Here is a 57,671-nt window from a genome sequence, read left to right as displayed (position 1 = left end):
AATCACCCGCCCAGCCTGCAAACTGCGAAAGGCGCGGCCGTGTCCGAGGGTATAAACCGCTTCAAGCACGCTGGTCTTGCCGCTGCCGTTGGCACCCACCAGGAAGTTAAACCCCGGCGCCGGCGCCAAATCCGCCGATTCGATATTGCGGAAGTCTTTAATCAGTAAACGCGTTAATGCCATGCCAATTCCATCACCGGGAAATTACGCTCTATGTGAGGGCGTTATCGATAGCCCGGGTATCGATCAGAGACGCATTGGCATCACGACATAGGCGGCAGACTTGCTGGCGCCGTCTTCGATCTGCACACTGGACACCGAGTCGGTCAACAGCAGACGCACGTCTTCGCACTTCAGCGCGTTCAATACGTCGAGCACGTAACTGACGTTGAAGCCGATTTCCATTTCGGTGCCTTCGTAGATCACGTCGAGAATTTCTTCTGCCTCTTCCTGTTCCGGGTTGTTGGCAGTGATCTTCAGCTGGTTATGGCTGACGTACAACCGCACGCCGCGGAATTTCTCGTTCGACAGGATAGCCGCGCGGGCAAACGCCTGCTTCAGCAGATCGCAGCCGGCCTCCAGCGTTTTGTCCGGGTTCTTCGGCAATACGCGGCGATAGTCAGGAAAACGACCGTCAACCAGCTTCGAAGTAAAGATGAAGTCGCCAACGTGAGCGCGGATGTTGTTACTGCCGATCTGCAGTTGCAACGGCGTGTCTCCGCCGTCCAGCAGACGCACCAGCTCCATCACGCCCTTGCGCGGTACGATCACCGAATGCGACGGCAGTTGTTGGCCTATCGGCATCGCACACACCGCCAGACGGTGGCCGTCGGTAGCGACGGTACGCAGCTCTTCCCCTTCGGTTTCGAACAGCATGCCGTTCAGGTAATAACGCACGTCCTGATGGGCCATCGAAAACTGGGTCGCTTCAATCAGGCGTTTCAGCGTAGCCTGCGGCAAGGTGAACTCCACCTCGCTCTGCCAGTCGTCCAGGTTGGGGAAATCCGCCGCCGGCAGCGTAGACAGCGAGAAACGGCTGCGGCCGGAGCGCACCAGCATCCGCTCGCCGTCGAGCTGCACGGTGATTTCGGCGCCTTCCGGCAGGCCACGGCAGATATCAAAGAATTTACGCGCGGGGACGGTAGTCGCGCCCGCTTCATGGGGTTGAGACAGGGCAACGCGCGCCACCATCTCCATCTCCAGATCGGTACCGGTCAACAGCAGGGAGCCTTCCGTCACCTGCAACAGCAGGTTACCCAGAATCGGCAGCGTTGGGCGACCGCCCAGTGGGCTGCTCACCTGTTGCAGCGGTTTTAGCAGATGCTCACGTTCGACGATAAATTTCATAGCGCTATGAAGATAATGTTCTGATTAAGTTGGAGAAATCTTCTTTGATGTCGTGACTTTCCTCACGCAGCTGCTCAATCTTCCGGCAGGCGTGCAACACCGTGGTATGGTCGCGGCCACCAAACGCATCGCCGATTTCTGGCAGGCTGTGGTTGGTGAGCTCCTTCGCCAACGCCATCGCCATTTGGCGCGGACGGGCGACGGAACGCGAACGCCGCTTGGACAGCAGATCCGCGACTTTGATTTTATAGTATTCCGCCACCGTCTTCTGGATATTGTCGATGGTGACCAGCTTTTCCTGCAATGCCAGCAGATCGCGCAGCGCTTCGCGCACGAAATCAATGGTAATGGCACGGCCGGTAAAGTTTGCATTGGCGATCACGCGGTTCAGCGCCCCCTCCAGCTCACGCACGTTGGAGCGCAGACGCTTGGCAATAAAGAACGCCACCTCGCCCGGCAGACGAATGTTGTTCTCGTCGGCCTTCTTCATCAGAATCGCCACACGGGTTTCCAGTTCCGGCGGCTCGATGGCCACCGTAAGCCCCCAGCCGAAACGCGACTTGAGGCGATCTTCTACCCCGTTGATCTCTTTTGGATAGCGATCCGAGGTCAGGATGATCTGTTGATTGCCTTCCAATAGTGCGTTGAAGGTATGGAAAAACTCTTCCTGCGAACGCTCTTTATTGGCAAAAAACTGGATGTCATCGATTAACAGCGCGTCGACCGAACGGTAATAACGCTTAAATTCTTCGATGGCGTTGTTCTGCAAGGCTTTGACCATGTCCTGCACAAAGCGTTCCGAATGCATATAGACCACTTTGGCGTTGGCCTTGCGCGCCATGATGCCGTTGCCAACCGCGTGCAACAGGTGGGTTTTACCCAGGCCGGTGCCGCCATACAGGAACAGCGGGTTGTAAGCGCCGCCGGGATTGTCCGCCACCTGGCGTGCCGCCGCGCGCGCCAGCTGGTTTGACTTACCCTCGACGAAGTTGTCGAACGTGTGTTTGGGGTTGACGTTGGAGCGATAGGACAGCTCCGGCTGCGGTGCCGCATTATCCCAGCTCGGCCGCGAAGGCGCGGCAGTACGCGCCACCGGCGCCGCCGGTGCGCTGCGGCTTTCGGCCACCGCCTGGCTGACGGCTTGAACCATCGGTTTGCTGCCCACTTCAAAACGCAGCAACGGGGCGTCGGTACCGCAGAAATCGTTCAGCAGTCCATTGATGTTGTTTAAGTATTTATCGCGGACCCAGTCCAGCACAAAGCGATTGGGCGCATACAGCGCCAGGGTGTTGTCACTCAGTTCCGCCTGCAATGGGCGTATCCACATACTAAATTCTGTGGCAGGTAACTCATCCTGCAATCGGGCAAGACACTGCTGCCAAAGCGAAAGTGACACGGCGGACTCCACTCGAACAAGATCAATAAAAGAAAAGAATCAGGCTACTTTTTTATAACTCATGATTTTTGACACACGCCCGGCATCGGCTGACCGCCTGGGGGCATGCGAACCGCCTTTCACGGTTTATGTCCTGCACGATCCCCGGCAGGAGATCGCGATCGGAATGACGGATCATAGCGCAAACGGAGCAAGAGATCCTCCCCTTCATCACAGATTAGATCCATTTTATCCACAGCCCCCGGCAGACGGCGATCTTTTCGCCCGTCAGGCGGCAATCACCGTGCGATCTCGCACGTTGCCGCACCGGCGCGCCCTCGCAAACAGGTTATACCTGGTTATCCACGGAAGATCTTTCATTTATATGCCAGGATCGCGCGGGGATCCTTGCGATTTAACCCCGAGTCCGTATAATCTTCGCCCTACGTGTGATACCTGGTTCCTTATATGGTGCGTTATTAGCCAGACGGGATTCTGCGGTGACCACGGGCCAATCGCGGGTTTGACTCGCCATTGGCAAGCAACCAGGTAGGCTATACCCAACGGATTTCACGCTGCAGGCAACGCCCGCTGAAGCAGGAAAGATGACGGGATGGCGTGATGTGAATTGACTCAGGACTGTACAATTATTACAATCCCGCCTCTTTATGTATTGCGATTGAGGCGTCGGTCGTCTTCACGCCGAGTAGCCAAACGCGTTTACTGATCAGTAATCAATTTAAGTTTAGGTAGAAATCGCCATGAAACGCACTTTCCAACCGTCCGTATTGAAGCGCAACCGTAGCCACGGTTTCCGTGCTCGTATGGCCACCAAAAATGGTCGTCAAGTTCTGGCCCGCCGTCGTGCGAAAGGCCGTACTCGTCTGTCTGTTTCTAAGTAATAAAAGCTAACCCGCTGAGTGGTTAAGCTCGCTTTTCCCAGGGAGTTACGTTTGTTAACTCCCACTCATTTCACTTTCGTCTTCCAGCAGCCACAACGGGCCGGCACGCCGCAAATTACCATCCTCGGCCGCCTGAACCAGCTGGGGCATCCCCGCATCGGTCTTACCGTCGCCAAAAAACACGTCAAACGCGCGCATGAGCGCAACCGGATCAAACGCCTTACCCGCGAAAGTTTCCGCTTGCACCAGCACCAATTACCGGCGATGGATTTTGTGGTGGTAGCCAAAAAGGGGATAGCGGATCTGGATAACCGCGCATTGACGGAAGCTTTGGAAAAATTATGGCGTCGCCACTGTCGCCAGGCTCCCGCATCCTGATCGGGCTGGTGCGAGCCTATCAGCTCGTTATCAGTCCGCTGCTTGGGCCACGTTGTCGCTTCCAGCCGACATGCTCTCATTACGCAATTGAGGCATTAAGCAGGTTTGGCATGATAAAAGGCAGTTGGTTGACAGTGAAACGCGTATTAAAATGCCACCCTTTGAACCCAGGTGGCGATGATCCCGTGCCGCCGAAAACCGACGATAACAGAGAACACTAACGATGGATTCGCAACGCAATCTTCTTCTCATCGCTCTGCTGTTCGTGTCTTTCATGATCTGGCAGGCTTGGCAAACGGACCACGCTCCGCAACCAGCCGCGCAGACCACGCAACAGACCACGAACGCCGCAACCGGTGATGCTGCCAGCCAGGCCGTGCCAGCCAGTGGCCAGGGTAAACTGATTACCGTTAACACTGACGTGCTGTCGCTGACCATCAACACCCGCGGCGGTGACATCGAGCAGGCTAAACTGTTGGCCTACCCGGATACTCTGGGTTCATCGACGCCTTTCCAGCTACTGGAAACTACCCCGTCGTTCGTCTATCAGGCGCAAAGCGGCCTGACCGGCAAAAATGGTCCGGACAACCCGGCCAACGGCGAACGCCCTCTGTTCCAGGCAGCGCAGGATACCTTTACGCTGGCTGATGGCCAGGATGAACTGCGCATCCCGCTGACCTATACCCGCGACGGCGTTGAATACACCAAGACCTTCGTGCTCAAGCGCAACCATTACGCGGTTGGCGTTGACTATAGCGTCAACAACAAAGGCACCACCCCGCTGGAACTGTCGCTGTTCGGCCAACTGAAGCAGACCACCGAGCTGCCTAAGCATCGCGACACCGGCAGCAACAACTTTGCGTTGCACACCTTCCGCGGCGCGGCGTACTCCACCAGCGAGACCAAGTACGAGAAATACGCGTTCGACAAGGACGAAAACCTGAATGTTTCCACCCAGGGCGGCTGGGTTGCGATGCTGCAACAGTACTTCGCCACCGCGTGGGTACCGGCAACGCAGGGCACCAACACCTTCTACACCGCCAAACCGGGCGACAACCTGTCGACCATCGGCTTCAAGGCCACGCCAGTTGTGGTACAGCCGGGCGCGCAGCAGCAGCTGAACGCCACGCTGTGGGTCGGCCCGGAATTGCAGGATCAGATGGCGCAGCTGGCGCCGCACCTGGACCTGACCGTCGATTACGGTTGGCTGTGGTTCATTTCCCAACCGCTGTTTAAGCTGCTGAAGTTCATTCACGGCTTTATCGGCAACTGGGGCTTCTCGATCATCATCATCACCTTCATCGTGCGCGGCATCATGTACCCGCTGACCAAGGCGCAGTACACCTCGATGGCGAAAATGCGCATGCTGCAGCCAAAACTGCAGGCGATGCGTGAACGTATCGGTGACGACAAGCAGCGTATGAGCCAGGAAATGATGGCGTTGTACAAAGCGGAGAAAGTGAACCCGCTGGGTGGCTGTCTGCCGTTGATCATCCAGATGCCAATCTTCCTGGCGCTGTATTACATGCTGATGGGCTCGGTCGAGCTGCGCCACGCGCCGTTCGCCCTGTGGATCCACGACTTGTCGGCGCAGGATCCGTACTACATCCTGCCAATCCTGATGGGCGTGACGATGTTCTTCATCCAGAAGATGTCGCCAACCACCGTTACCGATCCGATGCAGCAGAAAATCATGACCTTTATGCCGGTGATCTTCACAGTGTTCTTCCTGTGGTTCCCGTCAGGTCTGGTGCTGTACTATATCGTCAGTAACCTGGTGACCATCCTCCAGCAACAGCTGATTTATCGTGGGCTGGAAAAACGCGGTCTGCACAGCCGCGAAAAGAAAAAATCGTAAGCGTATTGTAGGGGCTCGGCACGCTGGCCCTTTGCAATAACACCAAGAGGCGGTCATTAGACCGCCTTTTTGCATATTGTCAGAACGGCAGCCAACGGCGCTGCAATGTGAAGGATTAGGCTATATGAGCACTAGCGATACCATCGTCGCCCAAGCCACCCCACCGGGACGCGGTGGCGTCGGCATTTTGCGTATTTCCGGCCGCGCAGCCCAACAGGTGGCGCAAACGCTGCTCGGCAAGCTGCCAAAACCGCGCCATGCCGATTATCTGCCGTTCCGCGATGCCGACGGCGCAACCCTCGATCAGGGCATTGCACTGTGGTTCCCCGGCCCGAATTCCTTTACCGGCGAAGACGTGCTGGAACTGCAGGGCCACGGCGGGCCGGTGATCCTCGATCTGCTGCTCAAGCGCGTACTGGCGCTGCCAGGCGTGCGCATTGCCCGGCCGGGGGAGTTCTCCGAGCGCGCCTTTCTGAACGACAAGCTCGATCTGGCGCAGGCCGAGGCGATTGCCGATCTGATCGATGCCAGTTCCGAACAGGCGGCACGTTCGGCAATGAACTCGCTGCAAGGGGCGTTTTCCAGCCGTATTCATCAGCTTGTGGAAGCACTTACTCACCTGCGAATCTACGTGGAAGCGGCCATCGACTTCCCGGATGAGGAAATCGACTTCCTGTCTGACGGCAAAATCGAAGCGCAGCTGAACGGTGTGATGAACGATCTGGACAGCGTGCGCGTCGAGGCACGCCAGGGCAGTCTGCTACGCGAAGGCATGAAGGTGGTGATCGCCGGGCGTCCAAATGCCGGAAAGTCCAGTCTTCTCAATGCATTAGCCGGTCGTGAAGCGGCAATTGTCACCGACATCGCCGGCACCACCCGCGACGTATTGCGTGAGCACATTCATATCGACGGCATGCCCCTGCACATTATCGACACCGCCGGGCTGCGGGAAGCCGGCGACGAAGTGGAGCGTATTGGCATCGAACGTGCGTGGAACGAGATTGAACAGGCGGATCGCGTGTTGTTTATGGTGGATGGTACCACCACCGAGGCGACCGAGCCCGGCGAAATCTGGCCGGAGTTTATGGCGCGCCTGCCAGCCACGTTGCCGATAACCGTGGTACGTAATAAAGCGGATATCACCGGCGAACCGCTGGGCCTAAAAGAAGTGAATGGTCACTCACTTATTCGCCTGTCGGCCCGTACCGGCCAAGGCATTGAGGTGCTGCGCGATCACTTGAAGCAGAGCATGGGCTTTACCAGCAATATGGAAGGTGGGTTCCTGGCACGTCGTCGCCACCTGCAGGCACTGGAACAGGCGGCCCAGCATCTGGTTCAGGGCAAAGAACAGTTAGTAAGCGCTTACGCGGGGGAGCTGTTGGCGGAAGAATTACGCCTGGCACAGCAGGCGCTGAGTGAAATTACCGGCGAATTCACCTCTGACGACCTGCTGGGGCGAATTTTCTCCAGCTTCTGTATCGGCAAATAACCTGGCGCGGCGCCACCGGGCACGTCAAGCGGGAGAACGGCAACCATGAGTGATGCAAAGAACCATTGGGTAACGGCCAGCGACGTTGCGCGTCTGGCCGGCGTTTCTCGTTCCGCAGTGTCGCGCACCTTCACGCCCGGTGCCTCGGTGTCGGAAAAAACGCGCCAACGGGTGGAGGCCGCAGCGGCAGAATTGGGTTATCAGGTGAATATCATCGCGCGTTCGATGATTACCGGTAGCAGCAATTTTATCGGCCTGGTGACCGCCGGCTTTGATAACCCGTTCCGCAGTAAATTGCTGGCGCCGCTGGTGCATCACCTGGCGTTGCAAGGCTTTATGCCACTGCTGCTGAACGCCGACGACCCGAAACAGCTGGCGCCACGGCTGCGTGAGTTATTAAGTTATCACGTTGCCGGCGTGATCCTGACCTCTGGCGCGCCGCCGCTGTCGCTAGCGGAAGAGTATCTGGCGCGCAAAATCCCGGTAACGCTGATCAACCGCCAGGTTGAACTCAGCGGCGCCGATCAGGTTTGCAGTGACAATCACCAGGGCGCGCGGTTGGCCGCACGCCAGCTGATGCAACACCGCGTGACCTGCCCGGGCTTTATTGGCGAAAGCGCGTCCTTCAGCAGTCTGCAGCGCCAACAGGCGTTCGAAAGCCAGTTCGACGCTCAACGCCAGCCGATGGCCCGCGTGATTTGCCCCCATGGCGGTTATCAGGCCGGCTGGGACGCCGCCGCCGCCCTACTGGCGCAACAACCGCACCTCGATGGCCTGTTTTGCGCCACCGATATGCTGGCGATGGGCGCCATGGACTTTATGCGTCAGCAGCGCCCTGGGCAGCAATTGCCACTGGTCGGCTTCGATGACATCCCACAGTCCGCTTTCGCCCCCTATCAGCTCACCACTCTGCGGCAAGACACCGATGCATTGGCCAGTACCGCAGTAGCGCTTCTGGTCAGCCGCATACGCCATTTCGACCAGCCGGCAGTACGCAAGAGCGTGCCAGTTGAACTTATCGTGCGCCAATCCGCCTAAAACGAAAGATCTGTTTTATGCGTAGCCGATCACGGAATAAGTTTTTCACTTTAGCCATTATCCTGTAGCACCATTGCAACAAAACAACGATATCATCTTATTTTGCACACGAGTGCAATTAGTGGCGGAGGGGAAATGACGGCAACATCAGCACAGGATATCAGCGCACGTTATCACTTTGCATGCGACGTGGCGCGCCAGGCCGCCGAGCTGGCTTACGATTTTTATCAACGGCGCCAACAGCTGGCGGTGGAACACAAGGGCGATGATTTACAAGACGTGGTCAGTCAGGCCGATCGTGAAGTCGAAGCGTTGACGCGCCGGCTGATCGCCCAACGCTTTCCACTGGACGACTTTCTGGGCGAAGAAAGCGGCGGCAGCGGCGGTAGCGCCGCCTGCACCTGGGTCGTCGATCCGATCGACGGTACCGCGTGTTTTCTCAATGGCTTACACACCTGGTGCGTGTCGATCGGCGTGATCGTTGACGGCGATCCGGTTATCGGCGTGGTCTACGATCCCAACCATCGGGAAATGTTTCACGCCTGCAAGGGTCAGGGAGCGTTTCTCAACCACGATCCTATCCGCGTGCATGCAGGTAGCTCGTTACGCGACGGCGTGATGGGCGTCGGGACTTCCCACCGCGTCACGCCTGAGGATTTCGTGCCGTTTATCAGTCGGTTATTACACGCCGGTGGCATGTTTATCCGCAGCGGTTCCGGCGCGTTAATGACCGCCCAGGTCGCCGCCGGGCGCCTGATCGGTTATTACGAGCCGCACATGAACGCCTGGGACAGCCTGCCCGGCATCGTACTGGTGAGAGAAGCCGGCGGCGTCAGCAATGATTTCCTGGCTGACCACGGTTTGCAACGTGGCAATGTGCTTTTAATGGCCAACGCGGAAATTTATTCTCAGCTGAGCGAATTGATTCAGCAAAAAATAAAATAACGGCGTTGCTCACTTAACTCATGGAAAAGCAATTCATTCGGATTATGTGCCCTACAAATTAAATTAATAAGGACGAACTTCTCTGCCAATGGAATAACCAGAGAGCGCTTAATCAGCGTGTATTTTGCCAATCCGCCCTACGGAGTGAAATTATGTCTGGTATATTCGCTTTTTTTAAAGCGGCGCCGGCCACGCCTTCTCATGGCCCGCTGAATGAAAAGAAATTCCTTACCCTGCGCTGGCGAACCTTTCTGGCGATGACGGTAGCCTACGTGATGTTTTACGTTTGCCGACTGTCGTTCACCGTGGCGAAAAGTGCCCTGGTGGACATTGGCATCAGCCCGACCGAGTTGGGCATGATCGGTTCCGCGCTGTTCTTCTGCTACGCCATCGGCAAGCTGGTCAACGGTTTCCTGGCCGATCACGCCAACGTGGTACGCTTTATGAGCCTGGGGCTGCTGCTCAGCGCAGGGATGAACTTTATGATGGGCACCACCAGCAACGCATTGCTGTTGACGCTGTTCTGGGGCATCAACGGCTGGGCGCAGTCAATGGGCGTCGGCCCCTGCGCGGTGTCACTGGCACGCTGGTATGGCAATAAAGAGCGCGGTACCTTTTACGCCATCTGGTCCACCGCGCATAACATCGGTGAAGCCATTACCTATATGGTGATTGCGGCGGTCATCGCCGCGTTTGGCTGGCATGCCGGCTACTTCACTACCGCCATGCTGGGAGGCGTGGGTATCGTGTTGATCCTGCTGTTTATGTGTGACTCACCGCAGAGCGCCGGCTACCCGCCGATCGGCGTTATTCGCCATGAGACGGAAACGCTGAGCGAAGACCGGGGATCGGTGCTGAAAAATCAGCTGTGGTCGCTGCGCAACCCGGCGCTATGGACGCTGGCGCTGGCGTCGGCCTTTATGTATATCGATCGCTACGCGGTGAATTCGTGGGGCATTTTCTTTTTGCAGCAGGCCAAGCACTACTCCACGCTGGAAGCCTCCAGCATTATCGGCGTTAACGCCATTGCCGGCATCGCCGGGACCATTATTGCCGGTATGTTGTCCGATCGCTTATTCCCACGTAATCGCAGCGTCATGGCCGGGATTATCGGCCTGCTCAATACCGCCGGGTTCGCTCTGATGGTATGGCTACCGCGCAATTACTACAGCGACATCGCCTCAATGGTGATTTTCGGCGCCACCATCGGCGCGCTGACCTGCTTCCTCGGCGGGTTGATCGCGGTGGATATTTCGTCGAAGAAAGCGGCCGGCGCGGCACTGGGCACTATCGGCATCGCCAGTTATGCCGGAGCCGGGCTGGGAGAGTTCCTTACCGGTGTGATTATCGATCGGACCTCGGTAATAGAAGCCGGAAAAACGCTGTATAACTTCGATACATTATCGCTATTCTGGATTGCCTGCGGGTTATTATCGGCGGCACTGACGTTTATTACCGCCACGATTGTCGCACACCGTCATGCTATAAAACGCGTGGCAAGCACATCCTGACTATCAATAGCAATATCCTGTTTGTTAATCGCCATAAATTTATTTAATCTGAATATACATTAACGAGGAATATATTATGTTGCTATTGCAAAAGGACTGGTCGCGTCTGTTATTTGCCGTCACGCTGGGTATGATTTCCAGCGTAGCCCAGGCTGAGCCGCGCTACGTATTGGAAAAGGTGGTTGAGGTCAGCCGCCACGGCGTACGCCCGCCGACCTCAGGCAACCGGCAGGCGATGCAGGCGGGAACCGGCCGAGAGTGGCCACAATGGCTGACGCGCGACGGCGAACTCACCGGCCACGGTTATGCCGCCGCCACGCTGAAAGGACGCTATGAAGCCGACTATTATCGCCGTCAGGGCCTATTGGCCAACGGCTGTCCGAGCGCGGGGGCGGTGTATGTCTGGGCCAGTCCGCTACAGCGCACGCGAGCCACCGCACAGGCGTTGATGGACGGCGCATTTCCCGGCTGCGGGGTCGCCATTCATGCGGCCGCCACCGAACAGGATCCCCTGTTTCAGGCAGATAAAATGGGCCTGGTGCCGCTCGATGCCGAACGGGCTCGCACGGCAATAAGGCAGGCGATGGGCGGCAGCGCCGAGCAGGTGAAAACGCGCTTTAGCGCTGACATTCGGCGTCTGCAAGCGGCGGTCTGCCTGCCGCAACAGGCTTGCCCGGCCTTTGAACAACCGTGGGAAATCACTCAGGAGCACGACGGCCGCTTCAGCATCAACGGTCTGGGGACGTTGTCCAACATGGCGGAAAGCATTCGCCTGGCCTACAGCGAAAACCAGCCGACGGCGCAGGTCGCCTTTGGCCACGGTGTCAACGCATCGGCCGTCGCGCCGTTGCTGCCCCTGCTCACCGCCCGCTATGACTTTACCAATGACGTGCCCTATATCGCGCAACGCGGTGGCTCGGTGCTGTTAAACCAAATCGCGCTGGCGCTGGCCGCCGATCGAACCTCTGCCGGGGCGCCACCGGCGGCGCGCTGGTTGCTGTTTGTCGCGCATGACACCAATATCGCTTATCTGCGCACCCTGCTTGGCTTTAGCTGGCAACAGGGGCTTTACCCACGCGGCAATATTCCCCCGGCTGGCAGTCTGGTATTCGAACGCTGGCGCGATCGGCAAACGGGCCAGCGCTTCCTGCGTCTGTACTTCCAGGCGCAATCGCTGGATCAAATCCGCCAGTTGTCACCGCTGAGCACGCTGTCGCCACCGTTAAAAACCGAGTTCAGCCGTCCTGGCTGCCGGCAGTTGTCACTGGGCGTACTCTGTCCCTGGACTGAGTCGATGCAACGGATGCGCGCGGCTATCGACCCGACGGCGCTGCCTACGGTGCAGTACCGGCCATAACCTCCCCCCTGCGGCGCGCACTCTGCGCCGCAGCAATGCCCACGCAATAAATAGGATAAACCGCATATGCGTTTTTAATGAAAAATCTTAAGGTTACGCATAATCTACCTCTCCAGCGACGAGGATCTTACTGACATGGAGTGAATAATGGCATGCCATTTTGCCCGATGGAGCACGACACCCACTCAGTTGAATACCCAACGGTTGAGCACAGAGCTGATCGCCAGCAGCGCGACCTTCTCCACCAAGCGCCGTCAGCGCTTTCTGCAGGGGCGCATTCTGCTCGCCGAGATGATGTTTTATCTGTATGGCCTGGCGAAATTGCCGCCGATCGCCACCACGCCCACCGGGCGCCCGTGCTTTGCCGATCATCACCTGCCCGATTTCAGCCTGGCTTACGCCGGTAACACCGTTGGCGTATTGTTAAGCAACGAAGGCAAAGTGGGTCTGGATATTGAAGTCATGCGCGCGCGCGTCGCCAATCAGCAAAAGATGCAGTATCAGTTCCAAAGCGCCAGCGAAACCGCCTGGATCGGCATGCAGGACGATCGGCTAGAGGCGGAAACCCAGCTGTGGAGCATCCGCCAAAGCGTGCTGAAAATCTCCGGCTTGGGCAATAGCGGCCAGGCGACGCTCAGCCTGCGGCCGTTTTCCGGCCAATTGCGCTCCAGCGTAACGCCCAAAGTGCAGGTAATGAGCGACGCCGATGAATATCAAAGCTGGTCCTGTGCGCGCGAACCGCAGCTGGAACGCCTGATGTGCTGGCACTATGAACCACGGTCGGGACTGGAAAGAAAAGGCGAGATCTCGGCGCGCTCGCCGACCGACTCGCTGCGCTTTATCAAGCTGTCCGGTCTGCCGGACTTACGCTAATGCAGGCCACCGGCGGCGATGGATATAAATAAACCGTATACCGCTGTTCCCTGCGATTTATTTGCCCTAGTATTTATCGGTGTTCCACGCTGAATCTGTTCATTAGAAAGGGAGAGTCATCATGTCAGACCAAGCATTAAAAATCGTAACCCTGCTCGGCAGCCTGCGTAAAAACTCCTACAACGCCATGGTAGCGCGTACGTTACCGAAGCTGGCACCGCCCGGTGTGACCATCGAGGCACTGCCTTCAATCCGCGATATCCCGATTTACGACGCCGACCTGCAGCAGGAGGAGGGCTTCCCCGCTACGGTTGAGGCCATCGCCGAACAGATTCGCCAGGCGGATGGGGTGATCATCGTGACGCCGGAATATAACTATTCAGTGCCGGGCGGCTTGAAGAACGCCATCGACTGGCTTTCTCGTCTGCCAAACCAGCCGCTGGCTGGCAAGCCGGTGGCCATTCAGACCAGTTCAATGGGGCCTATCGGCGGCGCACGCTGTCAGTACCATCTGCGCCAGATCCTGGTATTCCTCGACGCCATGGTGATGAACAAACCGGAGTTCATGGGCGGCGTGATTCAGAACAAGGTTGACGAGCAAGTCGGCGAGCTGGTTGAGCCGGGTACGCTAGACTTCCTGACCGGCCAGCTGTCTACCTTCAGCGACTATATCCGTCGGGTGAGATAAAGCCTGGTTAGCGGCGCCTTCCCTTACGCCGGAAGGCGCCGATGCTGCAACCGCCACGCCTACCGCTATTTTAAAATAAAGACATAACGCCATGTATTTTTTTGTTTTAGCCTTATTGCTGGCTGTTATCACCAGACCCTTGTTTGCCGAACAGATGCGTTACCCGGCCGGAGAAGAACCGGTGGAATTGCCCGCACATCACCTCTTGAACGCCAAATTGTCACGGGCGGCGCACAATCAGGAAGAAAAAAAAATTGAGGCGATATCGCTGTATTTGACCCTGATGCGTGAAGATGAACACAACGTCTGGGCTCCCTATCAGCTGGCGGCCTCTTCTGCGGAAAAAGGGCAAACCGAGCTGGCGGAACGTTATCTGCAGCTGAGCGCCGAACGCGGGTTGTGGTATTACTACAATCTGTTGGAAGACGATTCGTTCAGCAGTATTCAGCATCGCCATACCTATCAATCCATCCTCGCACAGGCCAAAGCCCGCTATCTGCAACGCGCCAGGCAATTTGAAGGGAAAGCCAGCTACGCCCTGCCAAGCGGCCCTACGCCCGCCGGTGGCTGGCCAACGGTGGTGTTTCTGCATGATTACGGCAAATCCGCCAGCATCAGCGCCGAAGATCGCCTGCTGTTCAGCTCCCTTGGCGCCGCCTACATTGAGCTGAACGGTACGCAAATGCTGTCGGAAAACAGTTTCCGCTGGTCCAATTACAGCGATGAAAGCACCCAAAGCGCTATTCAGCGCGCGCTGGCACCGCTGATCCGCCAACTGAATCTCAACCCGCAACAGGTATATTTGTCAGGTCGCGGCCAGGGTGCGTTGCACGCCGCCAACCTGCTGGCGAAATATCCGCAGTTTTATGCCGGCGCGCTGCTGATCGCGCCGCACGGCGAAATCACCCCAGCCAGACAGACGCTGGCTGAAAACAAGCGTATCGTACTGGCTTACTACGATCGTCAGAATTTTAGCGAACGGGCGCTGGCGCTGCGTTTCGCCGAACTGTTCAATACCGGCAATCAGGTGCAGCTACAGCGTTTTAATCAGGCGGAAAGCGCCAACGTCGGTTGGCAGGGGCGTTTTGCGCGGCCAATGGAATGGATGCTGGGAAAGGCACCGGACGCACATCCGGGCGGATAAAAAACGGGTCCAGCAAGCTGGACCCGGCTTTCTGCCAACGGAATCAATGCCCGTCGACAAACACGATCTTCAGAATAAACAGCAGCGCCACCACCACTACGCAAGGGCTAATCTCACGCCAGCGGCCAGTGCCCAGCTTCATCACGCAATAGGCGATAAACCCCAGCGCAATGCCTTCGGTAATCGAGAAACTGAACGGCATCATCACCGCTGTGACGAACGCCGGTACCGCCTCGGTAAGGTCGTCCCATTTAACCCGCGCCAGGCTTGAGGTCATCAGCACGCCTACGTAAATCAGCGCACCGGCGGCAGCATAGGCCGGTACCATGCCAGCCAGCGGCGACAGGAAGATCACCAGCAGGAACAGCAGGCCGGTAACCACCGCGGTCAGACCGGTACGGCCACCCACCGATACGCCGGACGAACTTTCAATATAGGCGGTCACCGACGAAGTGCCGATAAATGCTCCGCCCACCGAGCTGATGCTGTCGACGTACAGCGCCTGCTTCATGCGCGGGAATTTGCCTTTTTCATCGGTCAGTCCGGCCTTGTCGGTGACGCCAATCAGCGTACCGGAGGAGTCGAACAGGTTAACCAGCATGAACGAGAAGATAATCCCCGCCAGCCCGACGTTCAGCGCGCCAGCCAGATCCACCTGACCGACCACCGACGTGACGCTTGGCGGCATCGAAAATACCCCACCGTACTTCACGTCGCCCAGAGCCCAGCCAATCAGCGTGGTGACCACGATCGACACCAGCACCGCCGCGTGGATGTTGCGCGAAGCCAGAATGGCAATGATAAAGAAGCCCAGCGCCCCCAGCAGCACGCTGTGCGAGGTCAGGTTACCGACCGTGACCAGCGTGTCCGGGTTCGCCACCACGATACCGGCATTTTTCAGCCCCATCATGGCGATAAACAGGCCGATACCGCTGGTGATGCCGATACGCAGGCTCAGCGGAATGTTGGCGATCATCCAGTAACGGATGCGGAAAATGGTCAGCAACAGCAAACCTACCGCCCCCCAGAAAATCGCTCCCATGCCGACCTGCCATGAAATCCCCATCGCGCCAACCACCACAAAGGCGAAGAAGGCGTTAAGGCCCATCGCCGGAGCCAGCGCCACCGGCAGGTTGGCCAGCAACCCCATCAGAATGCTGCCAAAGGCGGCAATCAGGCAGGTGGTAACGAACACCGCCTGGGTATCCATACCCGCAGCGCCGAGAATCTGCGGGTTAACAAATACGATGTACACCATGGTCAAAAAGGTGGTAAAGCCGGCAATCGTTTCCGTACGTACCGTCGTGCCATGCTGCTTGAGTTTAAACACGCGCCCAAGCAAGCCTTGCTCAGCGTCAAGGCCAGTGACTTGTTTGGTCATTATCAGAATTCCGAAGAAGGGAATGGACAGTCCGCCGGCTATCCTATAACAAAATTTCCGGCTTTTGACGTCGATCACAGGTTTTTTTCGCCTTTTCGGCGGTTTTGCTCGGTAATCCGATGGATTTATTGCGAATTGGCCGAAACGGGCCATCTTGCTATCGCTTTCCTGACGCAGCCGGTTAAAGTGGAAGCACTGTAGCAACCGCGAGGGCAAGGTTTCGATGACCCAGATAGACTGTATTCTGTTTGATTGCGACGGCACGCTGGTGGACAGCGAAGTGCTGTGCAGCATGGCTTATGTACATATGTTTGCCCAGCATGGCATCACGCTGTCGCTGGAAGAGGTATTCAAAAAATACAAGGGCATAAAACTGTACGAGATTATTGATCAGGTGAATGCTGAGCAGGGCACCAGCCTGGCCAAAGAACTGCTGGAACCGCAATACCGCCAGGAAGTTGCGCGCCTGTTCGACAGCCAACTGCAACCTATTGCCGGCGCACGCGAGCTGTTGGCGCAGGTCAGCGTGCCGTTTTGCACCGTTTCCAACGGGCCGGTAAGCAAAATGCAGCATTCACTCGGCCTGACCGGCATGTTGTCCTATTTTGATGACCGGCTGTATAGCGGCTACGATATTCAGCGTTGGAAGCCGGACCCGGCGATCGTCTACCACGCCGCGGCGCAGATGCAGGTACCGGTCGAACGCTGCATTCTGGTGGATGATTCCGCCGCCGGCGCACAAGCCGGGATCGCCGCCGGCATTCCGGTGTTTTACTTCTGCGCCGATCCGCACAATAAGCCGATCGATCACCCGCTGGTCACCCCTTTCGACGATCTCGCCCAGTTGCCGTCGCTGTGGCAGCAGCGCGGCTGGCAGTTAACTGGCCGGTAACGGCGGTTTGCGCCCCGCACGCGCCAACGCTTTGGTCTGCGGACTGAAGCGTTTATTCAAGCCACTGGCCAGCAGGTCGAGCGCCAGACAGAACACAAAGTACACCAGCGCCACAAACAGGAACACTTCCATCGGATACGCCATGCTGCGGTTATTCACCTGGGTGGCCAAAAAGGTCAGTTCGCCGACGCCGACAATGTAGGCCAGCGAGGTGTCCTTGATCAGAGAAATCCATTGGTTGATGAACGAGGGCACCATCATGCGCAACGCCTGCGGCAGCACGATCAGCGCCAGCGTTTGCCAACGCGTCAACCCCAGCGACAGTCCGGCCTGCCACTGCCCGGGGCCAATGGCGACGATGCCGGCCTTCACCGCATGAGCCAGATAGGCAGCGGCGATCAGCGCCAGCGCGCACACTACGGTGGTGATTTCCGGGATCTCTACGCCAAACACGATCGGCAGCAGGAAATAGGTCCAGAAAATCAGCATGATCACCGGTATGGCGCGGAAAAAGCCTAATACCGCAGCCAGCAGCGCGGCAAGCGCACCGCGTGACATCGCCAGCAGTATCCCCAGTACCGTTCCCAGTAGCGCCGACGCCACGCCGGCCATCAGGCTGATGACCAGGGTCAGCGCTGCACCGCCCAGCGGGCCATCCGGCCAGGTGCCCAACAGCAGATAACGCAGGTTGTCCTGAATAACGCTAAAATCCATTCTGCTTCCCCCGCTGGGGTTTGCGCTGTTGATGCCACATACCCCAGCCTTCCAACAGCGCAATAATGGCGATGTACAACAACGTGGCAACGCCAAACGCCTGGAAGGTGCGTAACGTTTCGGTTTCTACCTGACGCGAGGCATACGACAGCTCGGCAACGCCGATCGCCATCGTCAGCGACGAGTTCTTGATAAGATTCATGTATTGACCCAACAGCGGTGGCAGGGCGATGGTCAACGCCTGCGGCAGCACCACATGACGCATCGCTTGCCAGCCGGTCAGTCCCAGCGCGTTGGCGGCCTGTTTTTGCCCGACAGCCACGCCGCGTATGCCGGAACGGACTTCCTCGGCGATAAACGCGGCGGAATACAGCGTCAGCCCGCAGCAGCCGGCCAGAAACTCGAACGACGGCCAGGCCAGCCAGCCAAATTGATGCGGGGTATTCAGCCATTGCATGGCGGTAGACGGCAGTATTTGCCCGGCGGCGAAGTACCAGAAAAACAGCTGTACCAGCAGCGGGGTATTACGAAACAGCGCGCTGTAAGCGACCGCCAGCCCGCGTAGCAGCGGCAAAGGACTGTCGCGCAGCGCGGCGATCGCCAGCCCCAGCAACGTTGCCGCCAGTCCGGCACAGGCGGAAAGCCACAGCGTCAGCAGAAAACCGTGCCATAGCCAGCCAAGATATTGCGGCTCCAGTAGCCACTCCGCAAGAAATTGCATGCCCATCGTTGCCCTCTCGGCATCCATGCAGCAAGGGCGCAGTTCGCTGCGCCCTTGCGTTCAAGCCATCATAACGTCCGCATCAGGCTTTAGGTTGCTGAGCCAACGGTGCAATTTTAAACTCACCGCGCGGTTGAGCGGTTTTGGTGTCCGGACCGAACCAGCGCTGGTAAATCGTCAACGCTTCGCCGTCCTGTTCCAGTTTAAGCAAGGTGTCGTTGATGGTGGCCGTCAGGCGTTCTTCGCCTTTGGGAATGCCAATGCCTTGATATTCTTTGGTGATACTGAACGGCGAGATTTCAAAATCAGCTTTTTGCGCCGGCGTCAGATTGCCGAGCAGACCGACCAGCTTGGCGTCATCCTGGGTGATGGCCTGGACGTTGCCGTTACGCAGTGCCACAAACGCCAGCGGGGTGTCGTCATAGGAAATCACTTTGGCGGTCGGGTAATGTTCGCGCAGGGTTATTTCCTGTACCGTGCCTTTATCCGCGCCGATACGCAGCGTTTTGATGTCCTCCGGGGTCTTCAGTACCCCTTTACGTGCGATGAATTTCTGCCCGGTGGCGAAATACGGCACGCTGAAATTCACTTCCTTGGCACGTTGCTCGGTAATGGTAAAGTTGGCGGCGATCAGATCCACTTTTTTGGCTGCCAGCAGCGGAATACGGTTAGCCGGGTTGGTGGCGCGCAGCTCGACCTTAACCCCGAGAGCCTTGCCTATCGCATCAGCGATGTCGACGTCGTAACCCACCAGCTTTTTACTCTGCGGATCGATATAGCCAAACGGTGGATTGCTGTCGAATACCGCGATGCGCACCACGCCGGCCTGTTTGATGTCGTCGAGTTTGTCCGCCTGCGCGGCAGCGCTAGCGAGACCGGCCAAGCCGGCCAACAAGGTTAAAGCCAAAGCGCGCTGTTTCATGAAAAGCTCCCAAGTGGTTGATGTCCTGCTGAGAGATAAGCTAGCAACTGCCATTTAGGTCAGGAAATAATATAAAAAGCTATATTTATAACCATTTTAACTTTACGGCTATTGGGCATGAAAAAGGCGCAGTACGCTGCGCCTTTGCCGGGAGAACGGAACGCTTACTCGTCGGTGACGTCCGGTGGCGTTTTGCCATCGGCCAACAGCTTATCCAGCGCGTCACCGCCGATATGGCGGAAATCCTGCCCCTTAACGAAGTAGAAAATGAATTCGCAGATATTCTGACAACGGTCACCGATACGCTCGATCGACCGCGCGCAGAACAGCGCGGTCAGCACGCTGGGAATGGTGCGTGAATCTTCCATCATGTAGGTCATCAGTTGACGCACGATGCCTTCATATTCCTGATCGACCTTCTTGTCTTCGCGGTAGATACGCACGGCTTCGTCGAGATCCATGCGGGCAAAAGCATCCAGCACGTCGTGCAGCATTTGCACGGTGTGACGGCCAAGGGACTCCAGGCTAACCAGCAGCGGTTGATGCTGATGCGAAAACTTTTCCAACGCGGTGCGGCAGATCTTATCTGCCACGTCGCCGATACGTTCCAGCTCCGAAATGGTTTTGATGATCGCCATCACCAGACGCAGGTCACTGGCGGTCGGCTGACGCTTGGCAATAATGCGCACGCAGGCTTCGTCGATCGCCACTTCCATCATGTTGACCTTGTCGTCGCCTTCGATCACCCGCTTGGCCAGCTCGCCGTCCTGGTTGTGCATCGCGGTGATAGCGTCGGTCAATTGCTGTTCCACCAGCCCACCCATGGTCAGCACCTGGGTACGGATGTGTTCGAGTTCAGCGTTAAACTGGCCGGAAATGTGTTTGTTTAAATTCAGGTTATCCATGATGCATCCTCATCAACCATAACGGCCAGTGATGTAATCTTCAGTCTGTTTTTTCTGCGGCGCGGTGAACAGGGTGTCAGTATCACTGAACTCAATCAATTCGCCCAGATACATAAATGCTGTCGAATCAGAACAACGCGCGGCCTGCTGCATGTTATGGGTCACAATCACCACGGTGTAGTCCGACTTCAGCTCGCTGATCAGTTCTTCAATCTTGCCGGTAGAGATCGGATCCAGTGCCGAGCAGGGTTCATCCAGCAACAGCACGTCGGGACGAATGGCGATGCCACGGGCGATGCACAGACGCTGCTGCTGGCCACCGGACAGGCTGTAACCACTCTGGTGCAGCTTGTCTTTGGTTTCATTCCACAGCGCCGCTTTGCTCAAAGCCCACTGTACGCGCTCATCCATGTCGGCACGCGACAGTTTTTCAAACAGGCGAACACCGAAGGCGATGTTGTCGTAAATAGACATCGGGAACGGCGTCGGCTTTTGGAACACCATGCCCACTTTGGCACGCAACAGCGCGATATCCTGGTTATCGGTCAGAATGTTCTGGCCATCCAGCAGAATATCGCCTTCGGCGCGCTGTTCCGGATACAGCTGGTACATTTTGTTGAAGGTACGCAGCAGCGTGGATTTGCCACAGCCGGACGGGCCGATAAACGCGGTCACTTTGTTCTTGGCGATGTCCAGCGTGATATTTTTCAACGCATGGAATTTGCCGTAATAAAAGTTCAGATCGCGTACCTGAATCTTGCTGGCGGAAGCGAGGTCAATATTACTCATCTAGACTTCTCTCTTTTCACAGCGCCGCCGCGGCGGCGCTTAAATTTTTATGAATGCTTTTTCTTGGCGAAAATCACACGCGCCAGAATATTCAGTAACAGTACGCACAGGGTGATCAACAACACCCCGGCCCAGGCCAGTTGCTGCCATTCGGCAAACGGGCTCATGGCGAATTTGAAAATGGTGACCGGCAGGTTGGCGATCGGCTGCATCAGATCGGTGGTCCAGAACTGGTTCGACAACGAGGTAAACAGCAGCGGCGCCGTTTCGCCGGCGATGCGCGCAATCGCCAACAGCACGCCGGTAATGATGCCGGACACCGACGCCTTCAGCGTGATGGCGGAAATCATCCGCCATTTCGGCGTGCCGAGCGCATAGGCAGCTTCTCGCAGCGTGTCCGGTACCAGCTTGAGCATGTTTTCGGTGGTGCGGATCACGATCGGCACCTGCAGCAACGCCAGCGCGATAATGCCCGCCCAGCCGGAGAAATGCTCCATTTTCGCCACCACAATGGTGTACACGAACAGGCCGACCACGATTGACGGTGCCGACAGTAAAATGTCGTTAATAAAACGAATCACTTCTGCCAACCAGGATTTGCGGCCGTACTCCGCCAGATAAATCCCCGCCAGAATGCCGAGCGGGGTACCGAAGATGGTCGCCCACAGGATCAACAGCCCGCTACCGGCGATGGCGTTGGCCAGCCCGCCGCCAGCGGTGTTGGGCGGCGGCGTCATTTCGGTAAACAGCGCCAGCGACATGCCGTCGATGCCTTTGGTGACGGTAGAAAACAGGATCCATACCAGCCAGAACAGGCCGAATACCATGGTGGCCATCGACAGGAACAGCGCGATACGGTTCTTCTGGCGGCGCCAGGCCTGCATTTTGCGGCGGCTTTCCGCCAGTGCCAGGTTATGTTGCATATCCATCGTCGCCACGTTAGCGTCCCTCATTCTTGGCCAGGCGCATGACCATCAGTTTCGACAACGCCAGCACGATAAAGGTGATAACAAACAGAATCAGCCCCAGCTCCATCAGTGCTGCGGTGTGCAGCCCGGATTCCGCTTCGGCGAATTCGTTGGCCAGCGCCGAGGTAATGCTGTTGCCGGGCATATACAGCGAGGCGCTGTCGAGTTGGTAGGTGTTACCGATGATAAAGGTCACCGCCATGGTTTCGCCCAGCGCTCGGCCAAGGCCCAGCATTACGCCGCCAATCACACCGTTTTTGGTGAACGGCAAGACGATGCGCCAGATCACTTCCCAGGTGGTGCAGCCGATACCGTAGGCCGACTCTTTCATCATCACCGGGGTCTGTTCAAACACGTCGCGCATTACCGCGGCGATGTAAGGGATAATCATGATCGCCAGAATCACCCCGGCGGCCAGAATGCCGATGCCGAAGGCCGGGCCGGAGAACAGCTCGCCGACGATAGGAATGCCGGACAGGACGTCGCCAACCGGTGTCTGGAAATATTCGGCAAACAGCGGGGCAAATACGAACAGCCCCCACATGCCGTAAACGATGCTCGGGATGGCCGCCAGCAGTTCAATCGCCACGCCCAACGGGCGCTTCAGCCAATTCGGTGCCAGTTCGGTCAGGAACAGCGCGATGCCAAAGCTCACCGGGACCGCAATGATCAAGGCGATAAGCGAGGTAACGATGGTGCCGTATATCGGTACCAGTGCGCCAAACTGCTCCGCCGGTGCGTCCCACTCTTTGGTCCACAGGAAGGAGAAGCCAAACTTCTGGATGCTCGGCCAGGAAGCGAAGACGAGTGAAACAATGATGCCACCCAGCAGCAATAGGGTAATCAGCGCCGCCAGTTTCACTAGCGCGCTGAACAGGATGTCACCATTTTTGCTTGGAGCCTTAATGGTCGGCTTGTACTCAGCCATAGATTACTCTTCTGTTTAAAGCTGGGAGGGCCCGGCATGCCGGGCCCAGATATAACGGCTAACCAAACGCTGGCCGCTTAATACAATGCTTTGCCTGAGCTGTCTTTCACGTTGGTTTTCCAGGCTGCGCGTACCTGTTCAACCACTTCGTCCGGCAGGGTGGCGTAATCCAGCGCTTTGGCTTCGTCGCCACCGGACTTGTAAGCCCAGTCGAAGAATTTCAACACTTCTGCGCCTTGTTCAGCTTTCTTCTGTTCCTTGTGAACCAGGATGAAGGTGGTGGAGGTAATCGGCCACGCGTCCTCGCCTTTCTGGTTGGTCAGGTCCTGGGCGAAGGTTTTGCTCCAGTCCACGCCTTTGGCCGCGTTGCTGAACGCATCTTCCGTCGGGCTGACCGCTTTGCCATCGGCGGACACCAGCTTGGTGTAGGCCAGGTTGTTTTGTTTGGCGTAGGCGTACTCTACGTAGCCAATAGCGCCCGGCAGGCGTTGTACGAATGCCGCGATACCGTCGTTGCCTTTACCGCCCAGACCGGTTGGCCAGTTAACCGTTGAGCCGGCGCCGATTTTCTCTTTCCACTGTGCGTTGACTTTGGCCAGGTAGCTGGTGAAGACGTATGAGGTACCGGAACCGTCAGCGCGGCGCACTACGGCAATGTTCTGATCTGGCAGTTTTACGCCCGGGTTGAGTTTGGTGATGGCCGGGTCATTCCATTTTTTGATATTGCCCAGGTAGATATCGCCCAACGTTTTACCGTCGAGGGTCAAATCACCGGATTTGATACCCGGAATATTGACCGCCAGTACCACGCCGCCAATCACGGTCGGGAACTGGAACAGGCCGTCAGCAGCCAGTTTTTCATCCGATAACGGCGCATCGGAGGCACCAAAGTCAACGGTATTGGCGATGATTTGCTTCACACCGCCAGAGGAACCAATCCCCTGATAGTTAACTTTGTTGCCGGTTTCTTTTTGATAAGAATCTGCCCACTTGGCATACACCGGCGCGGGGAATGTCGCACCTGCACCGGTCAGGTTGGCAGCAGCGAAAGTAGACACAGAGGCCAGAGAGAAAGTCGCTGCCACAATACTGGCGACGGTGGTACGCATCAGTTTCATAATCCCTCCTAATGGGATATTCAAAAATCGACTTCGAGTCGTTTTCATCAGAGTAAGTATTGCTGCAGGAGGGAAAATAGGACAGTTTGGTGACAGAAAAATGTATGAAATATGACAGTTATATGACAAGACGCGGGTTTTAAAATTAATTTAATTATAATCAATGCGTTATGAAAAACCCCGCCTGATTGGCGTGTTTTTTAATCTGCGGACTTTCTGAAAATGACTCTTTTTCTGCTTATTAATCAGCCGATTATTGATCGAATTATTCTCTTTAAAATGGCGGTTTCGACCGTAGATCGATAACGCGGCTGTGACGATCGCTCACCCCGCGACGCTAGCTCGCCGGCAATCCCACCGCCATCTCATGCGCCAGATTAACGTTTGATGACATTCTGGCCGTGGGTTACTGCGCAGCGCTTTTCGCCTGCGAACCCTCAGCGTCAAGGATACGCGTGCGGCAAACCTGCAGGATCTCATCTGCCAGCGCCGAACCTTGCGGGCAGGCACGCGACAGCACCACCGCCCCCACCAGATGGGCAAGCGTGTCGATAGCTGCGGCTCGGGTTTCACCTGCGCCATCGCCGCCCTGCGTCAGCATGGCCAACTGGCGTTCAATGCCTACGGCAAATAATTCCTTGACCGACTCGGGCTGGCGCGCCGCATCGGTGGACAGCGCCGCCATCACACAGCCGTCACCGATACCGTTGCGATGCTCGCGGGACAGGTACTGTTCGACAATTTGTGCGATATCCTTGCCTTCGGTTTTTGCCTGCGACTGGGCAAACCCGCAGGCCACTGCTTCCAACATCAGGTCGGCCTTGGAAGCAAAGTGTTTGTAAAACCCGCCATGGGTGAAACCGGCGGCCGACATCAGCTCGGCAACGCCAACGCCATCATAGCCGCGCTCGCGAAACAGCACCGAGGCCGTTTCTACGATGCGCATCCGGTTTTCCTGCGCCTGCGCTTTGCTCACTTTCATCTTTATCGGCCCTTCTCGTCGAAAATCATGGCGCCAGTATACATTGATGATGATCGTAATCAAACCGATTGACAAGTTAGATTATGATCATCATTATTAATCGCGCCAGCCAACCCTGACCCGATGATGGAAAACCGGCTGGTAAAAACCGTGATCCAACACCGAGCCCGCGGCCTAAGGTTGCATGCCGATATTGTTCAACCAAGAGAGTGAATCTATGACTACTTCTGCCGTCCTGATTACCGGCGCGTCCACCGGTATCGGTGCTGTTTACGCCGAACGCTTTGCCCACCGTGGCCACGACCTGGTGCTGGTCGCACGTGACCAGGCACGACTTGACGCGCTGGCCACACGCCTGCGGCAAGAAACCGGCGTGGCCGTGGATGTCCTGCCAGCCGATCTTACCCAATCCGACCATCTGGCACGCGTCGAATCGCGTCTGCGTGAAGACTCGCGCATCACCACCCTGATCAATAACGCCGGCATTGGCCAGTCAGGCGGCTTCGTCGAGCAGAACTCGGCGTCGATTGAACAGCTTGTCGCACTCAACATCACCGCATTGACACGGCTGGCCAACGCCATTGCGCCACGCCTGGTGCAGGCGGGTAGCGGCTCGATCGTTAATATCAGTTCTACCCTCAGCCTGATGCCCGAGTTTGGCGCGACGGTGTATGGCGCGACCAAGGCCTTCGTGCTGTACCTGTCGCAGGGTCTGCATCTGGAACTGTCACCCAAGGGCATTTATGTTCAGGCGGTATTGCCAGCCGGCACCTATACCGAAATCTGGCAGCGTGCAGGCATCGACAGCAGCACCCTGCCACCGATGATGGAAGTGGGCGAACTGGTCGATGCGGCGCTGGTCGGTTTCGATCGCCGTGAACTGGTGACAATTCCCCCTCTGCACAACGCCGAGAGCTGGGATGCATTGGATGGCGCAAGGCTGGCCATGCTGGCAGAGATCAAACAGGACGAAGCCGCGGCAAGATACAAAAACGGCCAATAAATCGGTGCAGCCTGCCATGCAGTACCGTGCTTATCCTTAAACACAGCGAGATGAACATGCAATGAACAATCAGACGATCAACGCGCTCACCCTCAGGCGCTATGGCAAATCGCCCGAGGTAGGGTTCGAGCAGATTTCGCTGCCTGCGCTACGGGCCAATGAAATCAGGGTAAAGGTTTATGCTGCCGGCCTGAACCCGATCGATAACATCATCCCGACCGGCATGTTCAAAGCGGTACTGCATTTGCAGCTCCCGGCAACGCTGGGCAGCGATCTGGCGGGCGTCGTCACCGAGGTGGGCAGCGGCGTAACCCGCTTCACGCCCGGCGACGCCGTTTTTGCCAGCCTGTTCGATCTGGGGTCGGGATCCTTTGCCGAATTCGCGACGGTGCCGGAAAGCGCCGCCGCGCTCAAACCAGCCAATCTGAGCTTCGTGCAGGCTGCCGCCACGCCGATGGTGGCGCTGACCGCCTGGCAAGCACTGCAGGAGCGTGCCGGGCTGCACGCCGGGCAAAAGGTGTTTATCCCCGCCGGATCCGGCGGTATCGGCACTTTTGCCATCCAACTGGCAAAACATTTGGGCGCAACGGTAGCTACCACCACCAGTAGCCATAATGTCGCACTGGTACGTAGCCTGGGCGCAGACCAGGTGATTGACTACCACCAGCAGGATTTTGCGAGCGTACTCAGCGGCTACGATGCGGTGCTTGGCACCCTCAAGGGGGAGACGATTGAAAAATCCGTCGCTATTCTCAAGCCGGGAGGCAGCATCATCTCGCTGACCGGGCCATTGGACGCTGCCTTCGCCCGCACCAGAAAGCTCAACGTCTTTTTGCAATTGGTGTTCACATTGATGAGCCGCAAGATCGTACGTCTGGCGAAACGGCGCGGCGTGAACTATTCATTCCTGTTTGTGCGCGCCGACGGCGCCCAGCTCGCCGAGATCGGCAAACTGCTTGCAAGCGAGCGTATCAAGCCGGTTATCGATACGGTGTTCCCGTTCGAACAGGCCAAGGAGGCGCTGGCTTATCTTGCCCAGGGGCGGGCGAAAGGAAAAGTGGTGATCGAGATGCAGCCGTAGTCCAGCGTTCAGCCCGTCAAATGCCGCCATGCTGCATCCGACATAAAAAAATCCGGTATGCGGGTAAACGGCATACCGGATTGGCTGTTTGCGTTTTCGCGCCTTGCACCGGCAATGGCGCGCAGCGCGAGGCATCACTCTACGGTGACGGACTTCGCCAGGTTACGCGGCTGATCGACGTCAGTGCCTTTAATCAGCGCAACGTGATAGGACAGCAGTTGCAACGGCACGGTGTAGAAGATAGGCGCGACGATTTCCTCGACGTGCGGCAGGGGAACGATGGTCATTCCTTCGCTGCTGACAAAACCGGCATCCTGATCGGCGAACACATACAGTTGGCCGCCGCGTGCGCGGACTTCTTCAATATTGGACTTCAGTTTTTCCAGCAGTTCGTTGTTTGGCGCCACCACGATCACCGGCATATCGGCGTCAATCAGCGCCAATGGGCCGTGCTTCAGTTCGCCCGCCGCGTAGGCTTCGGCGTGAATATAAGAGATCTCTTTCAGCTTCAGCGCACCTTCCATGGCAATCGGATACTGATCGCCACGGCCGAGGAATAACGCATGATGCTTGTCGGAGAAGCCTTCCGCCAGCGCTTCGATGCTCTTGTCCAGCGACAGCATCTGCTCAATGCGCGCCGGCAACGCCTGCAGGGCGTGCACAATGTCATGTTCGACGCTTTCCGCCATGCCCTTCAAACGCCCCAGGCGCGCCACCAGCATCAGCAGAACGGCAAGCTGGGTAGTGAAGGCCTTGGTCGACGCTACGCCGATTTCCGTGCCGGCCTTGGTCATCAGCGCCAGATCGGATTCACGCACCAGAGAAGACCCTGCCACGTTGCACACCGCCAGCGATCCCAGGTATCCCAGCTCTTTCGACAGGCGCAACGCCGCCAGCGTATCGGCGGTTTCACCTGACTGCGACAGAGTAATGATCAGGCTGCCCGGACGCACCGCAGACTTGCGGTAACGGAATTCGGAGGCGATTTCGACATCGCACGGCACGCCGGCCAGCGATTCGAACCAGTAACGCGCCACCATGCCGGAATGGTAAGAAGTACCACAGGCGATGATCTGCACGTGTTGCACCTTCGCCAGCAGTTGATCGGCGCCTTCGCCAAGCTCGCTCAGGTTGATCTGGCCATGGCTGAAACGCCCTTCCAGGGTGTTTTTCAACGCCAGCGGCTGTTCAAAAATTTCTTTCTGCATGTAATGACGGTAAGCGCCTTTGTCACCCGCGTCATATTGCACCTGAGACTCGATTTCCGGGCGCTCGACCGCATTGCCTTGCTTGTCGAATACGTTAACGGTACGACGGGTGACTTCCACCACATCGCCTTCTTCCAGGAAGATGAAACGACGGGTCACTGGCAGCAGCGCCAACTGATCGGAAGCGATAAAGTTTTCGCCGACGCCGCGGCCAATCACCAGCGGGCTGCCAGAACGCGCGGCCACCAGCACGCTCGGATCGCGGCTGTCCATCACCACGGTGCCGTAAGCGCCGCGCAGCTGTGGAATGACGCGTTTGACCACTTCCAGCAGCGTGCCGCCCTGCAGCTGTTCCCAATGCACCAGGTGCGCGATCACTTCGGTGTCGGTTTCGGACGCAAAGCGGTAACCGCGTTCAATCAGCAGTTCACGCAGCGGTTCGTGGTTTTCAATGATGCCGTTATGCACCACGGTAATATAATCGGACACATGCGGGTGAGCATTGGCTTCGGTCGGTTCGCCGTGGGTTGCCCAACGGGTATGCGCGATGCCGGTACCGCCGTGCAAAGCATGCTGTTCTGCGGCTTCAGCCAGTTTCTGCACCTTGCCGACGCGGCGTAAACGGCTAACGTTGCCTTGCGCGTCAACCACCGCCAAACCGGCCGAGTCGTAACCGCGGTACTCAAGACGGCGTAAGCCTTCCAACAGAATCTCTGCAATATCACGTTGCGCTACTGCGCCTACAATTCCACACATCAGTTGTATTCCTAATGAAACGCCGTGCTGGCGCTTTTCGATGTCTTGACCTGATTTTGCCGGTTTTACCGTGCAGCCCCGAGCCTGTAGATGGTGGGGATTATTATGTTTTGTATTGGGCTCTACATTGGAGCGCAATACAAAACATATTATTTCTACTACATATTACCGCCCAATAGATTTCGAGTTGCAGCCAGGCGGCAAATGTCAGAATCCCCAGTCACTTACTCAAGTAAGTGACTGGGGTTCCGTCATAAAGACAACAACGCTGCAGCTCGAAAGATGAAGGGCTGTCTCTATCTCTTTTTACTTGGGCGCTGCCAGCCCTGAATGTGCACCTGCTTGACGCGGCTCAGCACCAACTCATCGTCGCCGATATCTCGAGTGACCGTGGTGCCGGCGGCGATGGTGGAGCCTTTACCGACCGATACCGGTGCTACCAGCTGGGTATCCGAACCAACAAACACCCCATCGCCGATAACAGTCTTATGCTTATTGGCACCGTCATAGTTACAGGTAATGGTACCCGCGCCAATATTGACGTCGTCGCCAATCTCGGCGTCGCCCAGATAGCTGAGATGCCCGGCCTTGGAGCCTTTGCCCAGGCGCGCTTTCTTCATTTCGACAAAGTTGCCGACGTGCGCGCCCTGCGCCAGCTCCGCGCCTGGACGCAGGCGTGCAAACGGCCCGACGGTACACTCGGCGCCCAGCACCGCGTCTTCCAGCACGCTGTACGGGCTGATTTCGCAGTCGTCACCCACCACGCAGTTCTTCAGTACGCTGCCGGCACCGATTTTCACCCGGTCGCCCAATTGCACCCGGCCTTCGATAATCACGTTGGCGTCGATCGACACATCGCGACCGTGCGTCAGTTCACCGCGCAGATCGAAACGTGCCGGATCGAGCAGCATCACGCCGGCCAGCAGCAGCGCTTGCGCCTGCTCAGCCTGATACACCCGCTCAAGCCGCGCCAGCTGAAGGCGGTTGTTGACCCCTTCGACTTCGCTGAGGCGATCGGGGTGCACCGTTTCGATGGATTTACCGTCGGCATGGGCCAATGCGATGATATCGGTGATGTAATATTCACCCTGCGCATTGTCATTGGTCAGCTTGCCCAGCCAACGCTTCAGATCGCCGCCGTTGGCAACCAGTATGCCGGTATTGATTTCATTGATTTGGCGCTGTTGCTCGCTGGCATCCTTATGTTCAACGATGCCGACCACGCTGCCGTTTTCCCGCACGATGCGGCCATAGCCGCTCGGATCGTCCAGTTTCACCGTCAGCAGGCCGATACCGCCCTGCGGCTTGGCCGCCAGCAGACGCGTCAGGGTATCGACGGCAATCAGCGGCACGTCGCCGTACAGCATCAGGACGTCTTCATCATCGGCAAAATGCGGCGCAGCCTGCTGCATGGCGTGACCGGTGCCCAGCTGTTCGGCTTGCAGCACCCAATTCAGCGCGCCGTCGGTCAGGGTGCTTTTCAGCAGATCGCCGCCATGGCCGTAAACCAAATGGATGTTTTTCGCGCCCAATCGGGTGGCCGCGTCGATAACATGCTGCACCATCGGCTTGCCCGCCAGCGGGTGCAACACTTTGGGAAGATCGGAATACATGCGTGTTCCCTTGCCCGCGGCGAGGATCACCACACTCATTGCGCTGTTCGACATAAGCAACCTGATAACTCCAATTTAATAGACGAAAGTAAACCCGTTTAGTGACGAAATTACTACATATTTCTTTGCACGAACCCGGCTCAACCCTTGCGGCTCTAGGCATGCCGTCAGTCGGAGCATTCCGATCCCAGCGTCGAAAAACTGTCGGCGATCGGAGACATATTTCCGGTTGGCAGCGCTTAATACACCACAAGCAGCCTCGGCGGCAAACGCTTATTTTAAAGCAAAAAAAAAGCGACCACATGGGTCGCTTTCTTATTTCGGTATTGCTTACATCGCTTTTCTGGTGAGTTCGATGACGCGCAACTTCGCGATCGCCTTCGCCAGTTCAGCGGATGCCTGAGCATAGTCGACATCACCATGAGAGCTACGGATGTGCTCTTCAGCTTTGCGCTTGGCTTCCAGCGCTCTCGCTTCGTCAAGGTCCGTTCCACGGATGGCAGTGTCCGCCAGCACGGTCACCACGCTCGGTTGTACCTCAAGGATACCGCCGGACAGGTAGATGAACTCTTCTTCACCATGCTGTTTAACAATACGCACCATGCCAGGCTTGATGGCAGTCAGCAGCGGCGCATGCCCTGGGAAAATACCCAGTTCGCCTTCGCTGCCTGTCACCTGGATCTTTTGCACCAGGCCGGAAAACATCTGTTTTTCCGCGCTGACTACATCCAGATGGTAAGTCATAGCCATATCACCCTCCTCTCAAGGCGTTACAGTTTCTTGGCTTTTTCCACTGCTTCTTCAATGGTGCCAACCATGTAGAACGCCTGCTCCGGCAGGTGGTCATAGTCGCCGTCCATAATGCCTTTGAAACCACGGATGGTGTCTTTCAGCGATACGAACTTGCCCGGAGAACCGGTAAAGACTTCTGCCACGAAGAACGGCTGAGACAGGAAGCGCTGGATTTTACGCGCACGGGATACGACCAGTTTGTCATCTTCTGACAGTTCGTCCATACCCAGGATTGCGATGATGTCCTTCAGTTCCTGATAGCGTTGCAGAATCGACTGCACGCCACGCGCTACGTCGTAGTGCTCCTGGCCAACCACCAGCGGATCCAGCTGACGGCTGGTTGAATCCAGCGGGTCAACGGCCGGGTAGATACCCAGGGAGGCAATGTTACGGCTCAGTACCACGGTTGCGTCCAAGTGCGCAAAGGTGGTGGCTGGTGACGGGTCAGTCAAGTCATCCGCAGGTACGTAAACGGCCTGTACGGAGGTGATAGAACCGGTCTTGGTCGAGGTGATACGTTCTTGCAGAACGCCCATCTCTTCCGCCAGCGTTGGCTGATAACCTACCGCCGATGGCATACGGCCCAGAAGTGCAGACACTTCGGTACCGGCCAGGGTGTAACGGTAAATGTTGTCAACGAACAGCAGAACGTCACGACCTTCGTCACGGAATTTCTCGGCCATGGTCAGACCGGTCAGCGCAACGCGCAGACGGTTACCCGGTGGCTCGTTCATCTGGCCGTAAACCAGGGAAACCTTGTCCAGTACGTTGGAGTCGGTCATTTCGTGGTAGAAGTCGTTACCCTCACGAGTACGCTCACCCACGCCCGCAAACACTGAATAACCGGAGTGCTCGATCGCGATGTTACGGATCAGCTCCATCATGTTTACGGTTTTACCAACACCCGCACCACCGAACAGACCGACTTTACCACCCTTGGCAAACGGGCAGATCAGATCCATAACCTTGATACCGGTTTCCAGCAGATCCTGGGAGTTGGACAGTTCTTCGTAGCTTGGCGCCGCGCGGTGAATCGCCCAACGCTCTTCTTCGCCGATGTCGCCTTTCATGTCGATTGGTTGACCCAATACGTTCATGATACGACCCAGCGTTGCCTTGCCAACCGGGACTTCGATTGGGTGTTGCAGATCGTTCACTTTCAGGCCGCGACGCAAACCGTCGGAGGTGCCCATAGCGATACAACGAACCACGCCACCGCCCAGCTGCTGCTGAACTTCCAGCACCAGAGTTTCGGTACCGTTTTCTACCTCAAGGGCATCGTACACTTTTGGTACGGCATCCTGAGGGAACTCGACGTCCACCACGGCGCCGATTACCTGGATAATCTTTCCAGTAGCCATCTTGAATCCTCTACGTAATTCGTTTACCCGGTCCTGTTGCAGATTGCAGGCGCGTTGGCCGCCTTCCCGTAACCTGGACCTTTCCGGGTAATAACCTGGTTAAACCGCGGAGGCTCCCGAAACGATCTCGGTGAGTTCCTGAGTGATGCTGGCCTGACGAGCCTTGTTGTATACCAACTGCAGCTCTTTGATCAGGCTACCGCCGTTATCGGTTGCGGCTTTCATCGCGACCATTCGTGCGGCCTGCTCGCTGGCCAGGTTTTCCACGACGCCCTGATAAACTTGCGATTCCACATAGCGGCGCAGCAAGGTATCAAGCAGCACTTTTGGATCGGGTTCATACAGGTAATCCCAGGCTTTTTTCTTCAGCTCACCGTCATCGGCTGGCGGTAACGGCAGCAGCTGAATGACCTGCGGCTCCTGGGACATCGTATTGACAAATTTATTGCTGACAATGTAAAGCTTGTCCAAACGACCTTCGTCGTAAGCTTGCAGCATCACTTTCACCGGCCCGATAAGATCCGACAGGGAAGGGTTATCCCCCATGCCGGTCACCTGGGCAACCACGTTGCCGCCCACGGAGCCAAAGAAAGAGGCCGCTTTGGAGCCAATCAGCGCCAAATCAGCTTCAACGCCTTTTTCGGACCAGCCTTTCATCTCCGCCAGCAGTTTCTTGAACAGGTTGATGTTCAAGCCGCCACAGAGACCACGGTCAGTAGACACCACCAGATACCCGACGCGCTTGACATCACGTTCGTCCAGGTACGGGTGCTTGTATTCCAGATTCCCCAACGCAAGGTGACCAATCACTTTGCGCATGGTCTCTGCATAAGGACGGCTGGCCGCCATGCGATCCTGCGATTTACGCATTTTGGAGGCGGCGACCATCTCCATCGCTTTAGTGATCTTCTGCGTGTTTTGCACGCTTGCGATCTTACTACGTATCTCTTTTGCGCCGGCCATCTCTGCTTCTCCTCATTGCCAGACGGCCTGCTGTCTTTCAACAGCAGGCCGCTGCGCTTTACCAGGACTGGGTTTTCTTGAAGGTCTCGAGGACGTTTTTCAACTTGCCCTCGATCTCATCGTTGAAGTTCCCAGTTTGGTTGATTTGATTCAGCAGCTCGGCGTGCTCACGGTCGGCGTAAGCGACCAGGGCCGCTTCGAAGCTCACCACTTTGGCGACTTCAACGTCTTCCAGGTAACCACGCTCAGCGGCAAACAGCACCAGAGACTGTTGTGCAACGGACATCGGCGCATACTGTTTCTGTTTCAGCAGCTCGGTCACTTTCTGACCGTGGCTCAGCTGTTTGCGGGTCGCGTCATCCAGATCGGAAGCGAACTGGGAGAATGCCGCCAGTTCACGATACTGTGCCAGAGCGGTACGGATACCACCGGACAGTTTCTTCATGATCTTGGTCTGCGCTGCGCCACCAACACGGGATACCGAGATACCCGGGTTAACTGCCGGACGAATACCGGAGTTGAACAGGTTGGATTCCAGGAAGATCTGACCATCGGTAATCGAGATTACGTTGGTCGGAACGAACGCGGAAACGTCACCCGCCTGGGTTTCAATGATCGGCAGAGCGGTCAGAGAACCGGTTTTCCCTTTCACTTCGCCTTTGGTAAAGGCTTCAACGTACTCGGCGTTAACACGCGCAGCACGCTCCAGCAGACGAGAGTGGAGATAGAAAACGTCACCTGGGTAAGCTTCACGACCTGGCGGACGACGAAGCAGCAGGGAAATCTGACGATAGGCAACCGCCTGCTTGGACAGATCGTCATAAACGATCAGTGCGTCTTCGCCACGGTCACGGAAGTATTCACCCATTGCGCAACCGGCATACGGAGCCAGGTATTGCAGCGCTGCGGATTCAGATGCGGTAGCGACCACCACGATGGTGTTGGCCAGCGCGCCGTGTTCTTCCAGCTTGCGCACCACGTTAGCGATGGTGGAGGCTTTCTGGCCGATGGCGACGTAAACGCATTTGATGCCGGAATCACGTTGGTTGATGATGGCATCGATCGCCAGCGCGGTTTTACCGGTCTGACGGTCGCCGATCACCAGCTCACGCTGGCCACGGCCGATTGGAATCATGGCATCAACGGATTTGTAACCGGTCTGAACCGGCTGATCGACCGACTGACGCTCGATAACGCCCGGCGCGATGGTTTCAACCGGAGAGAAGCCGTCGTGTTCAACCGGGCCCTTGCCGTCGATAGGCGCGCCCAGGGTGTTGACCACACGGCCCAGCAGGCCACGGCCGACCGGCACTTCCAGAATACGGCCGGTGCATTTTACCTTCATGCCTTCGGCCAGATCCGCATACGGACCCATGACCACGGCACCTACGGAGTCGCGCTCCAGGTTCAATGCGATTGCATAACGGTTGCCTGGCAGTGCGATCATCTCGCCCTGCATTACGTCGGCCAGACCGTGTACGCGGATGATTCCGTCGCTGACGGAAACGATAGTACCTTCATTGTGAGCTTCGCTCACCACATTGAACTGAGCAATGCGCTGCTTGATCAGTTCGCTGATTTCGGTGGAATTCAGTTGCATGCTCCAGTCCCCTTAAGACTGCAAGACGTCTGCCAGGCGTTCAAGACGACCGCGAACGCTGCCATCAATCACCATATCACCAGCGCGGATAATTACGCCGGCCAGTACAGACTTGTCAATTTTGCAATTCAGCTTAACTTTGCGTGACAGACGTTTTTCCATCGCAGCGGCAATTTTGGCCTGCTGTTGGTCATTCAGTGCGCTCGAAGAGAGCACCTCGACTTCGACGGTAGACTCCAGCGCTGCGCGCAGTTCGATGAACTGCTGCAAAACCGCTGGAAGAACCAGTAAACGTCCATTTTCGGCCATTACGCGGATAAAGTTCTGGCCATTTTCGTCGAGTTGATCGCCGCAAACCGCAATGAACGTTTTCGACAGCGTTTCTGGCGCAACCGCGCCAGACAGCAATTCGGAAATCTGTTCGTTTTGGGTGACGACAGCCGCAAACGCCAGCATTTGCTGCCAGCGTTCTACGCTTTGATGCTCAACGGCAAAGTCAAAAGCTGCTTTGGCGTAGGGGCGAGCTACAGTAACAAATTCAGACATCAGCCCCTCCCTCCTTACAGTTCAGCGACCAGTTTATCAACGATGTCGCTGTTAGCAGCTTCATCCACGGAACGTTCGATGATTTTCTCGGCGCCGGCAATTGCCAGCATCGCGACTTGCTTACGCAACTCTTCACGAGCGCGCTTACGTTCGGCTTCGATCTCAGCCTGAGCCTGCGCCACGATTTTGTTACGTTCCTGCTCGGCTTCGGCTTTCGCTTCATCCATGATCTGAGCTTTGCGTTTGTTTGCTTGCTCGATGATCACCTGAGCTTCTGCTTTGGCAGTTTTCAGCTGGTCGGTCGCGTTGGCTTGCGCTAAGTCCAAATCTTTTTTGGCGCGTTCTGCAGAAGCGAGACCGTCAGCAATTTCTTTCTGACGCTTCTCGATGGCAGCCATAATTGGCGGCCATACATACTTCATACAGAACCAGACAAACAGGACGAACGCGATGGCCTGGCCGAGGATTGTTGCGTTAAGATTCACAGCACAATGCCTCTTTTAAAGTTAAATAGTGTGGTTAGTCGCAGAGAGGTTCTCTGCTTACGCGACAGCAAACATCACGTACAGACCCAGACCAACAGCGATCATCGGGATGGCGTCAACCAGACCCATAACGATAAAGAACTGTGTACGCAGCAGAGGAATCAGGTCAGGCTGACGTGCAGCGCCTTCCAAGAATTTACCACCCAGGATGCCGATACCGATCGCAGCACCGATTGCCGCTAAACCCATCATCACAGCGGCAGCCATGTACAGCAGATCCATACTCAGGTTTTCCATGACAGTCTCCAGTTTGTTTCAGTTTAAAAGTGCAAGTGTTTTAAGAAAATCAGTGCTCTTCAGATGCCATCGACAGATAGACAATCGTCAGAACCATGAAAATAAAGGCTTGAAGCGTAATGATCAGGATGTGGAAGATAGCCCAAGGCAAGCTCAGGACCCACTGTGACCACCACGGCAACAGGCCGGCAATCAGGATGAAGATCAACTCACCCGCATACATGTTGCCGAACAGTCGCAGACCCAGTGAAACAGGTTTGGACAGCAGGCTGACACCTTCCAGAATCAGGTTGATTGGAATGAATACAGGGTGGTTGAACGGCTGCATGGTCAACTCTTTGACGAACCCACCAACGCCTTTCATTTTGATGCTGTAGAACAAGATCAGAATAAACACGCCCAACGCCATCGACAGGGTAACGTTCACGTCAGCGGTTGGCACCACGCGCAGCGCAGGCAGACCGAGGTGAGTACCGATGTACGGCAGGAAGTCTACCGGGATCAGGTCCATCAGGTTCATTAGGAACACCCAGACGAACACGGTCAGCGCCAGCGGAGCAATCACCTTGCTCTTGCCGTGATACATATCCTTGACGCTGCTATCGACAAACCCGACGATCAGTTCCACTGCGGTTTGCAGTTTGCCCGGCACGCCGCTGGTGGCGTTTTTGGCAACCCGACGGAAAACCACCAGGAACAGTACCCCGAGGACAACGGAGAAAAACATCGAGTCGAGGTTAATCGACCAAAACCCAGTCCCGACCTGAAGCTGCGTCAGGTGGTGACCGATATACTCCTGTGGACTGTTGTATCCCTCTGCAGACATGATGCCTCTACCTTTATTGAGTTAATTTCGGTAACTGTTCAACACGGCGGGTGCCACTATCTGCACCACCAACACCGCTAAATAGGTCAGGCCAAGCGGAACAAACGCCGCTTTGAACACCCCCAGCGCCACGATCAACAAAACGATGGTGATCATGACCTTTAGCCCCTCGCCGATGGCGAACGACCAGGCGACCCGACCGGGCGCCGGCGTTTGCGCCTGATGGCGCAAGGCAAACAGCATAAACATGGCATTTGGCAACCAGGCAGCAAGACCGCCCGCCAATGCCGAACCGCTCCATTCCAGATTTTTAAGGCCGAAAGCAGCGCTGATCAGAACAAAAGTCATCAACTGCACAAAAAGCAGTTTGCGTGCAACTTTCCCGCTGTAAAGGGACACAGACATGACGTTTGTTCTCTCCGTACCCCGGAAGGGGTATGCTGAGTGACGTATAAAACTGCCTTTGCCGTTTTGAGTCAAGCAGCAAAAAACGAGCAAATTATACGGGGCACACCAACGAATTCAATCGATAAGTAGCGAAAAGGTGAACAATTATTTAATTTTCCCCATTTAGGGCTATTTTCACAAGAAAACGGTCGGAATAATCTCATCGATTTAATTGTCTGATTATTCCAGCTTTGCGCTACGAAACGTGCCCCCGATCACAATAATGACCAGTGCTATTTTATAGACCATTGGCAACACCACGGTCTTTAGCTAATCGGGCGAAATAAAAATATTATAAATCAAACCATTACATGTTAACCGTTCGAAAACACCCTTTCCACTCGACAAAAACATTTTATTGACATTATCCGAGGGGATATTGCAACCATCACGTAACATGACCGACAAATACAAAACCTGTACGCATGGTTGCTAACGAAACTATTTCCTACTGCAATTACGCTATTGTCGCGAATTAGCTGCGGCTTTTGTGTTAATAAAAAGTAAATTAACTAAAAAAAGCAGGCAATTAATTAGCATGCTAAGTTATTCGAGTAATCCTCAAACAATCAGACGTCGCTTTGATCAAAAACAAACTTAGTTGGCCTTAAGTACCACCAAATGACGTTCCCCTTCCAGCTCCGGCACCTGTAAACGAACGACAGTTTCAAGCTCGATGCCTGCGGGCAACTGAGCCAGCTCCTCATCAGGACGAACGCCTTTCAACGCATAAAAACGCCCCTGCCCTTTCGCAGGCAAATGGTGACACCAGGCCAGCATATCCTGCAATGAAGCAAACGCACGGCTGATGACACCGTCAAACGGTGGCTCGGCAACAAAGGCCTCTACGCGGCTTTGTACCGGTTCGATATTGTTCAACCCTAGTTCATGCTGAACCTGACGCAGGAAGCGTACGCGCTTGCCCAGGCTATCGAGCAGGGTGAAGTGCGCATCAGGACGAACGATGGCCAACGGAATGCCGGGCAATCCTGGGCCGGTGCCAACGTCAATAAAACGCATACCTGCAAGATGCGGATTAACCACGATGCTGTCGAGAATATGGCGAATCAGCATTTGTTGCGGATCGCGCACCGACGTCAGGTTGTAGGCTTTGTTCCACTTGTCCAGCATGCCGACATACCCGAGCAACTGCTGTTTTTGACGATCGGGAAGCGAAATTCCGGCCGCCGCGAGCAGCGAGTCTAACTTTTTGTCCACAACGGAATCCTCTGACGGGGCGCGATGCAGTCAGCAAACCGGGCTGACCAAACGAGGCGACTATGATAGTTCAGGCTGCAAGTGATGTCAGCGGCCGTTTGTACATCCGTTAGGCAAACGACCGCTGAAAACGTCGATTTATGCGCTGCGGCGCAACAAACCCTGTTTTTTCAACCACACCAAAAGAATGGATATCGCCGCCGGCGTAATGCCTGAGATGCGTGAAGCCTGGCCGATCGAGTTTGGCTTGTGGTCATTCAGCTTGGCGATCACTTCGTTCGACAAACCGGAAACCTGACGATAATCCAGATCCAGCGGCAATACGGTATTTTCATTGCGCTGCTGCTTGTCGATCTCGTCTTGCTGGCGAGCGATGTAACCTTCGTATTTTACCTGGATTTCCACCTGCTCGGCGGCCTGGGTATCGGTCAACGGCGGCGCGAAGGCGTCAACGGCGGTCAGCTGGGCGTAGTCCATTTCCGGTCGGCGCAGCAGCTCTTCGCCATTGGCTTCACGTGACAGCGGTGCCTTCAGCAGGCTGTTCACCTGCGCAACGTTGTCAGAATGCGGATGTACCCAAACGTCACGCAGACGCTGACGTTCGCGTTCGATCAGTTCCAGCTTCTCGCTGTAGCGCGCCCAGCGAACGTCGTCCACCAGGCCCAGTTCGCGGCCTTTTTCCGTCAGACGCAGATCGGCGTTGTCTTCACGCAGCATCAGGCGGTATTCCGCGCGTGAAGTGAACATGCGGTACGGCTCTTTGGTGCCGAGAGTGCTCAGATCGTCCACCAGCACCCCGAGATAAGCCTGATCGCGGCGTGGCGACCAACCTTCGTCATCAACGGCATAACGGCCAGCGTTCAAACCGGCCAGTAAGCCCTGGGCTGCGGCTTCTTCATAACCGGTGGTGCCGTTGATCTGTCCGGCGAAGAACAGACCTTGAATGAATTTGCTTTCCAGCGTTGGCTTCAGATCGCGCGGATCGAAGAAATCGTACTCAATGGCGTAACCGGGACGCACGATACGCGCGTTTTGCATGCCTTCCATCGAGCGGACGATTTGCATCTGCACATCGAACGGCAGACTGGTGGAAATACCGTTTGGATAAACTTCGTTGCTGGTCAAGCCTTCTGGCTCGAGGAAGATCTGGTGCGCGTTACGATCGGCAAAGCGCATGACCTTGTCTTCGATCGACGGGCAGTAACGTGGGCCGATCCCTTCGATGATCCCGGCATACATCGGGCTACGATCGAGGTTGTTACGGATCACGTCATGGGTTTTTTCATTGGTATACGTGATATAGCACGGTACCTGCCGCGGATGCTGGCTGGCATTGCCCATGAACGAGAACACCGGCATCGGCGTATCGCCGTGCTGTTCAGCCAATACGCTGAAATCAATGGTGCGGGCGTCAATACGCGGTGGCGTACCGGTCTTCAGGCGATTGACCCGTAGCGGCAGTTCGCGCAGACGCTGTGACAGCGAAATGGATGGCGGATCGCCGGCTCGTCCACCGCTGTAATTTTCCAGCCCGATGTGGATCTTTCCGTCCAGGAAGGTCCCCACGGTAAGCACCACCGCCTTGGCACGGAACTTGAGGCCCATTTGAGTAACGGCGCCGACCACCCGATCGTTTTCGACAATCAGATCCTCAACCGGTTGTTGGAAGAGTGTCAGATTCGGCTGGTTTTCCAGTGCGCTGCGAACCGCCTGGCGATATAACACGCGATCGGCCTGTGCGCGAGTAGCGCGAACCGCTGGCCCTTTGCTGGCGTTTAGTATCCTAAACTGAATACCGGCATGGTCGATCGCCGTGGCCATCAGGCCGCCAAGTGCATCAATTTCCTTTACCAGATGCCCCTTGCCAATACCGCCAATCGCCGGGTTGCAAGACATTTGCCCCAGCGTATCGATATTGTGCGTCAGTAATAACGTCTGACGTCCCATGCGTGCCGCAGCCATGGCGGCTTCGGTACCTGCATGGCCACCACCGATGATGATGACGTCAAATTGATCTGGATAAAACATGGAACTGCACCTCGCCGTATTGCCAACGACCGTTATTTGCCCGGGGTGGGGATTCTACTCAAGTTTAGACGATCGACCAAGTGGTGCGGATCGTCGGTAATTAAAAGAAGATCTTTTTTATTTAAAGATCTCTTTATTAGATCTCTTATTAGGATCGCGATCCTCTGTGGATAACCGATTATTCACCATGAAGATCAGCGTATTAAGGAGGATCGTTAGCTGTGAATGATCGGTGATCCTGCGGCTGATAAGCTGGGATCTAAATGGCGACTTATGCACAGCATGAAAAGCGTACTGCGGTTGTTAGTTGGATAACTACCGGTTTTACCCTGCTTTTAAGCATAGTTATACACAATCGTTAGCGCGATCTTTGTACGAATTAGAGTAAATTAATCCAATTCTTGACCCATTCTTCTGCCGGATCCTCGGGAATTTCATGTTTGGTGACGTCGATCTCGAGACGATCACCGATCCTTTTGGCACCGCGGGCCTGTAAAAGATCGTCGATCTGGACGATCGCACCGCAGAAGGTGTCGTATTCGGAGCTACCCAAACCGACGGCACCAAATTGCACGCGGGACAGATCGGGCTGACGTTCGCCGATCTGTTCCAACAGCGGTTGCAGGTTATCCGGCAACTCCCCGGCGCCGTGGGTTGAGGTCACCACCAGCCAACGACCGGACAACGTTAATTCATCCAGCTCAGGCCCATGCAGCATGTCGGTTGAAAAACCGGCTTCTTCCAGTTTTTCAGCCAAATGTTCAGCTACATATTCAGCACTACCAAGCGTACTGCCACTGATCAGCGTAATGTCTGCCATGAATGAATGATCCCAACCTTGCCAAAGAGGCAGCATTGTACGCTGTGAAACGGCTGGGATCTACCTGTGGATAATATGGGTATAGTAAATTATGCGCTACGGCTTGATGGTACGCATGATGGGGTTTTGCAGCGAGATCAGCGTCTCCGTCGACTGGATCTCATCAATCGTCTGGATCTTGTTGATAAGTACCTGTTGCAGCGCGTCAATTGAGCGACACATTACTTTGATGAACACACTGTAGTGGCCGGTGGTGTAGTACGCCTCGACCACTTCCTCCAGGCTTTCGAGTTTTTGCAATGCGGACGGATAGTCTTTGGCGCTCTTTAATATAATGCCGATAAAACAGCAGACGTCATAACCCAGCTGTTTTGGGTTCACGTCGACCCGCGCGCCGGTAATGATCCCCGCCTGCTTCATTTTCTCTACCCGCACGTGGATGGTGCCGGGGCTGACGGCAAAGGTTTTCGCCAGTTCGGCATACGGCGTACGCGCATTGGCCATCAAGGCGTTGAGGATGCCGCGATCGAGATTATCGATCTGATAAATTTCTGCCATTTAATCCCCCGTTGATTATTGTTTATGGAATTATCATCGCCTAAAAATGAGCGATTAAAAGTGAAAAGGCAATATTGTTTGCTGGTTATTGAATATGGTGCCGTATGTGTTGCTTAATCGTTAGCAACAGAGACAGATTTCGAGAGTAACGGCAATGAAAAAACAGTTTATCCAAAAACAACAGCAAATCAGCTTCGTCAAATCCTTCTTCTCACGCCAGCTTGAACAGCAGCTGGGTCTGATCGAAGTACAGGCACCGATTCTTAGCCGTCTGGGTGATGGCACGCAGGACAACCTTTCCGGCAGTGAAAAAGCGGTGCAGGTCAAGGTCAAGGCGTTGCCGGACGCCAGCTTTGAAGTGGTGCACTCACTGGCCAAATGGAAACGAAAAACCCTTGGCAGTCATGATTTTAGCGCCGGCGAAGGCGTATATACCCATATGAAAGCGCTACGACCGGATGAAGATCGCCTGAGCGCCATCCACTCGGTGTATGTCGATCAGTGGGATTGGGAACGGGTGATGGGCGACGGTCAACGTAACCTGGATTACCTGCAAGGCACCGTACGTCACATTTATGCGGCAATAAAGGAAACGGAAGCGGCGGTAAGTCGTGAATATGGCCTGACGCCGTTCCTGCCGGAACAGATCCACTTTGTGCACAGCGAAACCCTGTTGCAGCGTTTCCCACAGCTGGATGCCAAAGGGCGCGAACGCGCGATAGCCAAAGAACTGGGCGCGGTATTCCTGATCGGCATTGGCGGCGCATTATCGCACGGCAAATCGCACGATGTTCGCGCGCCGGATTATGATGACTGGACCACGCCGACGGCGGAGGGACTGGCCGGGCTGAACGGCGATATCGTGGTGTGGAACCCGGTGCTGCAAGACGCGTTCGAGATTTCCTCAATGGGCATCCGCGTCGATGCCGAAGCGCTTAAACGTCAGCTGGCGCAGACCGGGGACGGCGAACGCCTGGCGTTGGAATGGCATCAGTCACTGCTGCGCGGTGAAATGCCGCAGACCATTGGTGGCGGTATCGGTCAGTCACGTCTGGTGATGTTGTTGCTGCAACTGTCGCATATCGGCCAGGTGCAATGTGGCGTGTGGTCGCCGGAACTGCGCGACGCGGTTGAAGGAATACTGTAAGTCTCAGCGTCGCCAGCGGCGCATCAAACGGCTTTTTAATCCGGTATCAAAGCGCCAGATATGATCGAAGATGCGCATAATGCCGGGTTTGCCATACGCTGACATCGCCACCGCATGGAAACGTTGCTGGTGGCTTTGTTGTTGTTGCTTTACCTTCTTTATTACCTCTTCAGGCAACCGTTGAGCAATAAAGTCGGAAATGATCACCGCGTCGGCGTCAAACCAGCCGCTTTCCGCCATCTTCCCCGCCGTTGCGCTCAGGCAGGCCGCCAAATCGGTACCGCCGCGAAAATGTTGTCCGAGGAAACGCACCGCTTGTTCAATGCCGCTGGCAGCGGTGAGTTCATAATGCACAATCTGGTTGGCAAACAGCATGATATAGCAGCGCCGATTGTCCGCCAGCGCGATGCGCAGCAAGGCCAGGCAAAACGCCTTGGCGCACTGTTCGTTGAAACCGCCCATCGAGCCGGAAGTATCGACGCAGACGATAAACGGCCCGCGCGGCTGCCGATCCTGTTGCTGATGCGTAACCTGACGTACCACCACCTTTTCCTGCCAGGCGTCACCCTGCAGGCGGTAACTCAGCAGGCGCTTTTCCAGCAGGCGGCGATAAAACTCGAACTCCAGCTCGTCGATGCCCAGCGTTGCCAGCTCGGCGGGCAGCAAGCGCAGGATATCGTCGCTCTGGTGCACGCCGTTCACTTCTTCCGGCAGGGTAGCCGGTACCTGTACCAGCACGCGAAACGGTTCCGGTACCGCGTCCTGCTGCGGCACCGCTTTGGCTTCATAACTGCGGCCCAGCTGCTGTGCCAGTTTTTTCAATTCCGGCTGCGTTTGCAGGAAGTTGCCGTATTCCACCAGCCGCTGATAATCACCGCGTTGCAATTGCCCTTTGCTCATGTCCCACAGGCGTCCGGCGGCGGTGTCGTTTTCCGCCAACACCGGCTCCAGCGCCCCGCTTAATGCCAGACGCTCCTGCAGTTCGGCCATCAACTGTTCGCGCTCCTGCTCCAGCAACTGGTGGTGCAGCATGGTGGCTTGCAGCGTCAGACTGATACGCCAGCGTTGCAGGAACAGCGTCTGAAAACTGTCGTCGAGCGGATGGTTAGGCAAATCGGCGGTATCCACCAGCTTGCGCGCCTGTTCGTAAAACGGCGATACCAGCTGGCGTAGCAGATCCAGCGTATCGTTGAGGTTATGGTAAAACTGGCTATTGTTTTCCAGTTGGCACTGTTGATAACGATAGAACTCCTGCGCCAGCGCCGGGGGGACCATGGCTTCATGGATCCGTTCTTTCAACTGCAACTTCCAGCGTGGCAAATCGCGATCCAGCGCGCGACGAATCGCCGGGAATTTTTTGAAAAACACCGACAGTTGCGGTGCCGCCAGCATGGCGACGATCATCTCTTCGATCAGTTCGCCTTCGGTGATCGCCAGCAACAGGTCGAGCGTTTCCAGACTGAGCATGGTTATTGGCCGCGCATCTGCTGGTGCTGCTGTTTGATTTGCTCGGCAACCTGCAACAGACTGGCCTCAATCTTCGCCAGCCCAGCCGCGGCGGTAAACAGGCACGGCTGATGCTGACTGAACAACCGGCGCTGTTCGGCCAACCGTTGCGTTAGCGTTTCCATTTGCTCCAGCAGCTCCGGCGGTGTGGCGCTGGTCTGTTTGCCGGGCAATGCCAGCAGTGAGGGCTGGCGGCTGACGTCGAGCACTGCCAGGTGCAATTGTTCATCAACCTGCAGATCGATTTGCTGGGCAAAGCCGATGCCGTTCAGCTTGGCACGCACGTCGCCGCCCTTTTGCAGCCAGCTTTCCAGCGCGCTAATGTCGATGCTGAGGTGGTTGACTTGTATATCATGCAGTTGCAGCGGTTTTTGCAACAGCAGCGTCAAAGTGGTGCCGCTCAGCGGCGTGGCCAAGGCATATTGCGGTTTGCGGCTGAACATGCCGCCCTTTTTCACCAGACTGATAGCCTGGCGATCGCTTTGCTGTTGCTGGTGCTGCATCCAGCGGGTATGGATTTGCTGAAGCTGGATCAGCAAAGGCTGTTGTTGATAAGCCTGTTCGGTCAGCAACTGGTCGATTTGCTGCTGGATCAGCTTCAACGAAGTCATATCGTGCCACAGGCAGTCTTTCAGCAGCATCAGATCGATTGGCGCAATGGCGTCTCGACCGCTGAAAAAGGCGCAGGCCTGCAACAGGCGCAGCGCTTTTTTCCAGCGGCGGTCGGAGACGTAGGGCGCCTGTTCCAATGCGTCCAGCCGCTGGCGCAGCTGGAAAATCAGATCAAAACAGCCTTCCGGCAGCGCGACGCTGTCAATCTGCGCCTGCCACTGGTAAAACTCTTCATCACTGACGCTCAGCGCGTCGGGCACCGGGTTGTCGCTGTCGTTTTGTCGACTGGTCAACAGTGCGCGGAAATTCTGCTTGTCTTGCACTTTGTCCAGCCACAGACGGATCAGCATGCGGTCATACAACGCTTCCAGGCTGCTGTCGGCCTCTGGCAGCTCATTCGATGCGGTAACCAGCAGGCGCAGCGGGATCGGCTCTTCGCTGTTGCCGTTGCGAAAGCGGCGTTCGTTGATGGCGGTCAACAAGGTATTGAGGATCGCCGGCCCGGCCTTCCATATTTCATCGAGAAACACGATTTCCGCTTCCGGCAGGTAACCGGCGGTCAGACGTTGATAGCGCCCTTCGTCTTTCAGCGCTTGAATCGACAGTGGACCGAACACTTCCTCCGGCGTGGAGAAGCGCGTCATTAAATATTCGAACGAACGGGCGCTGCGAAAGGCAAACTTCAGGCGGCGGGCGATCAGGCTTTTCGCGATACCCGGCGGACCAAGCAAAAATACGCTCTCGCCGCTCAAGGCCGCCAGCAGGCATAGCCGAATTGCCTCCTGTCGCTCATAAAGGCCGCTCTCCAGCGCGCTGCTGAGACGGGAAATTCGTTCTGCCAATAATGATGAAGACGCCATAATTTTGCCGCGTTGTCCGAGAGTTAGCCAATATTGTTCGAGAAGCCGATAATAAACCACCATTATTTTTAATGGTATAGCTTGTTGATTAGTAAAATTTTTCTATTATCAAAAAGGTTGCCTACTCACATTTTGTGATTTTTTCGCGGCATATTAAAGGGTAGGCAAGCAGGATAATTCGTGCATACTGTGCGCCTTTTGGTGGACGTAACGGATCTTAGAGCCCGTATCCCTGGTTGATGCGGATGCATCGCTAACGGTTGTTCTAGTTAAAGAAACGCATATGAGCACAGAACGCAAGCAGTCCCTATCCGCAGTAACCCTGGCGGCCATCGGCGTGGTATACGGTGATATTGGCACCAGCCCGCTTTATACCCTCAGAGAGTGTTTCTCTGGCCATTATGGTTTTGATGTCCGACCCGATGTGGTCTTTGGCTTTTTGTCGCTGATTTTCTGGATGCTGGTGATCATCGTCTCACTGAAGTATCTGACGTATGTAATGCGCGCAGACAACGCCGGCGAAGGCGGCATCTTGACCCTGATGTCGTTGGCCGGGCGCAATACCACCGCGCGTTCGACCGCCGTACTGGTGATCCTCGGTCTGATCGGCGGCAGCTTCTTTTATGGCGAGGTGGTGATCACCCCGGCTATCTCGGTGATGTCGGCCATTGAAGGGCTGGAAATCGCCGCGCCGTCGCTGGATCCCTTTATTGTCCCGCTATCGATACTGGTACTGACCCTGCTGTTTGTCATCCAGAAACACGGCACTGGCAGCGTCGGCAAGCTGTTCGCGCCGGTGATGCTGGTCTGGTTCCTGACGCTGGCGGTGTTGGGCGTACGCAGCATCATCGCCAATCCAGAGGTGTTGCAAGCGCTGAACCCAAGCTGGGCGCTGAATTTCTTCCTTGAATACAAAAAAGTCTCATTCTTCGCGCTGGGCGCGGTGGTGCTGGCGATCACCGGTGTGGAAGCGCTGTACGCCGATATGGGCCACTTCGGCAAGTTCCCGATTCGCCTGGCCTGGTTTACCGTGGTATTGCCGTCACTGGTGCTGAACTATTTTGGCCAGGGTGCGCTGTTGCTGAAGGATCCCGAAGCGATTAAAAACCCATTCTTCCTGCTGGCGCCGGATTGGGCACTGGTTCCGTTGCTGATACTGGCGACGCTGGCCACGGTTATCGCCTCGCAGGCGGTGATTTCCGGCGTGTTTTCCCTGACGCGTCAGGCGGTGCGTTTGGGGTATCTGTCACCGATGCGCATTATCCATACTTCGGAAATGGAGTCAGGCCAGATCTACATTCCGGTGGTGAACTGGATGCTGTATATCGCGGTCGTGCTGGTGATCCTCGGTTTTGAGCATTCCAGCAACCTGGCGGCGGCCTACGGCATCGCCGTCACTGGCACCATGGTGCTGACCAGCATTCTGGTGACCTCGGTGGCGATCAAGAACTGGCACTGGAACCGCTTTTTGGCCGTCGGCATTTTAGCCATCCTGCTATTTATTGACGTGCCGATGTTTTCCGCCAATGCGTTGAAACTGTTCTCTGGCGGTTGGTTGCCGCTGACCATCGGGCTGGTGATGTTTATCGTAATGACCACCTGGAAGAGCGAGCGTTTCCGCCTGCTGCGCCGAATGCACGAACATGGCAACTCACTGGAGGCGCTGATCGCATCGCTGGAGAAATCGCCACCGGTACGCGTTCCGGGCACCGCCGTATTTATGTCGCGGGCGATTAACGTGATTCCGTTTGCCCTGCTGCATAACCTCAAGCACAACAAAGTGTTGCATGAACGGGTTGTGCTGCTGACGCTGCGCACCGAAGACGCGCCCTATGTGCACAACGTGCGTCGGGTGACCATTGAACAGCTGTCGCCAAGCTTCTGGCGTGTGGTGGCGAGCTACGGCTGGCGTGAAACGCCGAACGTGGAGGAGGTTTTCCACCGCTGCGGGCTGGAAGGGTTACCGTGCCGCATGATGGAAACGTCATTCTTTATGTCGCACGAGTCGCTGATCCTCACCAAGCGTCCGTGGTATCTGTTCCTGCGCGGAAAATTGTTCATCGCGCTGAGCCGCAATGCGCTGCGCGCACCGGATCAGTTCGAAATACCGCCGAATCGGGTGATCGAACTGGGTACCCAGGTCGAGATCTGATTTCGCCGGGGTTCAATCAGGCTCTGCCATCGTGCAGAGCCTTTTTTATTTGTGCCGTTTGCCTAACGTGATCGAAACGTTTCGATGGTGATCACATTTCCCGCTTTCCGCCGTTGCCTTCCCCTGCCGATTTTTTACACTCTATGGCGAGCGAAACGTTTCGCTCACGAAGTGACGTGGAGTGATAAATGAAAAAAGGTCTGCTACTCAATTCTGACATTTCTGCGCTGGTGGCGCGGTTGGGTCATACCGACCAGATAACCCTTTGCGATGCCGGATTGCCGATTCCGGCTGCGACACCGCGCATCGATCTGGCGCTGACGCAAGGCGTACCGACGTTTTTGCAGGTGTTGGCAACGGTAACGCAGGAAATGCAGGTCGAAAGTGCTCTGCTGGCGGAGGAAATCGTCAAGCAGAACCCGTCGCTCCATGAGGCGCTGTTGGCGCAACTGGCGCAGCTGGGTCAGGCGCAGGGCAACACCGTCAGCGTGCGTTACATCAGCCACGCTGAATTCAAGGCGCAAACCGAACACAGTCGTGCGGTGATCCGCAGTGGCGAATGCTCGCCGTACGCGAATGTGATCCTGTGCGCCGGCGTAACTTTCTGAGGCATTTATGCAACCTTTATTGCAACTGAAAGGGATTGATAAAGCCTTCCCCGGGGTGAAAGCGCTGTCCGGCGCGGCGCTTAGCGTGTATCCCGGCAGGGTGATGGCGCTGGTGGGCGAAAACGGCGCTGGCAAATCCACCATGATGAAAGTGCTGACCGGTATCTACAGTAAAGACGCCGGCAGCCAGCATTTTCTCGGCAAAGAGGTGGCATTTAACGGTCCAAAAGACTCGCAGGACGCCGGCATCGGCATTATCCATCAGGAATTGAACCTGATCCCGCAGCTGACGATTGCAGAAAACATCTTTCTTGGCCGCGAGTTCGTCAACCGCTTTGGCCGTATCGACTGGCCGCGCATGTACGCCGAAGCCGACAAACTGTTGGCGCGGCTCAACCTGCGTTACAGCAGCCACCGGCTGGTGGGCGAGCTGTCGATCGGCGATCAGCAGATGGTGGAAATTGCCAAGGTGCTGAGCTTCGAGTCGAAAGTGATCATTATGGATGAGCCGACCGATGCGCTGACCGACACCGAAACCGCCTCTTTATTTAAGGTGATCAACGAACTGAAAGCGCAAGGGCGCGGCATTGTTTACATCTCGCACCGCCTGAAAGAGATATTTGAAATCTGCGATGACGTCACGGTGTTCCGCGACGGACAGTTTATTGCCGAACGTCCGGTCAGCGAACTGCACGAAGACTCGCTGATCGAAATGATGGTCGGCCGCAAACTGGAAGAGCAGTACCCACGCCTGAATTTGCCGCGTGGTAAAAAACGTTTGCAGGTCAGCCATCTTTCCGGCTCCGGGGTACATGACGTCAGTTTCGATCTCTACCAGGGCGAAATCCTGGGCGTATCCGGATTGATGGGCGCCGGGCGCACCGAGCTGATGAAGATCCTTTACGGCGCCGCCGCGCGCCGCAGCGGGAGTGTCACCCTGGACGGCCGCGAGGTGAACCCCCATTCCCCACAGGACGGTCTGGCCAACGGCATCGTCTACATTTCGGAAGACCGTAAGCGTGACGGACTGGTATTGGGCATGTCGGTGAAGGAAAACATGTCGCTGACCGCCCTGCGTTATTTCAGCCGCGCCGGCGGTGGGCTTAAGCATGCGGAAGAACGGCTGGCTGTCGGGGACTTCATTCGTTTGTTCAATGTAAAAACCCCTTCAATGGATCAGCCCATCGGCCTGCTTTCCGGTGGCAACCAACAGAAAGTGGCGATCGCCCGTGGGCTGATGACCCGGCCAAAGGTATTGATCCTTGATGAACCGACGCGCGGCGTCGACGTCGGAGCCAAGAAAGAAATCTACCAGTTGATCAACCAGTTTAAACAGGAAGGGCTCAGCATCATTTTGGTGTCTTCCGAAATGCCGGAAGTGCTGGGGATGAGCGATCGCGTACTGGTGATGCATGAAGGCCACCTCAGCGGGGAATTCCCGATTGAGCAGGCTACTCAGGAAGCGTTGATGGCTGCGGCCGTCGGCAAGCAATACGGCGTAAAGCAGGAGTAATCAGATATGAGTTCCCAGACTATCGCAGCTAAGCGCTGGTTCAGTAAAGAATGGCTGTTAGAACAGAAGTCGCTGATTGCGCTGCTGGTGCTGATCGCCGTGGTTTCAACCATGAGTCCGAACTTCTTCACCGTGAACAACCTGTTCAACATTCTGCAACAGACGTCGGTGAATGCCATTATGGCGGTCGGCATGACGCTGGTTATTCTGACCTCCGGCATCGATCTGTCGGTGGGGTCATTGCTGGCTCTGACCGGCGCGGTTGCTGCGTCGATCGTCGGATTTGAAGTCAACGCCGTGGTGGCGGTTGCCGCCGCGTTGGCGCTGGGGGCTGCGGTAGGCGCCTGTACTGGCGTGATCGTCGCCAAAGGCAAAGTCCAGGCGTTTATCGCCACGCTGGTCATGATGCTGTTGCTGCGCGGGGTGACCATGGTGTACACCAACGGCAGCCCGATCAATACCGGTTTTACCGACGTGGCGGATACCTTCGGCTGGTTCGGCATCGGCCGTCCGCTGGGCGTACCGACGCCGATCTGGATCATGGCCATCGTGTTTATTGCCGCCTGGTACATGCTGCACCATACCCGCCTGGGCCGCTACATTTACGCACTGGGTGGTAACGAAGCGGCGACCCGTCTGTCCGGTATCAGCGTCGACCGCGTCAAGATCATCGTTTATTCGTTGTGCGGCCTGTTGGCAGCGCTGGCCGGAGTGATCGAAGTTGCTCGCCTTTCCTCTGCGCAACCGACCGCCGGTACCGGTTATGAACTGGACGCCATCGCCGCGGTGGTGCTGGGTGGCACCAGCCTGGCGGGCGGTAAAGGACGGATCGTCGGTACGCTGATCGGTGCGCTGATCCTTGGTTTCTTGAATAACGGACTGAATTTGCTGGGTGTTTCTTCCTACTACCAAATGATCGTGAAGGCGGTAGTCATACTGCTGGCGGTTCTGGTAGACAATAAAAGTAACAAGTAACCTCCCCTACAGGAATCACGACCATGAAAATGAAAAAACTGGCAGTACTGGCTTCAGCTTTTGCGCTGAGCGCCACCCTGAGCGCGAATGCGCTGGCGAAAGACACCATTGCACTGGTGGTATCGACGTTGAACAACCCGTTCTTTGTTTCAATGAAGGAGGGGGCGCAGCAGGAAGCCAACAAGCTGGGTTACAACCTGGTGGTGCTGGATTCACAAAATAATCCGGCGAAGGAATTGGCCAACGTGCAGGATCTGATGGTGCAGAACCCGAAACTGCTGTTGATCAACCCAACCGACTCCGATGCGGTCGGCAACGCCATCAAAATGGCCAACCAGGCTAAAATCCCGGTAATTACGCTCGATCGCGTGGCGTCAAAAGGCGAGGTGGTCAGCCACATTGCCTCGGATAACCGCGTGGGAGGCAAAATGGCCGGTGACTTTATCGCCAAGAAGGTAGGGACCGACGCCAAGGTGATTCAGCTGGAAGGGATTGCCGGCACCTCTGCCGCGCGTGAGCGAGGCGAAGGCTTCAAACAGTCGCTGGATCAGAACAAATTCACGCTGTTGGCCAGTCAGCCGGCCGATTTCGATCGTACCAAGGGCTTGAACGTAATGCAGAACCTGCTGACCGCACATCCACAGGTTCAGGCGGTGTTCGCGCAGAATGACGAAATGGCGCTGGGTGCCCTACGCGCACTGCAGACCGCCGGTAAAACTGACGTGGTAGTCGTGGGCTTTGATGGCACCGCCGACGGTGTAAAAGCGGTTGAAGGTGGCAAACTGGCGGCAACCGTGGCGCAGCGTCCGGATCAGATCGGCGTCATCGGCGTCGAAACCGCCGATAAAGTACTGAAAGGCGAGAAAGTACCGGCTACTATCCCGGTAGATCTGAAACTGGTCACCCAATAAGTGTGATCGCGTGCCGCCGGAACGAGCGTTGTCGGTGGCGCGCACTGCAAGCAGGAAACAATGCGATGGAAACAGGAAAGCTGGTGGTTCTGGGTAGCATCAATGCTGACCATATCCTTAATGTCGACCAGTTCCCCCGGCCGGGCGAAACGGTGATCGGGAAGCAGTATAAAGTGGCGTTTGGCGGCAAGGGGGCCAATCAGGCAGTTGCTGCCGGCCGCAGCGGCGCGGATATCGCCTTTATTGCCTGCGTGGGCGCAGATGATATTGGTGAACGCATTCGCCAACAGTTGGCCGGCGACCAGATTGATACTCAGCCTGTTGAAGCCATCGATGGCAGTACTACCGGCGTGGCGCTGATATTCGTTAACGGTGACGGTGAGAACGTGATTGGCATCGATGCTGGCGCCAATGCGGCACTCACGCCGCAATATCTTGAACGTTACCGGCAGTCGGTGATCGACGCGGCGGCGTTGCTGATGCAGCTTGAGTCGCCGCTGGAAAGCGTTATCGCTGCGGCGCGGCTGGCAAAACAGCACGCTACCCGGGTGATCCTCAACCCGGCGCCGGCACGGGAATTGCCGGATGAACTGTTGGCGATGATCGACATGATTACCCCCAACGAGACCGAAGCACAGCGTTTGACCGGAATTGCTGTCAATAATGATGCTGATGCGGCGCGTGCTGCCAGCGTGCTGCATGCTAAAGGCATCGAAACGGTGTTGATCACCCTTGGCAGCCGAGGCGTGTGGCTGAGTGAAAACGGTGACGGCAAGCTGGTGCCGGGCTTTCGAGTCAAGGCGGTCGACACCATCGCCGCTGGCGATACCTTCAACGGCGCGCTGTTGACGGCATTGCTGGAAGGACAGACCCTGAACCAGGCGGTGCGGTTCGCTCATGCGGCGGCGGCTATTGCCGTTACGCGTCCGGGCGCGCAGCCTTCGGTACCCTGGCGTGCCGAGATCGACGCCTTCTTGCAGCAGCAGGGGTAAATGCCTTGGCCACCATGAAAGATGTCGCTCGCCTGGCGGGTGTTTCAACCTCCACGGTTTCGCACGTTATCAATAATAATCGTTTTGTCAGCGATAGCGTGCGCAGCAAAGTGATGGCGGCCGTCGAACGGCTCAACTATGCGCCTTCCGCGCTGGCTCGCAGTCTAAAGATCAACCAGACGCGTACCATCGGCATGCTGGTGACCGCCAGCAATAACCCGTTTTACGCCGAGGTGGTGCGCGGGGTAGAGCGAAGCTGTTATGAGCGCGGCTACAGCCTGATTCTGTGCAATACCGAAGAGGACGCGGCGCGTATGAATCGCAGCATGGAAACCCTGCTGCAAAAACGCGTCGACGGGTTGTTGTTGATGTGCACCGAAAACCATCGCCCTTCGCAGGATGCGCTGAGCCGCTACCCTTCGCTGCCGATCGTCATGATGGATTGGGCGCCGTTTGAAGGCGCCAACGACATTATTCAGGATAACTCGCTGCTGGGTGGCGAAATGGCTACCGATCACCTGATTGCGCGCGGCTATTGCCATATTGCCTGCATTGCCGGGCCGCAGGATAAAACCACCGCTCGCCATCGTCTGGAGGGCTATCGCCGGGCCATGCAGCGTGCCGGTTTGGCGATCCTGCCGGGTTATGAAGTGCACTGTGACTTTGAATTTGAAGGCGGGGTGCGCGCCATGCAGCAGCTATTGGCGCTGGAGACTCCGCCGCATGCGGTTTTTGCCGGTAACGATGCGGTGGCGGTTGGCGTTTATCAGGCCTTGTTCCAGGCCGGGCTACGCGTACCGCAGGACATGGCGGTAATGGGCTACGACGATATCGAGTTGGCGAAATATTTAGCACCGCCGTTGAGCACCATTCATCAACCGAAAGATTCGTTGGGCGAACTGGCGATTGACGCGTTAATCAATCGCCTGCAAAACCCGGAGCGTGACGCCCAGGTGCTGGTGCTGACGCCTGAGCTGGTGGAGCGAGCCTCGGTCGGCCGCCGTTAGCCAACCGTCTTTGCCGGTTGTTCGCGCTTCTCTTTGCCGGTAATCAGATTGCGTCCGTCCTTTTTGCGTAACAGCATGAACACAAAGGCCGATACCATGGTGACGATGCCCATGGTAATAAAGGTATAGTGGAAGTGGTCGATCATGGTACCGATCGACAGCGAATCATAAAAACGCAGTACCGCCGCGCTCACCGCAATGCCAAAACTGATCGATAGCTGCTGAGTGACCGCCAGTACGCTATTGCCGGAGCTGGCATTGCTGTCATTCAGGTCTGCCAGGCTGATGGTATTCATCGCGGTGAACTGGGTCGACATTGCCATGCCGAGCACGAATAACGGCACAATCATCAGCCATAACGGCAACCCCGGGCTTTGCAGGGCGAACTGGGCAATCAGCACGCCGATAACCAGGGTTATGCCGACCAGGGTTTTACGATAGCCAAACCAGCGCAATACCTGGGTTACGGTGGATTTTGCCATCAGCGAACCGACGGCAGTTGGCGCCATCATGCAGCCGGCAATAATCGCCGAATAGCCAAAACCGACCTGTAACATCAGCGGCATCAAGAAGGGCACGCAGCCGGTTCCGAGCCGTGATGCCACGTTGCCGGCAATGCCGACCGAAAAAGTCCGAGTCTTGAACAGATCCAGACCAATCAGTGGCTGAGTGTGGCGACGGGCGTGCGCAATATAACCCCATAGCACGACAAACCCGCTCAGCAGCACGCCAAGCGAAACATAGCTGGCCATTACCCGCTCGCCGAACAGTTCCAGTCCGGTGGATATCAATACCAGACTAAGTCCAAACAGCATAAATCCGACGAAATCAAATGGCCGTTTCGGCGTGGTGAAATCCGGCATGTATTTTCGTGCGTACAGAATGCCGAGCAAACCAATGGGAATGTTGATCAGGAAAATCCAATGCCAGGTGGCGTAGGTCACCAGCCAGCCGCCGAGCAACGGCCCGAGGATGGGCCCTATCAACCCCGGCATGGTGACAAAGTTGAGCACCGGCAGCAGCTCACTGCGTGGGTAGGCGCGCAACAACGCCAACCGTGCCACTGGCATCATCATTGCGCCGCCAATGCCCTGCACGATGCGCGAAATGACCAGGAAACTCAGGCTGGGTGACAGGGCGCACAGCAATGACCCCAGGGTAAATAGCGAGACGGCGATAATAAACACCCGTCGGGTGCCATAGCGGTCTGCCAGCCAGCCGCTGACCGGGATCAGCATCGCGACGGTTAACGTATAGCTGATGACCGCCGACTGCATTGCCAGCGGTGAGCGCGCCAGACTATGGGCTATCGCCGGCAAGGCGGTGTTAAGAATGGTGGCGTCCAACGCCTGCATAAAGAACGCCATGGCGGCGATCCACGGTAGCCCAGCCATACTGCGCGCGGATTTTGTCATTACGGTTCCTGGTTGATTGTCGGCACGTTGTTTTCCTCTATCTATATAGAAGAAGGATCTTTCTCGCTTAACAGTACTTGGCATGCAGCCAGCGCGGCGCTGCCATCAGCGGCCAGAATGGCATCCACAATCGCCTGATGGTGTGGCAGCTTAATCACCTCATTACCGGTAATGGCGCGGAAGTAACTTTGGTAAACCGAACTGAACAGGTTGGCGAAGGAGGTAAGAAACGGATTACCGCTGGCTTTATAAATAAGCTGGTGGAATTGCGTATCGACCTGAATCCAGCGTTCGCGATCGAATTCATCATGCAGCGCGCGCATTTCCGCCATCAGCATTTCTAACTGCGCTTTTTGCTGTTTGCTGGCGTGGGTTGCCGCCAACGCGCAGGCCTGTGGTTCCAGCGAGGTGCGCATAATCAGGAAGTGTTGCATGACCTGATCAAAGTTTTCCCGTGTCATCCACCAGGTGAGCAGCTCCTGGTCGAGGAAGTTCCACTGGCTTTGCGGCATAACGCGGGTGCCAATACGCGGGCGCGGCAACAACATGCCTTTCGCCGCCAATATCTTCACCGCTTCTCGCACTGCGGTACGGCTGACGCCGAAGGCTTCTGCCAATTCCATCTCTCCGGGCAGGATACTGCCCGCAGCAAATTCGCCCGCGAGTATCTGTTGACCGAGTTTTTCTGCTAACAGATAAGAAAGATTACGTTGGGCGGCCCGTTGTTGAGCATTAAATTGCATGGCTGCGGATCCTTGGCTTACATCGTTATTGTTATTTTACTCTACTGTCAGCCGGCTTTAGTGGCTGTTTTGCTGAAAAACTGGCGGAAAAACACCCTTTTTTATCACTTTTGTCGAAAAAAGCCGCGCTTGAAAAGTTTTTTGAAATTAGGGGTTGCGGCCTTCTGAGAACTCCCTATAATGCGCCTCCACTGACCGGGAACAACGACTGCTTAAACGCAAGACGAACCACCCAGTCAGTGAGACGAAAGCGAAATAAACGCTTGACTCTCAGGGCGAAAAGCGTAGTATACGCAGCCCGCGCCGATGAGTTTTAACGCCGGCGATGCTCTTTAACAATTTATCAGACAATCTGTGTGGGCACTCACAAGACGATATCCAGCTGCTTCGGCAGCAAAAAAAT

At 56.2% G+C, this 57,671-nt stretch carries 55 protein-coding genes (1 of these 55 running past the window's edge); 23 read left to right on the top strand and 32 right to left on the bottom strand.

Annotation, left to right across the window (positions count from 1 at the left end; all coding sequences use genetic code 11):
• The 3 genes from recF to dnaA form a co-directional block, all read right to left on the bottom strand.
• A protein-coding gene (recF, locus tag ACCC84_RS15930; RefSeq protein WP_004956992.1) for a DNA replication/repair protein RecF crosses the window boundary here: on the bottom strand, window positions 1-183 show its start. 906 nt of this gene lie to the left of the window's left edge; only the first 183 of its 1,089 coding nucleotides appear in the window; it begins with the start codon at window positions 181-183; its stop codon lies off the left edge, out of view.
• Window positions 184-246: 63 nt separating this feature from the next.
• Window positions 247-1,347, bottom strand: a complete 1,101-nt coding sequence (gene dnaN, locus ACCC84_RS15925) for a DNA polymerase III subunit beta (protein WP_004956990.1) — start codon at window positions 1,345-1,347, stop codon at window positions 247-249.
• Between the two features lie 4 nt (window positions 1,348-1,351).
• On the bottom strand, window positions 1,352-2,743 hold the full coding sequence (gene dnaA, locus ACCC84_RS15920; RefSeq protein ID WP_071586645.1) for a chromosomal replication initiator protein DnaA: 1,392 nt from the start codon (window positions 2,741-2,743) through the stop codon (window positions 1,352-1,354).
• 740 nt (window positions 2,744-3,483) lie between these two features.
• On the opposite strand from dnaA, the gene rpmH reads away from it, so the two are divergent.
• The 12 genes from rpmH (at window position 3,484) to ACCC84_RS15860 (ending at window position 14,905) form a co-directional block, all read left to right on the top strand.
• The gene (gene rpmH / locus ACCC84_RS15915; protein WP_005976668.1) at window positions 3,484-3,624 is read left to right on the top strand and encodes a 50S ribosomal protein L34; all 141 of its coding nucleotides are present in this window, start codon (window positions 3,484-3,486) and stop codon (window positions 3,622-3,624) included.
• Between the two features lie 18 nt (window positions 3,625-3,642).
• Complete coding sequence (gene rnpA / locus ACCC84_RS15910; protein WP_071586644.1) at window positions 3,643-4,002, top strand: ribonuclease P protein component; 360 nt, start codon at window positions 3,643-3,645, stop codon at window positions 4,000-4,002.
• A complete protein-coding gene (gene yidD / locus ACCC84_RS15905; protein WP_071586643.1) occupies window positions 3,966-4,223 on the top strand; it encodes a membrane protein insertion efficiency factor YidD in 258 nt (85 codons plus the stop codon). Before rnpA ends, yidD begins: the two co-directional genes overlap by 37 nt.
• 2 nt (window positions 4,224-4,225) lie before the next feature.
• Window positions 4,226-5,860 (top strand): membrane protein insertase YidC, encoded by a 1,635-nt coding sequence (yidC, locus tag ACCC84_RS15900; protein ID WP_004956981.1) that lies wholly within the window; start codon window positions 4,226-4,228, stop codon window positions 5,858-5,860.
• Between the two features lie 124 nt (window positions 5,861-5,984).
• Entirely contained in the window at window positions 5,985-7,349 is a 1,365-nt protein-coding gene (mnmE, locus tag ACCC84_RS15895; protein ID WP_004956979.1) for a tRNA uridine-5-carboxymethylaminomethyl(34) synthesis GTPase MnmE, read from the top strand.
• Window positions 7,350-7,394: 45 nt separating this feature from the next.
• Window positions 7,395-8,387, top strand: a complete 993-nt coding sequence (locus tag ACCC84_RS15890; protein WP_004956977.1) for a LacI family DNA-binding transcriptional regulator — start codon at window positions 7,395-7,397, stop codon at window positions 8,385-8,387.
• A gap of 135 nt (window positions 8,388-8,522) precedes the next feature.
• Window positions 8,523-9,332: an inositol monophosphatase family protein gene (locus tag ACCC84_RS15885; RefSeq protein WP_198774083.1), complete on the top strand. Its 810-nt coding sequence runs from the start codon at window positions 8,523-8,525 to the stop codon at window positions 9,330-9,332.
• Window positions 9,333-9,484: 152 nt separating this feature from the next.
• Window positions 9,485-10,843: an MFS transporter gene (locus tag ACCC84_RS15880; RefSeq protein WP_198774082.1), complete on the top strand. Its 1,359-nt coding sequence runs from the start codon at window positions 9,485-9,487 to the stop codon at window positions 10,841-10,843.
• 76 nt (window positions 10,844-10,919) lie between these two features.
• Window positions 10,920-12,200, top strand: a complete 1,281-nt coding sequence (locus tag ACCC84_RS15875; protein ID WP_004956971.1) for a histidine-type phosphatase — start codon at window positions 10,920-10,922, stop codon at window positions 12,198-12,200.
• 147 nt (window positions 12,201-12,347) lie between these two features.
• Window positions 12,348-13,073 carry a 4'-phosphopantetheinyl transferase family protein gene (locus tag ACCC84_RS15870; RefSeq protein ID WP_004956969.1) on the top strand — a complete coding sequence of 242 codons (726 nt, stop codon included), beginning with the start codon at window positions 12,348-12,350 and terminating at the stop codon, window positions 13,071-13,073.
• A 121-nt stretch (window positions 13,074-13,194) separates the two neighbouring features.
• Window positions 13,195-13,761, top strand: coding sequence for an NADPH-dependent FMN reductase (locus tag ACCC84_RS15865; protein ID WP_004956967.1), 567 nt, complete (start codon window positions 13,195-13,197; stop codon window positions 13,759-13,761).
• Between the two features lie 91 nt (window positions 13,762-13,852).
• Window positions 13,853-14,905: an alpha/beta hydrolase gene (locus tag ACCC84_RS15860; protein ID WP_273868448.1), complete on the top strand. Its 1,053-nt coding sequence runs from the start codon at window positions 13,853-13,855 to the stop codon at window positions 14,903-14,905.
• Between the two features lie 43 nt (window positions 14,906-14,948).
• Here the strand turns inward: ACCC84_RS15860 and ACCC84_RS15855 are convergent, their stop codons facing one another.
• Window positions 14,949-16,286 (bottom strand): NCS2 family permease, encoded by a 1,338-nt coding sequence (locus tag ACCC84_RS15855; protein ID WP_039991477.1) that lies wholly within the window; start codon window positions 16,284-16,286, stop codon window positions 14,949-14,951.
• Between the two features lie 223 nt (window positions 16,287-16,509).
• Here ACCC84_RS15855 and yieH point away from each other — a divergent pair, with 223 nt between their 5' ends.
• A complete protein-coding gene (gene yieH / locus ACCC84_RS15850) occupies window positions 16,510-17,178 on the top strand; it encodes a 6-phosphogluconate phosphatase (protein ID WP_004956956.1) in 669 nt (222 codons plus the stop codon).
• On the opposite strand, the gene ACCC84_RS15845 is transcribed toward yieH, so the two are convergent.
• From ACCC84_RS15845 to ACCC84_RS15805, 9 genes are all read right to left on the bottom strand, one after another.
• Window positions 17,164-17,892 (bottom strand): amino acid ABC transporter permease, encoded by a 729-nt coding sequence (locus ACCC84_RS15845; protein WP_004956954.1) that lies wholly within the window; start codon window positions 17,890-17,892, stop codon window positions 17,164-17,166. The genes yieH and ACCC84_RS15845 overlap by 15 nt on opposite strands.
• A complete protein-coding gene (locus tag ACCC84_RS15840; protein ID WP_039991476.1) occupies window positions 17,882-18,619 on the bottom strand; it encodes an amino acid ABC transporter permease in 738 nt (245 codons plus the stop codon). The genes ACCC84_RS15845 and ACCC84_RS15840 overlap by 11 nt, the downstream gene beginning before the upstream one ends.
• A gap of 76 nt (window positions 18,620-18,695) precedes the next feature.
• Window positions 18,696-19,535, bottom strand: a complete 840-nt coding sequence (locus ACCC84_RS15835; protein WP_273868441.1) for an ABC transporter substrate-binding protein — start codon at window positions 19,533-19,535, stop codon at window positions 18,696-18,698.
• A 164-nt stretch (window positions 19,536-19,699) separates the two neighbouring features.
• A complete protein-coding gene (phoU, locus tag ACCC84_RS15830; protein WP_004956949.1) occupies window positions 19,700-20,440 on the bottom strand; it encodes a phosphate signaling complex protein PhoU in 741 nt (246 codons plus the stop codon).
• 12 nt (window positions 20,441-20,452) lie between these two features.
• Window positions 20,453-21,229 (bottom strand): phosphate ABC transporter ATP-binding protein PstB, encoded by a 777-nt coding sequence (gene pstB / locus ACCC84_RS15825; RefSeq protein ID WP_004956947.1) that lies wholly within the window; start codon window positions 21,227-21,229, stop codon window positions 20,453-20,455.
• Window positions 21,230-21,276: 47 nt separating this feature from the next.
• Window positions 21,277-22,158: a phosphate ABC transporter permease PstA gene (gene pstA / locus ACCC84_RS15820; RefSeq protein WP_371902056.1), complete on the bottom strand. Its 882-nt coding sequence runs from the start codon at window positions 22,156-22,158 to the stop codon at window positions 21,277-21,279.
• Between the two features lie 10 nt (window positions 22,159-22,168).
• Window positions 22,169-23,125: a phosphate ABC transporter permease PstC gene (gene pstC / locus ACCC84_RS15815; RefSeq protein WP_004956941.1), complete on the bottom strand. Its 957-nt coding sequence runs from the start codon at window positions 23,123-23,125 to the stop codon at window positions 22,169-22,171.
• Between the two features lie 77 nt (window positions 23,126-23,202).
• On the bottom strand, window positions 23,203-24,243 hold the full coding sequence (gene pstS / locus ACCC84_RS15810; RefSeq protein WP_004956937.1) for a phosphate ABC transporter substrate-binding protein PstS: 1,041 nt from the start codon (window positions 24,241-24,243) through the stop codon (window positions 23,203-23,205).
• 406 nt (window positions 24,244-24,649) lie between these two features.
• Window positions 24,650-25,225, bottom strand: a complete 576-nt coding sequence (locus ACCC84_RS15805) for a TetR/AcrR family transcriptional regulator (protein WP_004956934.1) — start codon at window positions 25,223-25,225, stop codon at window positions 24,650-24,652.
• A 217-nt stretch (window positions 25,226-25,442) separates the two neighbouring features.
• Here ACCC84_RS15805 and ACCC84_RS15800 point away from each other — a divergent pair, with 217 nt between their 5' ends.
• Together ACCC84_RS15800 and ACCC84_RS15795 are read left to right on the top strand one after the other, a co-directional pair.
• On the top strand, window positions 25,443-26,228 hold the full coding sequence (locus ACCC84_RS15800; RefSeq protein ID WP_039991472.1) for an SDR family NAD(P)-dependent oxidoreductase: 786 nt from the start codon (window positions 25,443-25,445) through the stop codon (window positions 26,226-26,228).
• A 61-nt stretch (window positions 26,229-26,289) separates the two neighbouring features.
• Entirely contained in the window at window positions 26,290-27,309 is a 1,020-nt protein-coding gene (locus ACCC84_RS15795) for an NADP-dependent oxidoreductase (RefSeq protein WP_198774078.1), read from the top strand.
• Between the two features lie 134 nt (window positions 27,310-27,443).
• On the opposite strand, the gene glmS is transcribed toward ACCC84_RS15795, so the two are convergent.
• The 15 genes from glmS to asnC all read right to left on the bottom strand — a co-directional run bounded on the left by glmS (window position 27,444) and on the right by asnC (window position 42,827).
• A complete protein-coding gene (gene glmS, locus ACCC84_RS15790) occupies window positions 27,444-29,273 on the bottom strand; it encodes a glutamine--fructose-6-phosphate transaminase (isomerizing) (protein WP_004956925.1) in 1,830 nt (609 codons plus the stop codon).
• A 296-nt stretch (window positions 29,274-29,569) separates the two neighbouring features.
• Window positions 29,570-30,940 (bottom strand): bifunctional UDP-N-acetylglucosamine diphosphorylase/glucosamine-1-phosphate N-acetyltransferase GlmU, encoded by a 1,371-nt coding sequence (glmU, locus tag ACCC84_RS15785; RefSeq protein ID WP_004956921.1) that lies wholly within the window; start codon window positions 30,938-30,940, stop codon window positions 29,570-29,572.
• A 276-nt stretch (window positions 30,941-31,216) separates the two neighbouring features.
• Window positions 31,217-31,636, bottom strand: coding sequence for a F0F1 ATP synthase subunit epsilon (locus ACCC84_RS15780; protein ID WP_004933814.1), 420 nt, complete (start codon window positions 31,634-31,636; stop codon window positions 31,217-31,219).
• Window positions 31,637-31,656: 20 nt separating this feature from the next.
• Window positions 31,657-33,039, bottom strand: coding sequence for a F0F1 ATP synthase subunit beta (gene atpD / locus ACCC84_RS15775; RefSeq protein WP_004956918.1), 1,383 nt, complete (start codon window positions 33,037-33,039; stop codon window positions 31,657-31,659).
• Between the two features lie 99 nt (window positions 33,040-33,138).
• Window positions 33,139-34,002: a F0F1 ATP synthase subunit gamma gene (gene atpG / locus ACCC84_RS15770; protein WP_004956916.1), complete on the bottom strand. Its 864-nt coding sequence runs from the start codon at window positions 34,000-34,002 to the stop codon at window positions 33,139-33,141.
• A 58-nt stretch (window positions 34,003-34,060) separates the two neighbouring features.
• A complete protein-coding gene (gene atpA / locus ACCC84_RS15765) occupies window positions 34,061-35,602 on the bottom strand; it encodes a F0F1 ATP synthase subunit alpha (RefSeq protein WP_004956912.1) in 1,542 nt (513 codons plus the stop codon).
• Window positions 35,603-35,614: 12 nt separating this feature from the next.
• Entirely contained in the window at window positions 35,615-36,148 is a 534-nt protein-coding gene (gene atpH / locus ACCC84_RS15760) for a F0F1 ATP synthase subunit delta (protein ID WP_004956909.1), read from the bottom strand.
• 14 nt (window positions 36,149-36,162) lie between these two features.
• Window positions 36,163-36,633 (bottom strand): F0F1 ATP synthase subunit B, encoded by a 471-nt coding sequence (atpF, locus tag ACCC84_RS15755; RefSeq protein ID WP_004933804.1) that lies wholly within the window; start codon window positions 36,631-36,633, stop codon window positions 36,163-36,165.
• Window positions 36,634-36,690: 57 nt separating this feature from the next.
• Window positions 36,691-36,930, bottom strand: a complete 240-nt coding sequence (atpE, locus tag ACCC84_RS15750) for a F0F1 ATP synthase subunit C (protein WP_004093904.1) — start codon at window positions 36,928-36,930, stop codon at window positions 36,691-36,693.
• 49 nt (window positions 36,931-36,979) lie between these two features.
• On the bottom strand, window positions 36,980-37,756 hold the full coding sequence (gene atpB / locus ACCC84_RS15745; protein WP_004956906.1) for a F0F1 ATP synthase subunit A: 777 nt from the start codon (window positions 37,754-37,756) through the stop codon (window positions 36,980-36,982).
• A gap of 21 nt (window positions 37,757-37,777) precedes the next feature.
• Window positions 37,778-38,161 (bottom strand): F0F1 ATP synthase subunit I, encoded by a 384-nt coding sequence (gene atpI, locus ACCC84_RS15740; RefSeq protein ID WP_004956904.1) that lies wholly within the window; start codon window positions 38,159-38,161, stop codon window positions 37,778-37,780.
• Window positions 38,162-38,800: 639 nt separating this feature from the next.
• Window positions 38,801-39,421: a 16S rRNA (guanine(527)-N(7))-methyltransferase RsmG gene (rsmG, locus tag ACCC84_RS15735; protein WP_004956896.1), complete on the bottom strand. Its 621-nt coding sequence runs from the start codon at window positions 39,419-39,421 to the stop codon at window positions 38,801-38,803.
• A 138-nt stretch (window positions 39,422-39,559) separates the two neighbouring features.
• Complete coding sequence (gene mnmG, locus ACCC84_RS15730) at window positions 39,560-41,449, bottom strand: tRNA uridine-5-carboxymethylaminomethyl(34) synthesis enzyme MnmG (protein ID WP_273868420.1); 1,890 nt, start codon at window positions 41,447-41,449, stop codon at window positions 39,560-39,562.
• Between the two features lie 379 nt (window positions 41,450-41,828).
• Window positions 41,829-42,269: an FMN-binding protein MioC gene (gene mioC / locus ACCC84_RS15725; RefSeq protein WP_039991458.1), complete on the bottom strand. Its 441-nt coding sequence runs from the start codon at window positions 42,267-42,269 to the stop codon at window positions 41,829-41,831.
• A gap of 96 nt (window positions 42,270-42,365) precedes the next feature.
• Window positions 42,366-42,827 (bottom strand): transcriptional regulator AsnC, encoded by a 462-nt coding sequence (gene asnC, locus ACCC84_RS15720; protein WP_004956886.1) that lies wholly within the window; start codon window positions 42,825-42,827, stop codon window positions 42,366-42,368.
• A 154-nt stretch (window positions 42,828-42,981) separates the two neighbouring features.
• Between asnC and asnA the strand changes: the two genes are divergently transcribed.
• Complete coding sequence (gene asnA, locus ACCC84_RS15715) at window positions 42,982-43,974, top strand: aspartate--ammonia ligase (protein ID WP_273868416.1); 993 nt, start codon at window positions 42,982-42,984, stop codon at window positions 43,972-43,974.
• A 3-nt stretch (window positions 43,975-43,977) separates the two neighbouring features.
• Here asnA and viaA read toward each other — a convergent pair whose 3' ends face one another.
• On the bottom strand, window positions 43,978-45,441 hold the full coding sequence (viaA, locus tag ACCC84_RS15710; protein ID WP_198774076.1) for an ATPase RavA stimulator ViaA: 1,464 nt from the start codon (window positions 45,439-45,441) through the stop codon (window positions 43,978-43,980).
• 2 nt (window positions 45,442-45,443) lie between these two features.
• Complete coding sequence (gene ravA / locus ACCC84_RS15705) at window positions 45,444-46,952, bottom strand: ATPase RavA (RefSeq protein WP_198774075.1); 1,509 nt, start codon at window positions 46,950-46,952, stop codon at window positions 45,444-45,446.
• Window positions 46,953-47,235: 283 nt separating this feature from the next.
• Here ravA and kup point away from each other — a divergent pair, with 283 nt between their 5' ends.
• The 7 genes from kup (at window position 47,236) to rbsR (ending at window position 55,110) form a co-directional block, all read left to right on the top strand.
• Complete coding sequence (kup, locus tag ACCC84_RS15700; protein WP_004956870.1) at window positions 47,236-49,104, top strand: low affinity potassium transporter Kup; 1,869 nt, start codon at window positions 47,236-47,238, stop codon at window positions 49,102-49,104.
• Between the two features lie 188 nt (window positions 49,105-49,292).
• Window positions 49,293-49,712, top strand: coding sequence for a D-ribose pyranase (rbsD, locus tag ACCC84_RS15695; RefSeq protein WP_004956866.1), 420 nt, complete (start codon window positions 49,293-49,295; stop codon window positions 49,710-49,712).
• A 7-nt stretch (window positions 49,713-49,719) separates the two neighbouring features.
• Window positions 49,720-51,225, top strand: a complete 1,506-nt coding sequence (rbsA, locus tag ACCC84_RS15690) for a ribose ABC transporter ATP-binding protein RbsA (protein ID WP_004956862.1) — start codon at window positions 49,720-49,722, stop codon at window positions 51,223-51,225.
• Window positions 51,226-51,231: 6 nt separating this feature from the next.
• Entirely contained in the window at window positions 51,232-52,200 is a 969-nt protein-coding gene (rbsC, locus tag ACCC84_RS15685) for a ribose ABC transporter permease (RefSeq protein ID WP_004956859.1), read from the top strand.
• A gap of 23 nt (window positions 52,201-52,223) precedes the next feature.
• The gene (gene rbsB / locus ACCC84_RS15680; protein WP_004956856.1) at window positions 52,224-53,111 is read left to right on the top strand and encodes a ribose ABC transporter substrate-binding protein RbsB; all 888 of its coding nucleotides are present in this window, start codon (window positions 52,224-52,226) and stop codon (window positions 53,109-53,111) included.
• Window positions 53,112-53,176: 65 nt separating this feature from the next.
• On the top strand, window positions 53,177-54,103 hold the full coding sequence (gene rbsK / locus ACCC84_RS15675) for a ribokinase (RefSeq protein ID WP_004956852.1): 927 nt from the start codon (window positions 53,177-53,179) through the stop codon (window positions 54,101-54,103).
• 5 nt (window positions 54,104-54,108) lie between these two features.
• On the top strand, window positions 54,109-55,110 hold the full coding sequence (gene rbsR, locus ACCC84_RS15670; protein WP_273868405.1) for a ribose operon transcriptional repressor RbsR: 1,002 nt from the start codon (window positions 54,109-54,111) through the stop codon (window positions 55,108-55,110).
• Here rbsR and mdtD read toward each other — a convergent pair.
• Together mdtD and ACCC84_RS15660 are read right to left on the bottom strand one after the other, a co-directional pair.
• Entirely contained in the window at window positions 55,107-56,525 is a 1,419-nt protein-coding gene (gene mdtD / locus ACCC84_RS15665; protein ID WP_371902055.1) for a multidrug transporter subunit MdtD, read from the bottom strand. The two genes, rbsR and mdtD, sit on opposite strands and share 4 nt — an antisense overlap.
• A 41-nt stretch (window positions 56,526-56,566) precedes the next feature.
• A complete protein-coding gene (locus ACCC84_RS15660; RefSeq protein WP_004956846.1) occupies window positions 56,567-57,268 on the bottom strand; it encodes a FadR/GntR family transcriptional regulator in 702 nt (233 codons plus the stop codon).
• Window positions 57,269-57,671 lie beyond the last annotated feature (403 nt).

The organism is Serratia odorifera (assembly GCF_041448735.1).
GTDB lineage: Bacteria > Pseudomonadota > Gammaproteobacteria > Enterobacterales > Enterobacteriaceae > Serratia_F > Serratia_F odorifera.
The sequence above is the reverse complement of the archived record's forward strand: the minus strand, read 5'-3'. Positions and strand labels throughout refer to the sequence as shown.

Excerpts from the sequence above, each read along its gene's own strand:
- atpD (WP_004956918.1), bottom strand. The coding sequence starts at position 33,039 with ATGGCTACTGGAAAGATTATCCAGGTAATCGGCGCCGTGGTGGACGTC.
- ACCC84_RS15795 (WP_198774078.1), top strand. The coding sequence starts at position 26,290 with ATGAACAATCAGACGATCAACGCGCTCACCCTCAGGCGCTATGGCAAA.
- pstC (WP_004956941.1), bottom strand. The coding sequence starts at position 23,125 with ATGGCTGAGTACAAGCCGACCATTAAGGCTCCAAGCAAAAATGGTGAC.
- mdtD (WP_371902055.1), bottom strand. The coding sequence starts at position 56,525 with ATGACAAAATCCGCGCGCAGTATGGCTGGGCTACCGTGGATCGCCGCC.
- viaA (WP_198774076.1), bottom strand. The coding sequence starts at position 45,441 with ATGCTCAGTCTGGAAACGCTCGACCTGTTGCTGGCGATCACCGAAGGC.
- ACCC84_RS15800 (WP_039991472.1), top strand. The coding sequence starts at position 25,443 with ATGACTACTTCTGCCGTCCTGATTACCGGCGCGTCCACCGGTATCGGT.
- ACCC84_RS15875 (WP_004956971.1), top strand. The coding sequence starts at position 10,920 with ATGTTGCTATTGCAAAAGGACTGGTCGCGTCTGTTATTTGCCGTCACG.
- mioC (WP_039991458.1), bottom strand. The coding sequence starts at position 42,269 with ATGGCAGACATTACGCTGATCAGTGGCAGTACGCTTGGTAGTGCTGAA.
- ACCC84_RS15840 (WP_039991476.1), bottom strand. The coding sequence starts at position 18,619 with ATGGGCATGCAATTTCTTGCGGAGTGGCTACTGGAGCCGCAATATCTT.
- rbsB (WP_004956856.1), top strand. The coding sequence starts at position 52,224 with ATGAAAATGAAAAAACTGGCAGTACTGGCTTCAGCTTTTGCGCTGAGC.
- kup (WP_004956870.1), top strand. The coding sequence starts at position 47,236 with ATGAGCACAGAACGCAAGCAGTCCCTATCCGCAGTAACCCTGGCGGCC.
- ACCC84_RS15805 (WP_004956934.1), bottom strand. The coding sequence starts at position 25,225 with ATGAAAGTGAGCAAAGCGCAGGCGCAGGAAAACCGGATGCGCATCGTA.
- dnaN (WP_004956990.1), bottom strand. The coding sequence starts at position 1,347 with ATGAAATTTATCGTCGAACGTGAGCATCTGCTAAAACCGCTGCAACAG.
- atpI (WP_004956904.1), bottom strand. The coding sequence starts at position 38,161 with ATGTCTGTGTCCCTTTACAGCGGGAAAGTTGCACGCAAACTGCTTTTT.
- atpE (WP_004093904.1), bottom strand. The coding sequence starts at position 36,930 with ATGGAAAACCTGAGTATGGATCTGCTGTACATGGCTGCCGCTGTGATG.
- ACCC84_RS15880 (WP_198774082.1), top strand. The coding sequence starts at position 9,485 with ATGTCTGGTATATTCGCTTTTTTTAAAGCGGCGCCGGCCACGCCTTCT.
- ACCC84_RS15870 (WP_004956969.1), top strand. The coding sequence starts at position 12,348 with ATGGCATGCCATTTTGCCCGATGGAGCACGACACCCACTCAGTTGAAT.
- rbsD (WP_004956866.1), top strand. The coding sequence starts at position 49,293 with ATGAAAAAAGGTCTGCTACTCAATTCTGACATTTCTGCGCTGGTGGCG.
- pstB (WP_004956947.1), bottom strand. The coding sequence starts at position 21,229 with ATGAGTAATATTGACCTCGCTTCCGCCAGCAAGATTCAGGTACGCGAT.
- atpH (WP_004956909.1), bottom strand. The coding sequence starts at position 36,148 with ATGTCTGAATTTGTTACTGTAGCTCGCCCCTACGCCAAAGCAGCTTTT.
- ACCC84_RS15890 (WP_004956977.1), top strand. The coding sequence starts at position 7,395 with ATGAGTGATGCAAAGAACCATTGGGTAACGGCCAGCGACGTTGCGCGT.
- mnmE (WP_004956979.1), top strand. The coding sequence starts at position 5,985 with ATGAGCACTAGCGATACCATCGTCGCCCAAGCCACCCCACCGGGACGC.
- ACCC84_RS15885 (WP_198774083.1), top strand. The coding sequence starts at position 8,523 with ATGACGGCAACATCAGCACAGGATATCAGCGCACGTTATCACTTTGCA.
- pstA (WP_371902056.1), bottom strand. The coding sequence starts at position 22,158 with ATGGATATGCAACATAACCTGGCACTGGCGGAAAGCCGCCGCAAAATG.
- glmU (WP_004956921.1), bottom strand. The coding sequence starts at position 30,940 with ATGTCGAACAGCGCAATGAGTGTGGTGATCCTCGCCGCGGGCAAGGGA.
- rpmH (WP_005976668.1), top strand. The coding sequence starts at position 3,484 with ATGAAACGCACTTTCCAACCGTCCGTATTGAAGCGCAACCGTAGCCAC.
- atpA (WP_004956912.1), bottom strand. The coding sequence starts at position 35,602 with ATGCAACTGAATTCCACCGAAATCAGCGAACTGATCAAGCAGCGCATT.
- phoU (WP_004956949.1), bottom strand. The coding sequence starts at position 20,440 with ATGGATAACCTGAATTTAAACAAACACATTTCCGGCCAGTTTAACGCT.
- yieH (WP_004956956.1), top strand. The coding sequence starts at position 16,510 with ATGACCCAGATAGACTGTATTCTGTTTGATTGCGACGGCACGCTGGTG.
- ravA (WP_198774075.1), bottom strand. The coding sequence starts at position 46,952 with ATGGCGTCTTCATCATTATTGGCAGAACGAATTTCCCGTCTCAGCAGC.
- glmS (WP_004956925.1), bottom strand. The coding sequence starts at position 29,273 with ATGTGTGGAATTGTAGGCGCAGTAGCGCAACGTGATATTGCAGAGATT.
- ACCC84_RS15835 (WP_273868441.1), bottom strand. The coding sequence starts at position 19,535 with ATGAAACAGCGCGCTTTGGCTTTAACCTTGTTGGCCGGCTTGGCCGGT.
- rbsC (WP_004956859.1), top strand. The coding sequence starts at position 51,232 with ATGAGTTCCCAGACTATCGCAGCTAAGCGCTGGTTCAGTAAAGAATGG.
- yidD (WP_071586643.1), top strand. The coding sequence starts at position 3,966 with ATGGCGTCGCCACTGTCGCCAGGCTCCCGCATCCTGATCGGGCTGGTG.
- mnmG (WP_273868420.1), bottom strand. The coding sequence starts at position 41,449 with ATGTTTTATCCAGATCAATTTGACGTCATCATCATCGGTGGTGGCCAT.
- atpB (WP_004956906.1), bottom strand. The coding sequence starts at position 37,756 with ATGTCTGCAGAGGGATACAACAGTCCACAGGAGTATATCGGTCACCAC.
- asnA (WP_273868416.1), top strand. The coding sequence starts at position 42,982 with ATGAAAAAACAGTTTATCCAAAAACAACAGCAAATCAGCTTCGTCAAA.
- atpG (WP_004956916.1), bottom strand. The coding sequence starts at position 34,002 with ATGGCCGGCGCAAAAGAGATACGTAGTAAGATCGCAAGCGTGCAAAAC.
- ACCC84_RS15860 (WP_273868448.1), top strand. The coding sequence starts at position 13,853 with ATGTATTTTTTTGTTTTAGCCTTATTGCTGGCTGTTATCACCAGACCC.
- ACCC84_RS15865 (WP_004956967.1), top strand. The coding sequence starts at position 13,195 with ATGTCAGACCAAGCATTAAAAATCGTAACCCTGCTCGGCAGCCTGCGT.
- pstS (WP_004956937.1), bottom strand. The coding sequence starts at position 24,243 with ATGAAACTGATGCGTACCACCGTCGCCAGTATTGTGGCAGCGACTTTC.
- asnC (WP_004956886.1), bottom strand. The coding sequence starts at position 42,827 with ATGGCAGAAATTTATCAGATCGATAATCTCGATCGCGGCATCCTCAAC.
- ACCC84_RS15845 (WP_004956954.1), bottom strand. The coding sequence starts at position 17,892 with ATGGATTTTAGCGTTATTCAGGACAACCTGCGTTATCTGCTGTTGGGC.
- ACCC84_RS15660 (WP_004956846.1), bottom strand. The coding sequence starts at position 57,268 with ATGCAATTTAATGCTCAACAACGGGCCGCCCAACGTAATCTTTCTTAT.
- ACCC84_RS15855 (WP_039991477.1), bottom strand. The coding sequence starts at position 16,286 with ATGACCAAACAAGTCACTGGCCTTGACGCTGAGCAAGGCTTGCTTGGG.
- rbsA (WP_004956862.1), top strand. The coding sequence starts at position 49,720 with ATGCAACCTTTATTGCAACTGAAAGGGATTGATAAAGCCTTCCCCGGG.
- rbsK (WP_004956852.1), top strand. The coding sequence starts at position 53,177 with ATGGAAACAGGAAAGCTGGTGGTTCTGGGTAGCATCAATGCTGACCAT.
- ACCC84_RS15780 (WP_004933814.1), bottom strand. The coding sequence starts at position 31,636 with ATGGCTATGACTTACCATCTGGATGTAGTCAGCGCGGAAAAACAGATG.
- yidC (WP_004956981.1), top strand. The coding sequence starts at position 4,226 with ATGGATTCGCAACGCAATCTTCTTCTCATCGCTCTGCTGTTCGTGTCT.